Below are 57,254 nucleotides of genomic sequence, written 5' to 3'. Positions count from 1 at the left end.
CGCCCGCGGCGAGCATGCAGAACCCGACGAGGAACGCGACGAGCGGGCTGCGGTACGCCTTCTCCGCGAAGACCGCGGACCCGCCGGCCTTCGGGTACTTGGTGACCAGCTCGGCGTAGGAGAACGCGGTGAGCAGCGCCATGACCAGCGCGATCGCGAACGCGAGCCACACCAGCCCGCCCGCCTCGCCGGCCATCTCGCCGATCAGCGCGTACACCCCGGCGCCGAGCACGTCGCCGAGAATGAACAGGAACAGCAGGGGGCCGGTCACGGCCCGCTTCAGCCGGGGCGCGCCCGCGGCCTTCTCCGTCTCGCTCGTCACGCGCCGATTCTGTGGCAGGTCCGCCCGGCGCGCGCGGCGAGCGGCCGGGCGGTCAGCCCGCGGTCGCGCGCCGGCGCACCGCCTGCTGCACCGCGTAGACCCCGACGACGACCGCGACCAGCCCCGCGGTCGCGGCGAGCTGCGCGCGCGCCGCGTCGTCGGTCAGCATCAGCACGACGACCCCGCCCAGCGCCGCCAGCGTCGCCCACGTCAGCCACGGGTAGCCCCACATGCGCAGCGGCAGCCCCTCGGGGCCTGCGGCGGCGACCAGCCGGGGCCGCAGCCGCAGCTGCGACACGGCGACCAGCACCCACACCACCAGCAGCGACGACCCGGCGGCGTTCAGCAGGATGCCGAGCAGCGCGTCGGGCAGCAGCCAGTTCAGCGCGACGGCGACGAGCCCGAGGACGACCGACACCAGCACGGCGACCCACGGCACGTCGCGCCCCGACACCCGGCGCAGCACGCGCGGCCCGTCACCGCGCCCGGCCAGCGAGAAGGCCATGCGGGACGTCGCGTAGATGTTGGCGTTGAACGCGGACAGCAGCGCCAGGACGACGACGACCTCCATGAGCCGCGCGGCCCCCGGCAACCCGGCCAGCTCGAGGACGGCGACGAACGGCCCGTCGACGAGCTGCGGTGCGTCCCACGGCAGCACGAGCACCATGACGGCGACGGCCCCCACGTAGAACAGCAGGATGCGCCACACGATCGACCGGGTGGCGCGCGCGACGGCCCGCTGCGGGTCGCGTGCCTCGGCCGACGCGATGGTGACGATCTCGATGCCGCCGAACGCGAAGACCACGACGAGCAGCCCCGCGGCGATCCCGCCCAGTCCCGTCGGCGCGAAGCCGCCGTGCCCCAGCAGGTTCGACGTCCCGACGGGCTCGGTCCCCGGCAGCCACCCGAAGGCCAGCGCGACGCCCACGACGAGGAACCCGACGATCGCGACGACCTTGATGAGCGCGAACCAGAACTCGAACTCCCCGAACTGCCGTACCCCGACGAGGTTCACGACGGCGAACACCGTGACGGCCGCGAGCGCGACCCCCCACTGCGGCACGCCCGGCAGCCACCCCGTGACGATCCGCGCGACGCCGGTGATCTCGACGCCCAGCACCATGACGAGCGTGAACCAGTAGACCCACCCGAGCGTGAACCCGGCCCAGCGGCCCAGCGCGCGCTCGGCGTACACGGAGAACGACCCGCTCGCGGGGACGGCCGACGCCATCTCGGCGAGCATCCGCATCACGAGGACGACGAGCAGCCCGGCGACGGCGTACGACACGAGCACGGCCGGCCCGGCGACGGCGATCCCGACGCCGCTGCCGAGGAAGAGCCCGGCGCCGATCGCGGACCCCAGGCCCATCATCGTCAGGTGCCGCGCCCGCAGGCCGTGGCCGAGGGCGGGGGCGGCCTCGGAGGCACCGCGGGGCGGGTCGGCTGCGGTGCCCGGCTGGAGGACACCGCCCAGCGGGTCGGAGGGTGCGGACGTCATGCGGTGGGGACCTCGGCTCGTGGGGACGCGGCCGGCAGGCCGCCCGTCCACGGTAGTCGCGGCGCGAGCGAGGTCGGCGGGACCGTCGGTACGCCGAGCACCGCGACGAGGTCGTGGAAACCTCCCACCAGCGCCGACGCGGGATAGTCGCCCCGCCCCTGCCTGTTCCGCCCGGGACGCCGGGACCCCTAGTGTGGCGAGGGTCACCCCCGCAGGTGGGGTGCGGCGCCGGGGGGCGGATGCATGACCAGCACGCAGGAGACCGTCGCACCGGCCGCCGCGCCGGCCAAGATGTCGCTGCCCACGCTCACCGCCATGGTCGTCGGCGGCATGGTGGGCGCGGGGGTGTTCTCGCTGCCCGCGCGGTTCGGTGTCGCGACCGGCGTGCTGGGGGCGCTCATCGCGTGGGCCATCGCGGGCGCCGGCATGCTCATGCTCGCGTTCGTCTTCCAGAACCTCGCGGTGCGCAAGCCGGACCTCGACTCGGGCGTCTTCATCTACGCCAAGGCGGGGTTCGGGGACTACGTCGGCTTCAACTCGGCGATCGGGTTCTGGGCGTCGACCGTCGCGGGCAACACCTTCTACTGGGTGTTCATCACCGCGACGCTCGGCACCTTCTTCGACGCGTTCGGCGACGGCGACACGCTGCTGGCCGTCGCCGTGTCGACCGTCGGCGTGTGGCTGTTCCACTACCTCATCGCGCGCGGCGTGCGGGACGCGGCCGTCATCAACCGCATCGTCACGGTCTTCAAGGTCCTGCCGATCCTCACGTTCGTCGTCGTCCTCCTGTTCGCGTTCGACGCCGGGGTCTTCGCGGACAACTTCTTCGCGTACGACGACCTGGGCACGATGGGCGAGCAGGTCAAGAACACGATGATCATCACGACGTTCGTGTTCCTCGGCATCGAGGGCGCCAGCGTGTACTCGCGGTACGCCAGGCGGCGCGAGGACGTGGGCCGCGCGACCGTCCTGGGCTTCCTGTCGGTGCTGTCGATCTTCGCGCTCGTCACGCTGTCGTCGTACGCGGTGCTGCCCCGCGCGGAGATCGCCGCGACGCGCCAGCCGTCGATGATCGGCGTCTTCGAGTCCGTCGTGGGCCCGTGGGGCGCGACGTTCATCTCCGTCGGCGTGGTGGTGTCCGTACTGGGCGCGTACCTGGCGTGGACGCTCATGGCCGCCGAGGTCATGTACCACCCGGCGCGCAACGACGACCTGCCCGAGCTGCTGGGCCGCGAGAACCGTGTCGGCACGCCCATCATGGCGCTCGTCGCGACGTCGATCGCGGTGCAGGCGCTGCTGCTGCTCACGCTGCTGGTGTCCGACGCCCTGAACTTCATGCTCGACCTGTGCACGAGCCTGGCGCTCATCCCGTACTTCCTCGCGGCGGCGTACGCGCTGAAGATCGCGCTGACCGGTGAGGGCTACGAGGGCGTCGACCCGCGCACGCGGCGCACGCACGCGATCGTCGCGGGCGTCGCGACGGGGTACACGCTGTTCCTGTTCGTCGCCGCGGGGCTGGAGTTCCTGCTGCTGTCGACCGTGATCCTCGCGCCGCTGACGCTGCTGTACGTCAGGGCGCGCCGCGAGCACCGGCGGCGGCTGTTCACGCCCGCCGAGGCGGTGCTGTGCGCCGTGGTCGTCGCCGGGGCCGTCGTCGGCCTCCTCGGCCTGGCGACGGGCCGGATCGAGCTGTGAGGCCCACGTGACCCCACCCGACGGAAGGACGAGCATGAGCCAGACCGTGTCCGCAGGCTACGGCGTCCACTCGGAGGTCGGGCGGCTCCGCAAGGTGATGGTCTGCCGCCCGGGGCTCGCGCACCGCCGCCTCACCCCGACCAACAGCGACGAGCTGCTGTTCGACGACGTCCTGTGGGTCGAGAACGCGCAGCGCGACCACGCGGACTTCGTCAACAAGCTGACGACCCGCGGCGTGGACGTCGTCGAGCTGCACGACGTGCTCGCGCAGACCCTGCAGGTCCCCGGCGCCCGCGACTGGCTGCTGGACCGCAAGATCGTGCCCAACCGGGTCGGTCTGGGCCTGGTCGACAGCACCCGCGCCTACCTGGAGGAGCTGCCGCCGGCGCGCCTGGCGGAGCTGCTCATCGGCGGCCTGGCGACCATCGACCTGCCGGCGGAGCACCGCCCGCCCGCGATCGGCCTGGCCCGTGAGTCCACCGGCGCCCGCGAGTACCTCATGCCGCCGCTGCCCAACACCCTCTACACGCGCGACACGACGTGCTGGCTGTACGGCGGGCTGACGCTCAACCCCCTGTACTGGCCGGCGCGGCACGACGAGACGCTCATCTACCAGGCGATCTACCTGCACCACCCGGACTACGTCGGCTCGCGCGTCTGGTGGGGCGACCCGGGTGAGGAGTGGGGGCAGGCGACGTTCGAGGGCGGCGACATCATGCCCGTCGGCAACGGCGTGGTCCTCATGGGCATGAGCGAGCGGACGTCCCGGCAGGCGATCACGCAGGTCAGCGCGGCGCTGTTCGCGCAGGGGGCGGCCGAGCGGGTCGTGGTGGCCGGCATGCCGAAGCTGCGCGCGGCGATGCACCTCGACACCGTGTTCACGTTCGTCGACCGGGACGTCGTCACGCTGTACCCGACGATCATGGACGCGGTGCACACGTTCACGCTGCTGCCGTCGGACGCGCGCCCGGGCTTCGACGTCGTCGACGAGGGGTCGGCCGCGTTCACCGACGTCGTGGCCCGCGCCATGGGCCTGGACTCGCTGCGGACCATCGACACCGGCGGCGACGTGTACGAGTCGGAGCGCCAGCAGTGGGACTCGGGCAACAACGCCGTCGCCCTCGAGCCGGGCGTCGTGTTCACCTACGACCGCAACACCCTGACCAACACGCTGCTGCGCAAGGCCGGCATCGAGGTCATCACGATCGTCGGGGCCGAGCTGGGGCGTGGCCGGGGCGGGGGGCACTGCATGACGTGCCCGATCGTGCGGGACCCGCTGGAGTGGTGAGGCCCGCCGCGGATCCCCGCTGCCGGGCCGCGGCGCATGCACTTTGCATGCAGTCGCAGTAATCTGACGGCATGAGCGTGTCCCTCACCGTCCGCGACGTGCCCGACGACGTCCGCGACGAGCTCGCCGCGCGCGCCGCGCGCAGCGGCCGGTCCCTGCAGGAGTACCTGCGCGCGACGCTGACCGAGCTCGCGGCCCGGCCGACGGCGGCCGACGCCGTCGCGCAGGCCCGCGGCCGTGCGCTCGGGTACCCCGACGTCAGCGCCGAGCAGATCCTCGACGACCTCGACGCCGGACGGCGGTGACCACCGCCCTGGTCGTGGACGCGTCAGCCGTCCTGGCGGTCCTCATCGACCCCGGCCCCCGCGGTGAGCGGGCCGCGACCCACATGTCCGGCGCTCAGCTGGCCGCACCCGACCTGCTCGGCTACGAGGTGCTGAACGTGCTGCGCCGACGCCGGGCGGCGGGGCACCTCACCGCGAACCAGGCGGCGCTCGCCGTACGCACGTGGTCGCAGCTGCCGGTCGACCTCTGGCCCCTCGCCCCGCTCCAGCCCGACGTGTGGCGGCTCACGCACAACCTCTCGGCCTACGACGCCGCCTACGTGGCTCTCGCCGGCCATCTCGGCGCACCGCTGCTCACGGGTGACCGCCGGCTCGCCGGGGCACCGGGGCTGACCTGCGAGGTCGTCACGATCTGATGCGCCCCGCCAGCGTGACCCGCAGTGCGGCCGTCAGGGCGTCGGGTCGTCGCCCGTCGGGTCCGACGGGTACAGGCGCCGCGTGCCCGTGTCCTGGTTGTCGCCGGGTGGCGGCTGCGTGTCCGGGCCGGTGGCGCCGGGCAGCGGCTGGTTCTCCGCGTCCTGCGTCTCGGGCCGCTGGGATGCCGGGTGGACGGTGTCCTCGCTCATGGGTCCACCCTGCGACGGCCGTCCGGGCCCCGCCACCCGAGGGCCGCGGGACCCCGGCGACGGCGCCTCGCGGCTGCCGGGTGCGTCAGCCGCCCACGACCCCGCACGCGATGCGGTCGCCGGAGTCACCGGTCTTGAGCGTGTCGGCGTCCGGGCCGTTCGGCGCGTAGCGCTCGGGGATGTTGGCGAAGTTGTCCGGGCCGGCGTGCACCATGACCGCGGTGCCGTCGTCGTCCATCAGGTCCTCCAGCGTCACGGCGTCCGTGCTCGCGGTCAGGCGGCCGGAGCCCGTGGAGTCGACGAGCAGGGACGGCAGGTCGCCCTGGTGCGCGCCGTGGTCCGCCATGTCGGCTCCGAGGTGACCGCCGGCGGACAGGAAGTCGCCGACCTTCGCCGGGTCCGTGGGGTCCGGGCTGTCCGGCTCGCAGACGCCGATGGCATGCAGGTGGAAGCCGTGGAACCCGGGCGGCAGGTCGCCGGCCGCGACCTCGACCTCGAGCGCGCCGTCGTCGTCCTTCAGCCACACCGTGCCGACCTGGTTGTTGTCCGCATCGAGCAGCGTGACCTCGGTGCCGTCGTCGCCCTCGTCGCCCATCGGGGGCGTCGTCGCCTCCTGCTGGTTGATGACCGGGTCGTTCTGCTCCTGGCCGGACGCGGTGCAGGCGGTGACGGCTGCTGCTGCGGTGACGGCGACGATCGTCGCCCTGAGAGTGCGTCGCATGGTGCCCCCTCGATGTCGGTCCTCGGACCTTCTCCACGGTACGAAAACCCCGGGGAGAGCGCCCGGCGAGCGCACGACCGTCCCGTGCGTCAGCGGAAGTGCCCCGCGACTGAGCCACCCTCACAGCTTCTCCATCATCTATCCCCTCTAGATTGTTGCGTTCTAGGGGGGATAGATTCGCGCTCGTGAAGCGGGTGACGTCATCAAGAGGATCCAGCGCGAGGCCCGTCGCCAAGGCCTCCCGTTCGAGGTCGTCGAGCTGAGCCGTCACACAGGCATCGTCGTCGACGGGTTCCGGTCCACGCTCGGCCGGCACAACGAGGTTCCGGACGGCACCGCCCGCGCGTTCTGGAAGCAGTTCGAAGGGGTCCTCGCCGAAGGGGTGGTGGCGATGAAGATCATCGCGACGGCAGTCCGGGAGGACCGGCACTGGCTCGTCCGCAACGACACGTACCCGTCGGCGTTCACGACCGTGACGCGGCTCGCGGACGCCGCGGAGGCACACCGGGAGGCCGTCGCGTTCGTCGCCGGAGTGCCTGCGGCAGAGATCGAGGTCGAGGTCGAACCGGTCGTCGACGAGAGGCTCGCCGACCTGATCGCGGAGGCGCGGGCCGCGACGCGCGACGCGGAGCGCGCGCAGCGTGTCGCAGCGACCCTGTCGCGGCAGGCGGTCGCACGTCTGCGCGCAGCCGGACTGACCGGCGTCGACACAGCCGCCGTGCTCGGCGTGAGCCCTCAGCGCGTGTCGCAGCTGGGGAAGACCGCATGAGCGCCGAACCACGACCTGCTCACCGGCGTCGCACGTCGGCTCGAGTGCTCGACCGGGGATCCGTGCGCCGCTAGGCTCGTCGCAGATGTCCACCCTCGACCCCGCCCGGCTCATCGCCTGGGACCGTGAGCTGCGTGCGGTGCATGCGCGCCTGCGGGACAGCCTGCAGGTCGCGCGCGAAGCGGTCGACGACGAGGCGGACGGTCCGGCGGACGCCGCGTCCCCGTCGCGCGAGCTCCTGCTGTTCTGCACCGGGTTCTGCGCGGCGCTCGACGGCCACCACCAGGGTGAGGACGACGTCGTCTTCCCCGGCCTCCTCGCGTCGGCGCCGGGGCTGCGGGACGTCGTGAGCCAGCTGGTCCGCGACCACGCGATGCTGTCGCACCTGCTGGGCGAGCTGCAGCGCGTCGTCGCGACCGGGCACGCTGCGGGCGGCCACGACACCGCCGCGCTGCACCGGCACCTCGACGGCATCGAGGCCGTCATGGAGACGCACTTCCGGTACGAGGAGAAGCGGCTGCTGCCGGCGCTGACGGACCTCGTGCTCGACGCGACGCCACGCGCGGCGCTCGGCCCGTTGGCGTCGGACGTCAGCGGTCTCTCGACCTGACGCACGGTGCCGTCTGCGGCCGGCACGAGCGCACGGCGAGGTGCTCGCGGGCGCCTGTCGGTGGGCGCCGGTAGGTTCCCCGCCATGGAGACCGCACCCTCGAACCCGGCCGCGACGTTCCTCGACCTCGTGGCGCCGCTCACCGCCGTGAGCGACCGCCTCCCCGCCGCGGCGTGGGACCAGCCGTCGGCGTGCGAGGGCTGGACGGCGCGCGACGTCCTGCGCCACGTCGTCGACTCGCAGCGCGGGTTCCTCGGCGCGCAGGGCATCGAGCTCCCGGACGTGGACCTGCGCACCGACCCGGCGGCGGGGTGGCGGGCGCACGCCGCGGCCCTGCACCGAGTCCTCGACGACCCGACCGTGGCGGGACGCGAGTACGACAGCCTCTTCGGCCGCACGACGGTGGGCGAGACGCTCCTCGGCTTCTTCGGACTCGACCTCGTCGTCCACCGCTGGGACCTCGCGAGCGCAGCGGGGATCGACGAGCGGCTCAGCGACGACGAGCTGACGTTCGTCGAGGGCCGGGCCGACAGCCTCGGCGACGCGCTGTACTCCGAGGGCGTGTGCCGGGCCGGCGTCGAGCCGCCGGCGGACGCGGACCGTCAGGCACGTCTGCTCGCACGGCTGGGGCGTCGGACCGCAGGCTGAGGCACCGGCGCGCGGGGGGACCACCATGCCGTCACCTGCCAACGGGGTCCCGATCGGCCCGGACGTCGTCACCGCGCTGCTCACCGAGCAGCACCCCGACCTGGCGCACCTGCCGCTGGGCCGGCGGTACGAGGGCTGGGACATGGCGATGTACCGGCTGGGCGACGACCTGGCCGTACGGCTGCCGCGACGCGCGGCGTCCGTCGGGTCCATGACCACCGAGCTGCGGTGGGTGCGGGAGCTGGGGGCGGCGTGGACGTTCCCGACGCAGCAGGTGGTGCGGGCCGGTGAGCCCGGAGCCGCGTACCCGTGGCCGTGGGCCGTCGTGACCTGGTTGCCGGGCGTGACGGCCGCCGAGGTGCCGCTGGACGCCTCCTCCGGCCCGGACCTGGGGCGCGCGCTCGCGCAGGTCCACGTGCCGGCCGCGCCTGACGCGCCGTACAACGACGAGCAGTCGATCCCGCTGTCCGCGCGCGTCCACGTGGTGCTGCGCTCCCTCGCGCACGTCGAGGAGCAGGCACCGGCCCGGGGCGTGCGCCTGGACCGCGAGCGCGCCGAGCGCCTGTGGGCCGACGCGCTCGCCGCGCCCGTCGACGTGCCGCGCACGTGGATCCACGCGGACCTGCACCCGCACAACCTGCTGAGCGCCGAGGGTCGGTTCGCCGGCGTCCTCGACTGGGCGGACATCGCTGAGGGCGACCCCGCGACGGACCTGGGTTTCCTGTGGCTGGCGCTGCCCGCGGCCGGCGTACGGGCGGCGTTCGACGCGTACCGCTCTGCGGCACCCGGTGGCCTGTCGGACGCGACGGCGACCCGCGCGCACGGCACGGGCCTCGCGATGGCCGCGGGGTGAGTCCAGTGGGACGAGCCGACGACCCGCGAGATCGGCTGGCGCGCCCTGACAGAGCTGGGCGTCCTCCACCCCCTCTGACAATGAAACCGGACCGCCCTCCCACCACCTGGGTCACTGGATCGCCCTCTCACCCCCGGGGCTCCCCAGGGCTGACTGGATTGCACTCTCACCACCAAGGGGCTCCCAGGGGTGACTGGATTGCACTCTCACCACGGAGGGAACTCGCCATGGCCGGCCCTCCCCCAGGGCGCGAGAGAGCAATCCAGTCACCCCCGGCCTCCCTTTGGGCGCGAGAGAACAATCCAGTCACCCCCGGCCTCCCTTTGGGCGCGAGAGAGCAATCCAGTCACCCCCCGCCCTCCCTTTGGGCGCGAGAGAACAATCCAGTCACCCATCACCCCCGAGAGCGGCCGGTACGGACGGCAAAGGACTCGAACCGGGCCAGGCCGTGGTGCCAGCATCGAGCCGTGACCACCGACGACTGCGTCTTCTGCGGGATCGTCGAGCGCCGGCTCGACGCCTCCGTCGTGCACGAGTCCGCGAACGTCCTGGCGATCATGGACATCGATCCGGTGACGCCGGGACACGTCCTCGTCCTGCCGCGGGCGCACCTGCCCGAGCTGGCGGACCTCGACGACGACCTGGCCGCCGAGGTGTTCGCCGTCGCCCGGTCGGTCGCCGCGGCGCTGCGACGCTCGCCGCTGCGGTCCGAGGGCGTGAACCTGTTCTACGCCGACGGCGAGGCCGCGTTCCAGGAGGTCTTCCACTCCCACCTGCACGTGTTCCCGCGGTTCGCGGACGACGGCTTCACCATCGGCGCGCGGTGGGGCTCGAACCCCTCGCGCGCGGAGCTCGACGCGAACGCCGCGACCCTGCGTGCCGAGCTCCGGCCGCCCGGCCCGGCCGAAGCGTGACCTGCCCGCAACACGCCTGACACAACTGCCTCGTAGCGTCACCGCACCGCACCCGTGGACACGGCGGGCGTCCCGCGCGACGCTGGGTCCACCCGGCTCACGAGGCCGCGCGATTCGCCGCACCGACAGGCGCACGGCAGGACGGACGCACGCGAGGAGGCCGGGATGTTCGACCACGTCGACCCCTTCATCGGCACCGCCGCGACCGATCTGCCCGCGCCCAGCGGCCTGGCAGCCACGTGGTGGTCGCCCAAGCCGCAGGTCGGCAACACGCACCCGGGAGCGACGTACCCGTTCGGCATGGTGTCGGCGTGCGCGTACTCGGCGGCGTACCCCACGGGGTACGGGCGGTACGACCTGTCGACCGAGGGCCTGCCGCCCGTGCTGCACGACCGGCTCGTGGCCAGCGGGTTCACGCACTTCCAGCAGTCGGGCACGGGCGCGATCCGCAAGTACTACAACTACTTCCGCGTCACGCCCATGCTCTCGCCGCTCGACGACCTGGGCCGCACCTGGGAGATCGTCGAGGAGGAGGCACAACCCGGGTACTACGCGGCGACGCTGGAGTCCGGCATCCGCGCCGAGATCACCGTCGGGCCCAAGTCCGCGGTCCACCGGTACACGTTCCCCGCCCACCACGACGCGCGGCTCGTCATCGACTTCTCCCTCGGCGGACTCGACATCCCGTACGGCCGGACCATCCCCTTGCGCGCGCACCTCGGCTCGGTGAGCCCCGGGTGCGCCGAGGGGGAGATCGTCGTCGAGGGCGCGCCGCTGGCCGTGCGCGTCGAGTGCGACGCGCAGCACTGGCGGCAGCTGCTCTGGTACGACCGGCGCCTGATGCCCGGCGGCACGCGCCTCGACTTCGACCGCATCCGGCCCACCACCCTGCGGCCGTTCGGCCTCATGTGGGCGGGGCCGACCGAGCCGGGACAGGTCGTCGAGCTGCGGTTCGGGTTCTCGCTGCGGGGCGTCGAGCAGGCCGCGCACACGCTGGACCGCGAGTGCGGGCCCGACCCGCGGCGGTCCTTCGAGCGGCGACGCGCCACGACGCAGGCCGTGTGGCGCGAGCACCTCGGCAAGGTGCAGGTCGACACGCCGTCGTCGGACAAGGCGACGGTCATGGGCACCGCCCTCTACCACTCGCTGATCAAGCCGTGCCTCGCCCCCGACGAGTCCCCGTTCTGGCCGACCCCCGGCCCGTTCGCGTTCGACCTGTCGACCATGTGGGACATCTACCGCACGCACCTGCCGCTGATGACGACCCTCTTCCCCGACAAGGCGGTCGAGCTGGCGAACGCCCTGCTGCAGATCGCCGAGGAGGAGGGCAACCTGCCCATCGGCTACCGCATGGCTCGCGGTGCCGACCGCTTCAGCCGTCAGGGGTCGGCCCTCGCCCACACGTTCCTCGCGGACCTGTGCGCGCTGGGCCTGCCGGGGGTCGACTGGGACTGGGCGCTCGTGCACATGACCGACGACCTGCGCCGCACGTACGGCGAGGAGTTCCTGCTGCACGGGCGTACCCACCCCATCAGCCACACGCTCGACCTGGCCTTCGGGTACTGGTGCTCGGCGATCGTCGCCGGGAGGGTCGGGGACCTGACGCTCGTCGACCAGTTCGGCCCGCTGGCCGCCCGCTGGACCAACGCGTACGACCCGGCGACGGGCCTGCTCGTCGACTCGACGTACTACGAGGGCGGCCGCTGGAACTACTCGTTCCGGTTGATGCACGACATGGCGTCACGCATCGCGCTGGCCGGCGGCGACGACGCGTTCACGACGATGCTCGACCGGTTCTTCGGCTTCGGCGCCGACCCCGTCAAGCAGCCGGGTCTGCACCCCGACGTCGGGGAGATGGCCGCCGGCTACGCCCTCAACCGGTTCGAGGGTCTCAACAACGAGCCGGACATGGAGGCGCCCTGGGCGTACATGTACTCGGGTCGCCCCGACCGCACGGCGCAGGTGGTGCACGACGTCGTGCAGCAGCAGTTCGGGACGGGCCGCGGTGGTCTGCCCGGCAACGACGACTCCGGCGGGCTGTCGTCGTGGTACGTGTGGGCGAGCCTGGGGCTCTTCCCCGTCGCAGGGCAGAACCTGTTCCTGCTCAACGCGCCCGCGTGGCGCGAGGCACGCGTCGACGTGGGCGGCCGGCCGCTCACGGTGGAGACGACCGGCTTCACCGAGCCCGAGCCCGGCGGGCCGGCCCAGCACGTGCAGTCGGTCCACCTGGACGGCGTCCCGCTCGACCGCCCGTTCCTCACGGGCGGCGAGCTGCACACCGGCGGCCGGCTGCTCATCGGTCTCGGCCCGGAGCCGTCCGGGTGGGGAACCCAGCACCGACCACCCAGCGCGCCCGCGCCGCACGTCGACGTCCCGCTCCCCCGCCTGTCCAGACCCTGACGTGACTGGATTGCACTCTCACGCCAGGGAGGGGGGCCTCCCCCGCCACCCCCGGGCGTGAGAGAGCAATCCAGTCACCCCCTCTCCCCCGTGAGAGAGCAATCCAGTCACCCCCTCTCCCCCGTGAGAGAGCAATCCAGTCACCCCCTCTCCCCGTGAGAGTGCAATCCAGCACACCCGCACCCGCCTATCCCGTGACAGGGCGCCCCCGCCCGACCCGACCGAGAGGACGACGCCGTGGACACCACCGCCGCCCGCCCCGACCGCCGTCTCGTCATCGTCGTGCGCGCCGACCCCGTCATCTGCGGTCACTCCGGTGAGGCACGCAACCTCGCCGAGGCCGCGCTGCAGCGGGGCTTCGACGAGGTCCGCATCGTCACCTGGCCGATCGAGCGCCTGCAGGAGGCCGGTCTGCCGCTCAAGCCGCTGGACGGCGTCATGCCGTACTCCCCGGGGATCGTCGTCGAGCGCCCCGAGCCCGTCGGCGACTACAAGGTCCCCGACGGCCGGTTCCTCGCCGGCCTGACGGGCCGGCTCGTCGAGCTGTTCACCGACGGCGTCCCCACGGTCGCGATGTCGCTGTACCTCTCGCCGCACGCCACCGCCGTGGCGGACGCGGTGGCGGTCGCGCGCCGCACGGGCCTGCCCGTGGACGTGGTCACGGTGGCGGAGGCCGTCGGCTCCGACGTCACCAACGTCGTGCGCGCGTGCGTGCAGGAGGACCGGTTCGGTGCCGCGGCGCACGTGCTCGCGCAGTACCTGTCGCACGACGTGGTCCTCGCGGTGTCGCAGTACACCCGGGACCTGGTGATCACCGAGGCCGCGGCCATCGACGCCCGCCACGGCACGCGGTTCGCCGAGCAGTGCCGCGAGCGCGTCGCCGTCTCCTACCCCGCGATCGACGTCGGCACGTACCTCGCGCGGGACGAGGACGAGACCGACCGGGTGCTCGCCAACCGCAGCCTGACGCGTGACGGATACGTGCTGTTCCTGTCGCGGCTCGCGCACGCCAAGGGCGTCGACGACCTCATCGACGGGTACGTGCGCTCGGGCGCACCGGCAGCCGGGCGCCGTCTCGTCGTCGCGGGCAACGGGCCGCAGGCCGCGGAGCTGCACGCGCACGCCGCCCGCACGCCCGTGGCGGACCTCATCACGTTCCTCGACGACGTCCCCGACGACGAGAAGGGCCACCTCATGGCCGGCTGCACCGCGTTCGTGCTGCCGTCCAAGCCGCGCCCGGAGTTCGTCGAGACCTTCGGCATCGCGCTGGTCGAGAAAATGCTGTCCGGCGGCGGGCCCGTCGTCACGACGGTCACCGGGGGCATCGGGGAGGCGGTCGGCGACACCGCCGTCATCGTCCCCGTCGACGCACCCGACGCCATCGCGGCCGCGCTCGACGACGTCCTCGCGATGGACCGCGCCGAGCGCGCCGCGTGGGCCGAGCGGGCACGGGAGTACGCGCTGCGCTTCGACCGCGGCGTGGTGCTCGACCGGATCCTCGACCGGGTCGCCGCGGTGAGGTGGGCGACCGTCCCGGCCTGAGGGGGCACGCCCCGGCGCGCGTGAGACAGGTGTGGAAAAGCCCAGCGCGTCACAGTCCGGACATGTCACGATTCCCGTGGTCCTGCGTGAGCGACGAGCCGGCCGGCTCGGCCCCGCGACCACCACCCCCGGAGGCCTGTCGTGCTGTTGCGTCGTGCTGTCGTCGTCCCGTCCCTCGTCGCGCTGCTGTGCGTCCTGCCCGCGTGCGGCTCCACGCCCGCGGACGTCGCGGCGAGCCCGTCCGCGACCGCCGCGGCGACCCCGACCCCCGACGGCGCCGCGACGTTCACCACGGACGACCTCGTGGCCGCCATCACCGACGCGTACAGCACCGCGGGCAGCTACGACTTCACGCTCGTCCTGGGCACGGACGGGGCGCTCGGCGAGGTCGCGGGCTCGATGCACCTGGGCGACGTCCCCGCGTACGACATGACCGTGACGATGATGGGCATGGAGATGCGGATGCGCGCCGTCGACGGCCAGGGGTACGTCAGCCTCGGCGAGCTGACGGGCGGCAAGTTCCTCGCTGTGGACCCGGCGGACACGTCGAACCCGTTCGCCGCGTCGTTCGCGAGCTCGATGGACCAGGCCGACCCGTCGATGGGCCTGAAGGAGCACCAGGCGGCGATCGTCAGCGTGACCGCCGTCGGCGAGCCGACGGACGTCGACGGCGTGCAGGCCCAGACGTACGAGGTGGTCGTCGACCCGCGGAAGATGCCCGAGCGGATGGCCGAGCTGGAGAGCAACCTGCCCCCCGGCCAGGAGCTGCCCGAGACGCTCACGTACACCTACCTGATCACCGCCGACGGCCTCGTCCCGGAGGTCTCGTACGAGATCCTCGGGATCGAGGGGCGGATGACCACGTCGAACTGGGGCGCCGCGGCGCCCGTGACGGCGCCCGGGGCCGACGAGATCACGACGCAGGAGGCGCTCGGCGGCTGAGCCGGCGACGGCGACGGGCCTGGCCGCCGTCCGGTGACTCGCGGGCCTGCCCGGCGACGCCCCGGGCGAGTGCGAGCACCACTTCACCAAGTCGCAACACCGCGGTGACCGCGAGGTCACGGGCGTCTCCGACAGTCATGGCAGTGCGTCGTCCGCGCGCGCGTCCCCGACGACGGATCGGAGCACCATGCGACAGCCGTCCGGCACAGCCCCCGTCCCCATGACCACCGGCCACCACCACACCCGGCCGTCCCCGCACGCCCACACCGTCCGCTGGCTGTACGACGTCATGCGCAGCGAGATGCGCGACAGCGCGTTCCCCGGCAACGTCCTGCCCCCGGAGGACGCGCTGGTGCGCCGGTACGGCGTGAGCCGCGGCGCCGTCCGCAAGGTCATCGACCTGCTCCGCGAGGAGGGCGTCGTCGAGCGCACGCGCGGCGCCGGCACGTTCATCGTGTCGCCGCGGACGCTGCCCCACGGGGTGGGGCCGTCGCGGGACGTCGCGCAGGACGTCAACGCGCGCGCGCCACGGGTCAGCATCTTCACGACGCACGCGGCGCTGCACGCGGCGCCCGCCTACGTGGCGGACAGGCTGCGGGTCGCGCCGGGCACGCCGGTCGTGCTGCTCGAGAGCACGACCTACCTCGACGGGTTCCCCCTGAGCGTGCGGTCGGCGTTCATGCCGTTCTGCCTCTTCGGGGTGCTGCTGGACGGGGACGTCGACCTCGACCGGTCGCCGTACCTCGTGATGCAGGAGGTGCTGGACGAGCACCCGGGCGACACGGATCTGCGGATCACGGCGTCGGCCGCGAGCCACGCGGTCGCCGATCTGCTCGGCATCCAGCCGGGCGCGCCGACGCTGGACACCGCGCGCGAGGTGTACTCGCGCTCGGGGGTCGTGCTGGAGCACAGCGTCGCGCACGCCCGCGCCGACCGGCTGAGCTTCTGCACGGTCATGGCCGCGCACGAGCCGATGGGCTGACGCGTCACCCCGTCCGCGTCTCGCCGACAGCCACGGCGCACACGACGACAGCGGCGAGGACGGCCGCGCAGAACCACAGCGCGCCCGCGACGTCGCCCGCGGAGATGAGCGCGCCCGCGACGACGGGCAGGATGGTGAAGCCGACGTCGCGGGACAGGCGCATCGCGGAGACCCCGACCTCGGGGACGGGCGACAGGTCGACCACGGCCGCGGGCATCACCGCCAGCAGGAGGCCGCCGGCGACGCCGAGCGGGAGCGCGGAGGCGCCGAGGATGACCAGGTCCTGCGCGACGTGGGCGCCGATGACGAGCAGCACGCCGAGCACGCCGCACACCGCACCCAGCGCGATGGGCGCCCGCCGCCCCCGCCGGTCGGACCACCGCCCGCCGACGCGCCCGGCGACGCACTCGACCGTGTAGACCCCGGTCAGCAGCATGCCGAGTGCTGCTCCCCCGTGCCCGAGGCCGCCGACGACGAGCGGGATCACCGCGAGTGACAGGGCGGCGCGCACGCCCTGGCCCGCGCCCGCGTTCGCCAGGACCAGCAGCGCGCGCCGCGTGCCCAGCCCGGGCAGCGCCGGCATGCTCAGGCGCGGCCGCCCCGACGCGGGCACCGCCGGCAGCGCGAGCCGGGCGCCGAGCGCGCACAGCAGCGCGAGGACGCCGCAGACCGCGAACGCGGCACGCGACCCCGTGACGCCGCCGGTGACGGCCACGACCGCGCCACCCGCGAGCGGCGCGAGGACCGCGCCGAGGGTCTGCGCGGACTGGAACTCCCCGAGCGCGCGCCCGACGCGGCCCGGCCCGGCCAGCAGCATCGCGAGGCGCGGCCCGGCGGCGGCGAACAGTGCCAGCCCGACGCCCTGCACGAGCCGGGACACCTCCATGAGCAGGAACGTCGGCGCGAGCGCGGACGCGAACGACCCCGCGGCCCAGACGAGCATGCCGACGACGATCGCACCGCGCGGCGCCAGGTACGGCAGAGCCCGCGTCCCGAACACGTCGAGGACGAGCACGACGGCCGTCAGCGACGCTACCGAGACGCCCGCCATGAACGGGGACGCGCCGAGCTGCACGGCGAGCACCGCGGTGATCGGCGCCGTGAAGCCCAGCGCGAGGCCGGAGCCGGAGATGACCGCGTAGAACCCGGCCGTCGTGCGGCGACGCCCGCCGCGGGGGCCCCGCGGCGGGCGTGGGTCCGCCCACGCCCGCGCGGGGCCCTGGCCGCGTCGCGCCCGCGTCGTGCTGACCGCGAGCGCCGCCATCAGTCGGGCAGGGTGGCCAGGTGCCAGGCCGTGACCCGCTGGTAGGCGTCCCCGACCCGCAGCACCGTGGCCTCGTCGAACGGGCGGCCGACGACCTGCACGGACATCGGCAGGCCGCCGAGGAAGCCCATCGGCGCGGCGAGCGCGGGGTTGCCGACGGCGTTCCAGTACCCGGTGTGCGTGGAGCGGAAGTTCCAGCGGCCGCCGGCGAGCTCGTCGATCCGCGGGGCGGGTGTGCTGGTGGTGGGCGTGACGACCACGTCGACGTCGCGGAACAGGTCCGCCACGAGGCCCCGGACGTGCTGGCGCAGCCGCTGCGCCTGCACGTAGTCGGCGCCGGTGACGAACGCGCCGGAGGCGACGCCCTGGCGGGTGGAGTCGAAGTAGTCGGACCACCGCGCCCGCAGGTCCGGCAGGTGGTACGCCAACGCCTCCGAGCGCGAGGTGATCCGCATGGCGGCCATCACCTCGTCCCACAGCGGCAGCTCGATCGGCACGAGCGTGGCACCGAGCTCCTCCAGCGCCGCGAGGGCGTCCTGCAGCAGCCGGTCCACCTCGGGGTCGCGGTCCGGCATCACCCGGTGGAGCGTGTCGACGCCGATCCGCAGGCCCGTGAGGTCGCCGGTCAGCGCGGCGGTGTAGGGGCTCACGGGCGCGGTCGCGCTGGTGAGGTCGCTCGGGTCGTGGCCCGCGAGCGCCTCCAGCATGAGCGCGCAGTCGGCCGCGGAGCGGGCCATGGGCCCGATGTGGTCGAGCGAGTACCCCAGGGGGATGCACCCGGACTTCGGCACCCGCCCGTAGGTGGCCTTGAGCCCGCTGATCCCGCAGTACGCGGCGGGCAGCCGGATGGACCCTCCGGTGTCGGTGCCGAGCCCGCCGAGGAAGGCGCCGACGACGACCCCGTTGCCCGTGCCGGAGGACGAGCCGCCGGTCCAGTGGTCGGCGTGCCACGGGTTGCGGGGCACCGGCAGGGGCTTGGTGAGGTCCGGCACCCCGGTCGCGAACTCCATGGTCGTGGTCTTGCCGGTCATGATGCCGCCGGCGGCGCGCAACCGCTGCACGACCACGGCGTCGGTCCCAGCCTGCCAGGTGGTGTCGTGCACGAGGGACTGGCCGGTGGTCGGGCCCTCGGTGGTGACGATGATGTCCTTGATGCCGAGCGGGACGCCGAGCATCGGCGGGACGGGCGCGCCGGACGCCCGCAGGTCGTCGGCGGCGGCCGCGGCGGCCCGCGCCTGGTCGTCGAAGCGCGACATGTAGACGCCGAGCGCCGTGTCGTGCCGGTCGGCGGCGGCGATCGCGCTCTCGACGAGCTCGCCGGCCGTCAGGTCGCCGTCGCGGACGGCCGCGGCGGCCTCGGTGAGGGTGGCGGGGGCGGCGGTGGCCGTCCCGGCTGCTGCTGCTGCGGTGGCGGTCATGCGGGCGCCTCCTGCGGGCTGGGGACGGACGGGACGGACGGGACTGCCGGCTCGGACGGGTGCACGGCCCACACGAGGCCGGGCTCGACGTACCGGGTGGCGAGCACGGCATGGAGCAGCGCGGCGTGCTCCTCGGTCTCGGCGCGCAGCTCCTCGAGCCGGGCGAGCTCGTCCGGCGCGGGCGCGAGGCCGAGCCGTGCGAGCAGCACCGCGGCGGACGGCGCGTCGGTGGCGCCCGTGGCGGCGCTCATGCCGCGACCAGCTCGCCGACGCGGGGCGCCTGCAGGTGGTGGTCGGTGACGCGCTGCAGCGCGTCGGCGACCTTGAGCACGGTGGCCTCGGCGAACGGCTTGCCGACGACCTGCAGCGACAGGGGCAGACCCGTCGAGGAGAACCCGGCCGGGACGGCCACGGCGGGCAGGCCCGTGAGGTTCCACTGGCCGGTGTAGGCGGGCTGGCGCAGCCGCTGGCTGACGTCCATCTCGGCGGCGACCTGGGCGGGGGTGGGCGCGGTGGGCGTGATGAGGACGTCGTGGTCCTCGAGCAGCCGGGCGACGTTGCGGGCGAAGTGCTGCCGGAACCGCGACGCCTGCGCGAGGTCCGCGGCCGACAGCAGCGCGCCGCGGGCGAGCGACGTGCGGGTGAACCGCCCGTAGTCCTCCCACCGGTGCACCAGGTCGTGGCGGTGGTAGGCGTACGCCTCGGCGACGAGGACGAGGTGGGTCGCGTCCTTCGCGGCGGCCGCGTCCGGCACGACGACGTCACGTGCCCGCGCCCCCATGCCGACGAGCAGGTCGACGCCCGCCAGGACGGCCGCGCGGACCTCCGGGTCGAGCAGGTCGTGGTCGAGGAAGTACTCGGTCGGCACGCCGATCCGCAGGCCGGCGACGTCGCCGTCGAGCGCCGCTGTGTACGCGTCGACGGGCGCGGTCGACGCGTTCGGGTCGCTCGGGTCGTGCCCGGCCATGACCTCGAGCATCGCGGCGCAGTCCCACGCGCTGCGGGCCATCGGCCCCACGGAGTCGAGGCTGTACCCCAGCGGCACGACGCCGCTCTTGGGCACGCGCCCGTAGGTGACCTTGAGGCCGGTGTGCCCGTTGACGGACGCGGGGCTGCGCACCGAGCCGCCGGTGTCGGTCCCCAGTCCCCCGAGCGCGAGGCCCGCCGCGACGGCGATGCCGGTGCCGGAGCTGGAGCCCGCGGGCGTGCGCGTGAGGTCCCACGGGTTGCGGGGGATACGGAAGCGCTTGGTGTCGTCCGGCAGCCCGAGGGCGAACTCGCTGGTCGTGGACTTGCCGACGAAGACCGCGCCGGCGTCGCGCAGCCGTGCGACGACGGGCGCGTCCGTGCCCGCGCCCCACTGGGGGTCGAGCACGTGGCTGTTGGCCGTGGTGGGGGCGCCCTTCATGGCGATGATGTCCTTGATCGCCAGGGGGATCCCCTGCAGGGGGCCGGTGTCCCGCCCGGCGGCCAGCGCGGCGTCGGCCGCGGCGGCCTGCTCCAGCGCCTGGTCGGCGGTGACCTCGACGTACGCGCCGAGCGCGTCGTTCTGGGCCGCGGTGCGGTCGAGGATCTCCTGGGTCAGGGCGACGGACGTCAGCGTGCCGTCGCGCAGCGCGGCGGCGGCGTCGTGGATGGTCAGGTTCGCGGGGATGGGCATGGTGGGTCCTCTCGCGTCAGGCGCCGGCGGGGGCCGGGTAGAAGGTGGCCGGGTCGAAGGTCGTGGCGGGCTCGAGGGTCGGCGCGTACGGGTAGAGCGCGTCGGCCTGCGAGCGCAGGGTCGGGTAGTCGGCGATGACCTGGTCCCGCTCGTGGGACAGCAGCGTGAGCTGCGCGGCGGCGAGCAGCGCGTCGACGATCGCGGTGGTGTCGCTGGTCATGTCGGTGTCTCTCCTCTGTTCGGCGTGGGCGGTGCTCGGGCGTGGGCGGTGCTCGGGCGCGACCCTCAGGACGCGGCGCGCACGGCGGGCGTCCCCAGCGGGACGGGAGAGCCCGGCGTGTACAGGTGGCAGGCGACGACGTGGTCGGGGCCGGTGGTGACGGCGGCGGGTCGTTCCTGCGCGCACACCTCGGCGGCGTGCGGGCAGCGGGTGCGGAACCGGCACCCGCTGGGCGGGTCGATGGGGCTGGGGATGTCCGCCTCGTGGGTCGGCGCAGGCTCGTCACGCCGCGACAGGCGGGGGTCGAGGTGCGGGACGGACCCGAGCAGGAGCTGGGTGTACGGGTGCAGCGGCTGCTCGTAGAGCGCCGCGGCGGGCGCCCGCTCGACGACCTGCCCCAGGTACATGACCACCACGTCGTCCGACACGTACTCGACGACGTTGAGGTCGTGGCTGATGAAGACGTACGTCAGCCCGTACTGCTCCTGCAGGTCGGTGAGCAGGTTGAGCACCTGCGCCTGGATCGACTTGTCGAGCGCCGAGACGGCCTCGTCGAGCACGATCAGCCGCGGGTGCACGGCCAGCGCACGGGCGATGTTGACGCGCTGCCGCTGCCCGCCGGAGAGCTGGTGCGGGTAGTGGCCGGCGTACGCGGCCGGCAGGCCGACGGCGGCGATCACGTCGGCGACGCGCTCGTCGACCTCGTCGGGCGACAGGCGGAGGACGCGCAGCGGGAACGCGATGGACTCCCCCACGGTGGCGCGCGGGTTGAGCGCGGACGCGGGGTCCTGGAACACCATCTGCATCTGCTGCAGCTCGCTGCGCGTCCGCCTGCCCTTGAGCTGCTTGTCGGCGAACAGCAGCTCGCCGTCCGTCTCCTGGTGCAGGCCGACGATGACGCGGCCGAGGGTGGACTTGCCGCAGCCGGACTCGCCGACGATGCCGAGGGTCGTGCCCTCGCGGACCTGGAGGTGCACGTCGTCGACGGCCGACAGGGTCGCGCGGCGGCCCTCGTGCCGGACGGGGAACTCCTTGGAGACCCCGAGGAGCTCGAGGAGCACGTCGGTCGGGGGGAGGTCGGCGACGGTCTGTGCGGGTGCGGAGGCGGTGCTCATGGGGGTCGTCCTTCCCGTCGTCAGATCCGGCTGTCCGAGGCCTCGCGCAGCGCGTCGCTGGCGAGGTTGAAGCACACGGAGGTGAGGAAGATGAACAGCCCGGGGATCAGCACGTTGACCATCGCGACGCTGATGGAGCCCCGCATGCTGTTGAGCATGTAGCCCCACTCGGGGGCCGGTGGCAGGGAGCCGAGGCCGAGGAAGCTCAGGCTCGCGGCGATGAGCATCGAGACGCCCACGAGCGACGAGGCGTAGACCACGACGTCGTTGAGGACGTTGGGCAGCACCTGCTGCGTCGCGATGCGCGCGGGCCTGGCGCCGGTGAGGCGGGCCGCCTCGACGTACTCGGTGGTGACGACGCGGCGCGTGGCGCTCTCGGCGACGCGTGCGACGGGCGGCACCGACACGACGGCCGTGGAGATGAGCGCGTTCGACAGGCCGGGGCCGAGCGACGCGGAGATCGCGATGGCCAGCAGGACCGCAGGGAACGCGTACAGCATGTCCATGCCGCGCATGAGGACGGTCTGCACCCAGCCGCCGGCCATCGCGGCGGTCAGACCGATCGCGGTGCCGATGACGGTGGCCGCGATGGTCGGCACGAACGCCGCCAGCAGGGTGAGGCGCCCGCCGTGCAGGATGCGGGAGAGCAGGTCGCGGCCCTGCTCGTCGGTCCCCAGCAGGTGGCCCGGGCTGAACGGCGGCGCGAGGCGGTCCTGAGCGACGCCGGACAGCGGGTCGTACGGGGTGAGCAGCGGCGCGAGGACGGACGCCACCACGAGCAGGAGCAGGACGCCGGCGGCGGCCACGCCGGTGCGGTTCTCGAGGAACCGCCGCCCGGTCGCGGACCAGAACGACTGCGACTGCGCGCTCTGCTCGGCGGCGAGCCACCGGTCGCGCAGCTCGGCGGCGGCGGCGACGTCCCGCGGGTCGCGGGGCTGGTGGAAGCTGGTGGGGAGCCGGCTGGCGGCCGGCGCGGCGGTCTGGCTCATGTCATCGCTCCTCGGACGCGGGGGTCCATCGCCGCCTGGACGATGTCGACCACGAGGTTGATCAGGACGAACACGACGGCGATCAGGAGCGTCGCCCCCTGGATGACCACGAGGTCGCGGGCGGAGATCGCCTGGAACACGAGGGTTCCCATGCCGGGCCAGCGGAAGATCGTCTCGACGATCACCGCGCCGCCGAGCAGGACGCCGAGCTGCACGCCCGACGTCGTCAGGACCGGCGGCAGGGCGTTGCGCAGCACGTGCCGGCGGACCTCCCACTCCGTCAGACCCTTGGCGCGCAGGGTCTCGACGAAGTCGGCGCTCATCGTGTCGACGATGCTGGCGCGGGTGACCCGCGCGGTGATCGCCGTGGTGACCATCCCGCCGGTGAGGACCGGCAGCGCGAGGGTCGCCAGCAGCGGGCCGGGCCCTTGGTCGAGCACCGCGCCGCCCGCGGGCAGCAGCCGCAGCTCCCCGGCCAGCCACGCGAGCAGCACGATCGCGAGGAAGAACGACGGGACGCTGAGGCCCGCGAGGCTGATGACCGAGACGACGCGGTCCACGAGCGAGCCGCGCCGGGTGCCGGCGAGGTAGCCGAGGGCGAGCCCGCCGAGCACCCCGACGGCGGCGGACACCAGCGCGAGGACCATGGTGTTGCCCATCGAGTCGACGAGGAGCTGCGTGACGGGCCGCTGCCGCATGTCCGAGTAGCCCATGTCACCGGTCAGCACGCCGCCGAGCCAGGTCAGGTAGCGCACCGGCAGCGGGTCGCCGTAGCCGGTCTCGTCGAGGACCTGCTGCTTCTCCGCCTCGCTCATCTGGTCGTTGAGCAGGGCGGCCGCGGGGTTGCCGGGCAGGACCGACATCAGGACGAAGCAGATGACGGACACGCCGAGCAGGATCGGGATGGTGTACAGGACGCGCTTGACGACGAGTCGGATCACTGGTCGCTCCCCACCGTGTACGTGGTGAAGTCCAGCCACCACGACTGGACCTTCTGGTAGCCGTGGACGTCCGGGGCCAGGACGCGGAGGTTCAGGTCGTGGACCCAGAACAGGAAGTAGGCCTCGTCGATCGCGACGTCCATGGCCTGCTGGATCGACGCGTGCTGCTGGTCCGCGCCGGGTGTCGCCATCGCGGTGTTCAGCGCGTCGTCGATGCGCTCGTCGCACAGCCCGACGGCGTTGGGCACCTCGGGCCCGCGGAAGCAGAAGAACGTCGAGGCGTACCCGGGGGGCATCATCCCGGCGGCCGGTGAGGCCCAGAGGATGTCGATGTGCGACCACTGGGGCGCCTGCAGCCCATCGATGCCGATGGTGATGATCGTGTTCCACTCCAGCGGCAGGAGCTTGAGCTCGACGCCCACGGCCCGGAAGTCCATCTGGAGCTTCTGCATCATCGGGTCCGGGTACATGTTCCCGGACCCGCCAGCCGGGTAGGCCATGGTCAGGCTGAGCTCGCCCGGCTCGTAGCCGGCCTCCGCGAGCAGCCTGCGCGCGAGGTCCGGGTCGTAGGAGTACCCGGGGTTGTCGGCGACGTGGTGCGGGTGCCCGTCGTACACGTACTGGGTCGCGGGGATGCCGGACCCGTTGACGAGCGCGGCGGTGCCCTCGCGGTCGATCGCATAGTTCAGCGCCTTGCGCAGCGTCGGGTTCTCCTTGAACGGCGCCCGCCACAGGTTGAACCGCGGCATGATCCCGTGCGGGTACTCGGCGAGCTTCACCGCGTACCCCTCGGCCTCCAGCAGCTCGATCGCGTCGGGCGACGGGGCGTCGGCGAAGTTGACCTGCCCGGACTGCAGCATGGACAGGCGGGTGGCGGCCTCGGGCGCCGGGTACAGCTCGATCCGCTCGAGCTCGGCCGGCCCGCGCCAGTAGTCCTCGTTGCGGACCATCTCCATCACCTGGCCGTCGACGAGCCGGGTCATGCGGAACGGGCCGGTGCCGCTCGCGTGCTGCGGGTAGAGCTGGTTGCCCCACCGCTTGATCGCCGTCGGCGAGCCGATGTACAGGCCGGCGGCGTCCCACGGCACGTACGCGTACGGCTGGGTGGTCGTGACCTCCACCGTGAGGTCGTCGACCTTGCGCCACGACGCCCAGTACTTGGTGATGGTCGCGCTGCGCGCCGCCGTCGTGGGGTCGTACCACTGCGACTCCGGGTCCTTGACGCGGTCGAGCGCGAAGACCACCGCGTCGGCGTCGAAGGGTGTGCCGTCGTGGAACGTCACGCCGTCGCGCAGGTGGAAGGTCCAGACCTGGAGGCTCTCGTCGTGCTCCCACGACTCGGCCAGGGCGGGCTGCGGCGTGGGGAGCTCGTCCTCCTGGTCGAGGTTGAGGCGGGTCAGCCCGTCGTACAGGTTGTTGCCGACGAACCGGAAGCCCTCGTAGCCGTTGTCGGGGTAGGTGCCGGTCAGCGGGATGTTGCTCGACGTCATCGCGATCCGCAGGACGCCCGGGTCGCTCGGGGCGGGCCCGTCGAGGGCCGCGCCGTAGGCGCCGCCGGCGCAGCCGGAGGCGAGCAGGAGCACGGCGAGCGCGGCCGCGCCGCGGCGGGCGGGGTGGGGTCGGGCGGGGTGGGGACGGGTGCCGGGATCGGTGTGCATGCCCGCTCCTCAGGCCGCGTTCTCGGCGGGCGCGTGCTCGCAGCGGCTCCAGTGCCCGTCCCGCTGCTCGCGCACGGGCGGCTGGCCCTGCCAGCAGGCGACGGTCGCGTAGGAGCAGCGGGGCGCGAAGCTGCAGCCGGGGGCCAGGCGCTTGAGGCTGGGCGGCATGCCGGGGATCGCCAGGGGTCGGTGGTCCATACCCGCACGGACGTTGGCCTCGATGAGCCCCTCCGTGTAGGGGTGGGTGGGGCTGTTGAGCACCTGGTCGGCCGTGCCCACCTCGACGAAGCGCCCGGCGTACATGACCGCGACGTCGTCGGCGAGCTCGGCGGCGACACCGAGGTCGTGGGTGACGATGACGATGCCCATCCGGTGCTCGCGCTGCAGCTCGCGGAACAGCCGCATGACGCGCGCCTGCACGGTGACGTCGAGGGCGGTGGTCGGCTCGTCGGCGAGCAGCACCTGGGGGCTGCCGGCCAGGGCCATGGCGATGACGACGCGCTGGCGCATGCCGCCGGACATCTGCGTGGGGTACGCGGCCAGCCGCGACGCCGCCGAGGGCATCTGCACGAGCTCGAGCAGCTCGACGGCGCGGCGGCGGCGTTCGGCGCGGCCCAGGTGGGGCTGCGCGCGGGCGATCGTCTCCGTGAGCTGCTCGCCGATCGTGTACACCGGGTCGAGCGCCGTCAGCGGGTCCTGGAAGACCATGGACACGTCCCGGCCGCGCACGGCGCGCCGCTCGCGCGCCGACAGGGTCAGCAGGTCGCGGCCGCCCAGCAGGATCCGGCCGCCGACGCGGGCGCTGGGCGGGTTGATGCCGATGAGGGAGCGGAGCATGGCGCTCTTGCCCGACCCGGACTCGCCGATCACCGCGAGGGTCCGGCCCTCGTGCAGGTCGAAGGAGACCCCGCTGACCGCGCGCACGGGGCCGCTGCGGGTGGCGAACTCGGTCGTGAGGTCCTGGACCGTCATGACACTGGCCTCGGTGGGCCGCGTCACGGTGCGGCCGGGGGACGTCGTGTCCGTCGTGATGGTCATGCTGCCACCGCCTTCTGCTTCGGCCGTGCTGTTCTGGGGGAATTCCTTCCTGCGAGCAGGAAAGCGTTGTCGGAAGCGCTGGGTAACCGCTCGCGAGATATTTCTTGATCCACCACCATGAAACCTGGTGATTGTTGCGTCCGAAATGTTCTGAAGTTTCTTTCTGGTTACTCCGCGGTCGGCGTGGGGACATTTCCGTGAATCACGCCGGCGCGTCGGCGAGGACGGCGGCGCGGCGGGGCCGGGCGGCACGGGGCGCCGCCCGGGGCGGGCTCCGTCCGGGGCTCCGGCGCAGGCTCCCGCCGGCGCGCGTGCCACAGCGCCAGCGTCACGAGCACCGTGCCGAGCACGACCGTGACCCCCGTCGTCAGGACTGCCCTCATGGGCCCGACGTGGTCGCTCAGCAGCCCCAGCAGCGGGGAGCCGAGCGCTCCCCCACCGAGGAAGAACATCGTGTAGACCGCCACGACCCGCCCCCGCAGCGACGGCGGCGGAGTGAGCTGCACGGTCGTGTTGACCATGACGACCAGGTTCATGAAGCACGCGCCCACCAGGGCGAGGCAGATCCCGAGCGCGACGGGCGACGTGGTCGCGGAGACCAGCAGCAGCGAGCCCCCGAAGGCGAGCGCGACCCCGACCACCCGCCGCAGCCGCGGCATCCCCGACTGCGCGGACGCCACCAGCGCGCCCGCGAGCCCGCCGACCGCCAGCCCGGCGCAGAGCAGGCCGAACATCAGCGCTCCCCCGCCGTGCACCTGCGTCGCCACGATCGGCAGCAGCACCTGCAGGCTGTTCGCGCCGGTCGCGTTGCCCAACGCCACCAGCACCGTCAGGCCGATCAGCACGGGGCTGCCCGCCACGTACCGGAAGCCCGCCACCCACGAGGTGCGGCCCGGGGCGCGCCGCTCACGGTGCAGCGCGCCCCGGTCGATCCGCACGAGCGACGCGACGATCGCCACCGAGCACAACCCCGTCAGCAGGAACACCACCGAGGTGCCCCACAGCGTGATCAGCAGCGCCGAGGCGACGGGCCCGACCAGGCGGGCGACGTTGAACGACGCGCTGTTCAGGCCGACCGCGTTGACCACGTCCTGCGGCCCGACCAGCTCGGAGGAGAACGTCTGGCGCACGGGCGCGTCCAGCGCGGTCACCAGCCCCAGCAGCCCGGACAGGACGTACACCCACGCGAGCGTGAGGCTCCCGGTCAGGTCCAGCACCCCGAGCGAGATGCCGATCACGCCGATCGCGCCCTGCGAGATCGCCAGCAGCGTCGCCTTGTCGAAACGGTCGGCCAGCACCCCCGCCACGACGCTCAGGAGCATCGTCGGCGCGAACTGGAGGAACGTCACCAGCCCCAGCGCGGCGCCCGACCCGCCGCTCAGGTGCAGCACCACCCAGGCCTGCCCCGTGCGCATCGTCCAGATGCCGATGTTGCCCACCGCGCTGCCGCTGAAGTACCGGCGGTAGTTCGGCACGCCCAGAGACCGGAACATCCCGTCTCCCGCTCGCACGGGTGATCAGCCTCCGATCGCGACGTGCTCGGCGAACGGCACGGCCGCCGTGTACGCCTGGGCGACCCGCAGCAGCAGCGCGTCGTCGTGCATCCGCCCGACGAGCTGCATGCTCGCCGACAGGCCGTTGCGCTTCGCGGTGGGCACCGCCAGCGCGGGGTGGCCTGTGAAGTTGAAGGGCCGGGTGTTCTGCACCGCCCGGTACGTCGTCGCCCCCTGCAGCGCCATCGCGAGGCGGTCCTCGCGGGCCGGCTCCTCGTAGCGCGGCGCCTGCGTCGGCGTCGTCGGCATGACGAGCACGTCGACCGTGGCCAGGGCGTCGTCGTACGCCTGCACCATGAGCGGCCGCACGTTCTGCGACTTCGCGTACAGCCTCCCCGACCAGTAGCGCCGCGCGAACGTCCCGAGCACGTGCTGCATCACCGACCGGGGGTCGAGCTGGAGGCGGTGGTGCGCGTACGCCTCGGTGACGGCGGCGATCGTGTCGGCCGGGTAGTAGGTCTTGGCCCACGTGCCGTAGAAGAGGGTGTCGAGCACCGCGAGGCTGCCCTCGGCGGACAGCGCCTGCTGCGCGACCCCCGTGGCCAGGTGCGCCGGGACCGACACCTTCGTCACCGTCGCGCCGAGCCCGGCCAGGACCTCGACCGCCTCGTCGACGGCGTCGACCACGTCGGCGTCCGCGTCGAGGTAGCCCTCCTCGAGGATCCCGACGCGCAGCCCGGCGACGCCCTCGTCGAGGCCGGTCAGCGAGTCGTACGCGCGCGGCGTGCCCGGGCCCTGCCGCGGGTCGAGGCCGTCCTGGCCCGCGACCGCGTCGAGCGCGCGGGCGACGTCCTCGACGCTCATCGCCATCGGGCCCGTGAAGTCGATGCTCTGGTCGGAGCCGAACCCGATGCCGAAGTGCGAGACCAGCCCGAACGTCGGCTTGAGGCCCACGCACCCCGACCACGACGCCGGGATGCGGATGGAGCCGCCCTGGTCGCCGCCGAAGGAGATGTCGACCTCTCCGGTGACGACCGCGCCGGCCGACCCGCTCGACGAGCCGCCCGTGAGGTGGTCCGGCTGGTGGGGGTTGCGCGGCCGCCCGTAGTCGCCGACGCCGCCGCCGAACCCGTAGCCCCCGCCCAGGCCGTTCATCACGTTCTTGCCGACGACGGTCGCGCCCGCCTCCAGGGCGCGGGACACGATCGTCGCGTCGAAGCCCGGGACGTGGCCGTCGAGGACGAACGTGCCCAGGCTCATGGGGATCCCGGCGACCGCGACGTGGTCCTTGTAGGAGACGGTGCGCCCCTGCAGCAACCCCTCCGGCGCGCCCTCGACGTGGCAGCGCCACGTCCACGACCCCAGCGGGTCGTCCTCGCTCGACGGGCGGTGGCCCGGCTCGCGGGCGCCCGGGTAGCGGGGCGGGGCGACCTCCGGGGTGCGGGACTGCAGGAAGTCGTCGAGCTCGTGCAGCTGCTGGGCCAGCTGGGTGCGGAACACGGCGGCGTCCTGCGCGGAGAGCGGGAACCCGAGGGCTGCCGCGACCTCCTGGACGTCGTCGATGTCGGGTGCGCGGAACATCGTCATCACCTCTCTCGCTCGCATGGCGTTCGAGAGGGACGCTGACACGGGGGCGTTTCGTCCAGAGTCCTGCCGGATGCATCCCATGTTTCGCGGGTCATGGGATGGCCCGTGACACGCGTGACCTGCCACGACGCGACGAAGACGACCACGCAACGCGGGCCGAGCGCCGGACCGACGCGGGTCCGCGGGCGGCAGGAGGGGACGGCGGTGAGCGACCCGCGCCCGTCAGGAGGCGACGGCGGCGAGGACCTCGCGCTCCTCCTCGGGCGTCAGCCCTGCGCGCCGCGGGCGGTCGACGCCACGAGCGACCTCGTCCGCGAGCACGCGGGCGAGCGTCTCGGACAACGACCGCTCGCGCCCGCCGGCCGCCCGGTACGCCGACCCGTCGCGCCGCATCAGCGCGCCCGCCTCGGACGGGAGCCACAGCGGCAGCGAACGCGGCCCCGCCCAGTACTGCACCCCGTGCTCCAGCAGCGTCGCGTCGTCCACCGGCGTCAGCTCGCCGTCGCTCTCGGCGACCTCGCGCGCGAGCGCCAGGACGTCGCCCAGCGGGACGGACGTGCCGACCGCGTCCACGACCCCCGTGGCCCCGGCTCCCCCGGCCGCGACGAGCCAGGCCGCCAGGTCGTCCACGTCGACCACCTGCGCGTGGCGACCGGCCGGCGTCGGGACGAGGACGCGTCCGCCGCGGCGCAGGCGCGCCGGCCAGTACCCGAACCTGTCGGACGGGTCGCCGGGCCCGACGATCAGCCCGGGGCGCGCGAGCAGCAGCCGGTCCCCGACCCGCGCAGCCGTCGCCCGCTCCGCGGCGACCTTCGCGTCGGGGTACCGCGTCAGGTCCTCGGGCTCGACGACCTCGTCGGACTCGTCGCCGGGCACGTCGGCACGGGCGTAGACCGACACGGACGACACGAGGGTCCAGTGGGCCGCCCGGTCGGCGAGGGCGTCGAGTGCCGACTCCACGAGGCCGAGGGCGTACGAGATCTCGACGACCTCGTCCCACTCCCCCGTCAGCGCGTCGAACGCGCCGGGGTCGCGCCGGTCGGCCCGCACCAGCCGGGCCCCGTCGGGGGCGTCGCCCGCGGCGCCGCGCGCCAGGCACGTGACCTCCGCGCCGTCGTCCAGCGCCGCACGCGCCACCGCCGCGCCCAGCCATCCCGTCCCCCCGAGCAGCAGCACACGTCGCATCGGGCCAGTCAACCGCGCCGGACGGCGCGCGGGGGCCGACGCGTCAGCGGCCGAGCGGTCAGCGCACGCGCGCGAGCGACTCCAGCGCGGCCACCGGGTCCGGGCCGGTCGGGAAGACCACGCACGTCGTGGCGCCCGCGGCCGCGCGGGCAGCCAGGCCCACGCGGACGTCGTCCGGCGTCCCGGCCAGCGCGAGCTCGCGGACCCACGCGTCGGGCAGCGCCGCGGCGAACTCCTCGGGCGACCCGCTACGGGCGCGCAGCTCCGCGAGGTCGGCCGCGAACGGCAGCGGCGCGACGTGCGGCGCCCAGTCGGGCTCGCCGATCCACGTCAGCCCCAGCCGGGCGACCGCGCACGCGCGGGCCTCGTCGTCGTCGACGCACGCGACGTCGTACGTCACGACGCGTGAGGGTCCCGTCGCGGCGACCTGCTCGACGGCCGCCCGCACGTACGCCGGGGCGCACGGCTCGGCGAGCACCACGCCCTCGGCGACCCGCCCGGCGACCGCGAGCGACCTCGGCCCGCGCACGCCCAGCAGCACGTCGGGCACGACGTCCGGGACGGACGACGGGTCGAGCGCGACCCCGTCGAGCACGACCGACGCACCGGGTGCGGTCGTCACCGTCTCGCCGCGCAGCAGCGCGCGCAGCGCGACCGTGTACTCCTCGAGGTACGTCAGCGGGCGCGCCGGCCACCTGCCGACCGACCGCATCCAGTCCGGCATGCCGTGCCCGACGCCGAACGTCACGCGGCCCGGGAACAGGCGCGCGAGCGTCGCGGCGTCCATCGCGGCGAACGCAACGTCCCGTGCGGCGGCGGGGACGATGCCGATGCCCACGTGGATGCGGTCGGTCGCCGCGAGGACGGCCGCCGCCTGAGCGGCGCCGCCGCGGAAGCCCAGGTCCTCGACCACCCACAGCTCGTCGAAGCCGAGGGCCTCGGCGCGGCGGGCGTGCTCCAGCACGCGGTCGGCGGGCAGGTCACGTGGCAGGAGCACCCCGAGGGACGGCGTCGTCATGGGGCCATCCTCGCCGATCAGCCGTCGCGGAACCGGTCAACGCCCCGGGCCCTCCGCCGCCTTCACCGCCAGCACCGGGCACCGCGCGTCGAGCAGGATGCGCTGCGCGGTCGACCCGAGCAGGAGCTTGCCGACGGGCGAGCGGTGCCGGATGCCGATGACGAGCAGGCTCGCGCCGACCTCGTCGGCGATCGCGACCAGCTCCTCAGCGATGTCCCGTGCGACGGCCTGACGGATCTGCGCCTCCACCCCCAGCGACTCCAGCAGCGCGTGCACCTCGCTGACGTCGGAGGAGGCGGCGAACCGGTGGTCGACGACGGCGGTGCCGGTCGTCGCGTTGACCACGAGCAGGTCCTCGCGGTGCGCGAGCGCCTCGCGGGCGCCCCGCAGGAGGGCCGCGTGGCCCCGGGCGTCGGGCGTCCAGCCCACGACGACGGTCATCGCCTCACCTCTTCCTCGAGCTCGTCGACCTCGTCCGCGAGCCGTTCCGGTCCCTGCCGGCCCGGGATCAGCCGCAGCACGAGCGGCCAGAGCAGCAGGGCCGCGATGACGACGTAGACGATCACCGCGACGGGCTCGCTCCACAGCGCGGACACGTCCCCGCGCGACAGCTGCAGCGCCTGGCCCAGCTGCTCCTCCAGGCGTGGCCCGAGGATCACCCCGACGATGAGCGGCAGCACCGGCAGGCCGAACCGCCGCATCGCGAAGCCGAGGACACCGAACAGCACGAGCAGCGCGACGTCGAACCACTGGAAGTTCACGCTGTACGCGCCGAGCACCGCGAAGAACAGGATGCCCGCGTACAGGTACGGCCGCGGGGTGCGCAGCAGCCGTGCCCACAGCGGTGCGAGGGGCAGGTTGATGACGAGCAGCAGCGTGTTGGCGACGAACAGGCTGGCCAGCAGCGTCCACACCAGCTCCGGCTCGGCCTCGAACAGCTGCGGGCCGGGCTGCAGCCCGTAGCCCTGCATGGCGGCGAGGATGACGGCAGCCGTCGCGGTGGTCGGCAGGCCGATGGCCAGCAGCGGCACGAGCGTGCCGGCGGCGGACGCGTTGTTCGCGGCCTCCGGCCCGGCGACACCCTCGATCGCGCCCTTGCCGAACTCGTCGCGGTGCTTGCCTGCGAGCCGCCGCTCGGTGACGTACGACAGGAACGTCGGCATCTCGGCACCACCGGCGGGCAGGGCGCCGAACGGGAAGCCGAACGCGGTGCCCCGCAGCCACGGCTTCCACGACCGCTGCCAGTCCGCGCGGTCCATCCACGGCCGCCCCACGGGGATGATCTCGAGCGGGCGGCGGCGCAGGTGGGCCGCGACCCACAGCGCCTCCCCGACGGCGAAGATCGCGACCGCGACGACGACGATGTCGATCCCGTCGGCCAGCAGCGGGTTCCCGAACGTGAGGCGCGGCTGCCCGGTCGCGGTGCCGACGAGCCCGATCGTCAGGCCCAGCGCCAGCGCGATGAACCCCCGCAGCCGCGAGCTGCCCAGCACCGTCGTCACCGCGATGAGCGCCAGCATCATGAGCGCGAAGTACGACGGCGCTCCCAGGACGACGACCCACTCGGCGACGGTCGGCGCGAGGGCGACCAGCAGGATCGTGCCGATCGTCCCGGCGACGAACGACCCGATCGCCGCGGTCGCGAGCGCCTGCGCCGCACGTCCCGCCTTGGCCATCTTGTTGCCCTCGAGCGCGGTGATGACCGACGACGACTCCCCCGGCGTGTTCAGCAGGATCGACGTCGTCGACCCGCCGTACATGCCGCCGTAGTAGATGCCGGCGAACAGGATGAGCGCCGCGCTCGGCTCGACGTTGTAGGTGACCGGCAGCAGCAGCGCGACGGTCATGGCCGGGCCGATGCCCGGCAGCACGCCCACCGCGGTGCCGAGCAGCACACCGACCACCGCGTACAGCAGGTTCTCCGGGGTGACGGCCAGGCTCAGGCCCGTGAGCAGGGCGTCCATCACGCTTCCCCGTCCATCACAGGATCCCGTCCAGCACGCCCGCCGGGATCGGGATCCCCAGCCCCACGTAGAACCCGTACCAGGACCCCACCGACATGACCGCCCCGATCAGCAGGTTGCGCACCCAGTGCCGGTTACCCAGGACCGTCGCGGCGCCGGCGAACAGCAGCGCCCCGACGATCGCCCACCCGAGCACGTCGAGCAGCGCGATGGTCGCGACGAGCACGCCCGCCAGCCCGGCCAACGTGCGCCAGTCCGTGCCCTGGTCGAGGTCGACGTCCTCCCCTGCCTCGCCCTCGGCACGGTCGCCGCGGGCCGTCGCGACCGCGAGCAGCACGGCGAGCACGACGAGCGCGGACCCGACGACGTACCCGAACGCGGCGGGCCGGACGACCTGGTCGGCGAACCCGGGCCCCATGCCCGCCGAGTCGACGACCGTCCACACCCCGACGACGGCGAGCACCGCGGCCAGCCCGTACTGCGCGCGGTCCACGGTCGGCGCCGGGGCGTCCTCACCGGGCGCCGTGGCGGCGCGGCCCGCGTCCTCGGCCGCGCTCACAGCAGGCCCAGGTCGTCGAGGGTGCTGGACACCCGCTCGTCCTGCTCCACGAGGAACTCCTCGAACTCGTCGCCCGTCACGAACGCGTCGACCCAGCCGTTGGTCTCCAGCGCGTCGCGCCACGCGTCGGTCCCGTGCATCTCCTCGAGCAGCGCGATGTGCGCGTCGCGGACCTCGTCGGGGATGCCGGGTGGTGCCAGCACTCCGCGCCAGTTGGTGAACACGAGGTCGATGCCGGACTCGACGAGCGTGGGCGCGTCGACGCCCGCGAGCCGCTCCTCGCCGGAGACGGCGAGCACACGCAGCGACCCGTCGGCGATCTGCCCCTCGAACTCCGCGAGCCCGGACGTACCGACGTCGATCTTGCTGCCGAGCAGCGCGGTGGTCAGCGGGCCACCGCCGTCGTAGGAGATGTAGTTGACGGCCGTCGGGTCGACCCCGACGGCTGCCGCGAGCTGCATGGGGAACAGGTGGTCCGGCCCGCCAGGGCTGGACCCACCGCCGACCCGCACGCTGCCGGGGTCCGCGAGCCACGCCGTGACCAGGTCCTCGACCGTCTCGAACGGCGAGTCGGCCGGGACCAGCAGCCCCTCCTGCTCCTCGACGAGCTGCGCGATGGGCGTCGCCCCGCTGACCCGCGCGTCGGACCCGTTGGTGTACGTCGCGCCCACCACGCCCAGGCCCATCGTCATGAGCAGGTCCTGCGCGCCGCGCTCGTTGACGAGCCGCTGCATGGCGACCGTTCCGCTCGCGCCCGTGACGTTGCTGACCTCGAACCGGCCGGTCAGGCCCGCGGTCTCCATGACGCGCGTGGCCGCCCGACCCGTCTGGTCGTACCCGCCGCCGGGCGCGTTGGGGATCATCATCCGCAGCCGCTGGTTCTCGGCGCCCTCGTCCCCGCGCGTGACGCCGCACCCGCCGAGCACCAGCACCGCGACCAGGACCGCCGCGAGCACCGCGACCCCGCGCCCGTCCCGCGCCGGCCGGTCCGTGACGCCCCCCATGCAGAACACCCCCTCGTGCCTGCGTCGATCCTCATCCCTGCGGGGCGGACCGGCACGTCGAGACGGTGGAGGTGCGGGGCTGTCCCGCATAGCGCTGCGGTGGTGGTCGCACGTGGGGCGTCGCTCCGCTCGGCTACTGCAACATCTACTGTCACATGCGTGTTGCAGTAGGTGTTGCAGTAGGGACCGAGGACGTCTCAGCAGCGACTGACGACTACGTCAGCCGCCCCGCCGCCCGCGGCACCGTGAACGTCCACCCGTCCGCCCGCAGGCGCGGGATCACACGCCGGACGGCCTCGACGGTCGCGCTGCGGTCGCCGCCACCGTCGTGCAGCAGGACGACCCCGCCGGGCTCGATGCCGCCGAGCCGCTCGACGAGCACGTCGGCGGGCGGCGCCGGGTCCCAGTCCTCGACGGCGAGCTGCCAGTCGAGCGTGCGCATGCCGAGCTCGGCGGCGACGACGATCGACTGCCCGTAGTGGCCGAACGGCGCACGGAAGAACGGGACGGGCGCGTCGGGGACGACCGCATGGATGGCGTCGAGCGTGCGCTGCAGGTCGGCGCGGACGGCGTCGGGCGGCAGCTCGCCGAGGTCGTCGTGGCGCCACGAGTGGTTGGCCAGCACGTGCCCGTCGTCGACGATGCGCCGCACGAGGTCCGGGTGCGCCTCGACCTGTACCCCGACCAGGCAGAACACCGCCGGCACCTGCTCGCGCGCCAGCAGGTCGAGCAGGGTCACCGTGTCCGGCGGGTTCGGCCCGTCGTCGAACGTCAGCGCCACGGTCGGCGCCGCGGGGTCGGTGGGCACGTACCGGATGACGTCGCCGAGGCCGGGAGAGTCCATGGCGTCATCCTTCCCCACAGCCCGACCCCCACGGCGCCCCCCGTGTCCGGCACGTGGGCACGTGCATCCGCGACCCCGGGCGGAGGGAAGCCACGCAGGCCCGTGAGCGACGTGAGCCCGGTCTCGCGACCGGCGCGTCCCGGAGATCGGGACGGATGAGGGTCAGGTCGTGAGGTCGCCGTCCGTCAGCACGACCCGCTCGCCGTCGTCGTCCGTCGCGCGGACCTCGAACGAGCCGTCGGCGACGTCGAAGGTCAGCGTCGCCCGGGCGTCGCCCGCCGCGCGCACGAACGTGCCGCGCGTCCCGTCGACGTCCCACGCGAAGTCGCCGCCGAACGCCGGGTGGGACGACCGCAGGCGCAGCCCGGCGAGCTGTCCGCGGACGGCGGGGTGGTCCAGCGCCGCCTCGATCTCGTCGGGCGTGTAGTGGTGCCGGTTGACGTCGCGCCCGACGCCCGTGGCGGCGAGCAGCGCCATGTCGTTGCAGCCCGCGAGCAGCCCGACGTAGTAGACCTGCGGGATCCCGGGGACGAACAGCTGCAGCAGCCGGGCCAGCACGTAGCGCCGGTCGTCGCGCGCCAGGGCGTCGTAGAACGTGCAGTTGACCTGGTAGAGGTCGAGGTTCGACGCGGCCGCACCGGTCGCCAGGCGCGACGTGCCGCCGGAGTTGTCGTGGATCCGCTCGACGAGCGCGTCGATCTTCTCCGGCGCCAGCAGACCCGGCTCGCCGGGACGCAGGTCGGAGGGGCCCACGTCGACGATCCCGATCCCGTCGTGCGTGTCGAGCACGGTGACCGCGTTGGCGGGCCGGATCGCCAGCCACCCGGCCAGCGGCCCCAGGTCACCCGCGGTCAGCGCGTGCAGCACCAGCGGCGGCAGCGCGAAGTCGTAGACCAGGTCGACCTTGCGGGCGATCTCGATCTGCTGGGTGTGGTGCCCGTGCACCTCGACGAGCACCTCGGCGCCCCGCGCCCGCGCCTGCTCGACGATGCGCTCGGTGTACTCGTCGGTCGCGGGCGTCATGAAGCAGTCGGTGCCGGCCTCCTTGCCGGTGTACCCGACGGCGTCCAGCCGCAGCATGGTGACCCCGCCGGACGTCAGGGCGTCGACCACCGAGGTCAGGTACTCCCACGCCTGCGGGGTGCGCAGGTCGATGTCGACCTGGTCGGGCGTGAACGTCGTCCACACCAGGCGCCGCCGCCCACCGAGCGTCATCACCGTGAACGGCAGGCCCGGGCGCGGGCGGTAGATCCGCGCGAGGTCGTCCTCGGACGCGCCGTCCGGGAAGACCGAGCCCATCGTGAGGAACATCGGGGCGTGCGGGGACGCGTCACCGTGCTCGCGCACGTCCCGGAACCGGGCGGACTGCGTCGACACGTGGTTGACGATGACGTCGGCCATGACGTCGCGCCCCTGCGACAGCGCCCGCACGTCCTGCCACGTGCCCAGGCGCGGGTCGACCTGCGTGTGGTCGCGCGGGTCGAAGCCCGCGTCGACGCCGTCGAACGGCGTGTAGAAGGGCAGCACGTGCACGCCGTCGAAGGCACCTGCGAGCGGCCCGTCGAGCAGCACCCGCAGGCCGGGAAGGTCCCCGGCGAGGCGGTCGGCGTAGGTGATCAGCTGGGGGCCACGGTGGGTCACGGTGAGGCTCCGTCGTCGGTGCGGTCGCGCGGGCCGGCAGGTGCCGGGCCGGAGGTGGAGGCCGCGCCGCCCCCGGCAGGGGGGCAGCAGGGGCGACGCGGCGGTCAGGGGCCGGCGGACGTCACGTCCGGTGCCGGGGTGAGGCCGGGGTGAGGCGGTCGAGCAGCCGGGCGAGCCAGCGGGCGCGGGCGTGGCGGGCGTCGCGCGACACCGGCGCGTCGGGCACCAGCCCGTCGAACCCGTGGCAGCCGCCGGGCCACACGTGCAGCTCGGCGTCGCCGCCGTCCGTCCAGATGCGCGCGGCGTACTGCACGCACTCGTCGCGGAACGTCTCCGCGGAGCCGACGTCGACGTACGCCGGCGGCAGCCCGCCCAGCGACGTGGCCCGTGCGGCCGACGCGTACGGCGGGGTGGCCGGGCCGCCGGCCGCCTCGCCGAGGTACGCGGCCCACGCGGTCGCGTTCGCCGTGCGGTCCCACGTGCCGACGCCGGCCATCTGGTGCCCCGACGCGCTGTCGTTGCGGTCGTCGAGCATCGGGCACACGAGCAGCTGCCCCGCCAGTGCCGGGCCGCCGCGGTCGCGCGCCAGCAGCGCGAGCGCCGCCGCGAGGCCGCCACCGGCGCTGATGCCGGTCACGACGACACGCTCGGCGTCGAGGCCCAGGGCCGCGGCGTGCGCCGTGAGCCACACGAGCGCCGCGTACGCGTCCTCGACCGCCGCGGGGTACGGGTGCTCCGGCGCGAGCCGGTAGTCGACCGACGCGACGGCCCAGCCGGGTCCCGCCTGGGCGGCGGCCGCGACGTCGTCGGACACCGTCCCCACGACGAGCCCGCCGCCGTGCAGGTGCAGCAGGACGGGCACCGCACCCTCGACGTCGGGGCGCAGCAGAGCGACGCGCACGTCGCCGTCCGGGCCCGGGGCGGCATGCCACGTGAGCGTCCGGCGGGCGCCGGCGGCGACGTCCTCGAGGACGGGCGGCACGGCCCGCGCCCGCAGCCCGGCGATCTGGTCGGGTGCGAGCGTCGTCACGACGTCGTCCGGCCGGGCCGCCAGGGCTGCGGCGACCGCCGCGTCGAACGGCGGGTGGGTGGGCGGCGTCATCCCTTCAGGGCCCCCTGCATGAGCGCCGAGACGAACTGCCGCTGGAACGCGAGGAACACCAGGAGCGTCGGCGTGAGGATCAGCAGCGAGCCCGCGCACAGCAGCGGGATGTCGGTGCCCCACTGCCCCTGGAACGCACCGAGCGCGCCGGCCATCGTGCGGTTCTTCGGGTCGTCCACCAGCACGACCGCGAGCAGGAACTGGTTCCACGTCCACAGGAACATGAGGATGCCGAGCGACGACAGCGCGGGCCGTGACAGCGGCACGTGCACGCGCGTGAACAGCTTCCACGTGCTCGCGCCGTCGATGCGGGCGGCCTCCGAGAGGTCCGGCGGCATCGTGACGAAGTGCGCGCGCATCCACATGACCGCGAACGGCATGTACAGACCCAGCAGCGGCAGGATGATCGCCCACCGGGTGTTGAGCAGCTGCATGTCCCGCATCTGGTAGTACAGCGGGACGATGATCGCCTGGAACGGCAGCGTCAGCCCGAGCACGAACGTCAGGAAGATCCACCGGTGGCCCGGCGGGCGCAGGTGTCCCAGCGAGAACCCGGCGAGCGTCGCGATGAGCAGCGCCGCGGGCACGACGCCGAGCTCGATGAGGAAGCTCGACCACAGCAGGGCCCACATGTCGGCGGCCTGGAAGGCGTCGACGAAGTTGGACCAGTACGGCGTCTCGGGCCACGCGAGCCCCGAGGGGTAGGTGCCGGGCTTGTGCAGCGCGGTGACGAACAGGCTGATGAACGGCACGATCGTCACGGCCATCAGCAGGATCAGCAGGGCGTGGCCGAGCCACGCCTCACGACGGGAGACGATCATCAGTCCTCCTCCTTCGTCAGACGCTGGATCGGCAGCACGACGGCCAGGACGAGCGCCATGAACACCACGGCCAGCGCCGAGGCCTGACCGACCTCGCGGGAGAAGAACCCGAGGTAGTAGATCTCCAGGCCGGGGACGAGCGTCGAGTTGGCCGGCCCGCCCTGCGTGGAGATGTAGACGATGTCGAACGCGGCGAGCGCCGCGATGACGGTCACGGTGACGCACACGCCGATCTCCTGGCGCACGCTCGGCAGCGTGATCGCGAAGAACTCGCGGATCGCACCGGCACCGTCGATGCGCGCGGCCTCGAACAGGGCCGGGTCGATCTTCGTCATGCCGGACAGCAGCAGCAGCAGGCACAGGCCCAGGGCGACCCAGGCACCGATGACGCCGACGGCACCGAGCGCGGTGCTGGTGTCACCCAGCCAGGCGCGCGTGATCGAGCCCAGGCCGACGGCGCGCATCAGCTCGTTGACCACGCCGTCGGTGGCGAGCATCCACGTCCACATGATGCCCGCGGCGACGAGCGGGATGACCTGCGGCAGGAAGAGCACGGTGCGGGAGACCAGCGCGAGCCGGCTCGCCGCGAACTTGCGGATCGTGGCCGCGGTGAGCAGGCCGAGGATCACCGGGACGAAGCTGAAGTAGATGATCAGCTCGAGGGCGTTGACGATCGAGGCGAGCAGCTCGGGCTTCTCGACCAGGCGGGTGTAGTTCTCCGCCCCGACGAAGGTCGAGGCGCCGACGCCGTTCCAGTCGTAGAAGGAGTACTGCACCGTCAGGACCAGCGGGCGCAGCACGAAGAGCACGTAGAAGAAGGCAGCCGGGACCACGAGGCCGAGAGCGGCCCAGCCCCGGCGCAGGCGCCGCGCCTTGAGAGCGCGGCGCCTGGCCTCGGGGCTGGTCGACGCCGGAGCGGCGACCTCGCGGCGACCGGGTGCAGCGGTCGTCCGCGTCTCGTTCATCAGCCGTTGATCTCGCTCTCGTAGTCGGCCTGGACGGCAGCGAGGAGACCCTCGGCCGTCTGGTCGCCCGCGACGAGCTTCTGCAGGTTCGGCGTCCAGCTCTTGGCGTAGATGGCGCCGGTCGCGTTGGCGATGAACTCCATCGCGCCGTTGTCCTCGGCGATGGTGGCGCCGGCGGACAGGGTCTGACCGGTCACGGACTCGGGGTCGACCTCAGGCATGTAGGCGTCGGCCGGGCCCATGGGGTGCGAGCCACCGATCTCGACGGCGAGCGTGCGGGCGTCGTCGTTCGTGGCGATCCAGTCGAAGAAGAACGCGGCGCACTCCGGGTTCGCAGCCTTGGACGAGATGCCGAAGGTCAGCGGCGCCGACATCGCGCCGACCTTGCCGCCCTCCTCGAGCGGGGGCATGAGGAAGAAGCCGGCCTTGCCCGCCATCTGGGTGTCGAGGTTGCCCGACTCCCAGTCGCCGTTGAAGATGAACAGGCTCTTGCCGTCGATGAACTGGCCCATCATCTGCGAGTAGTCGAGCGAGTTGATGTCCTCGGCGAAGTAGCCGGCGTCGATCCACTTCTTGAGGTGCTCGGCCGCCTTGATGTTGTCCTCGGTGTCGATGCGCGAGCCCGGCTTCTGGAAGGTCCAGTCGTTGATCGGGTCGACCGAGCCGTAGGACGCCATGAGGAGCTGCAGCGGGAACGCCAGGCCACCGGTGGCGCCACCGTTGAACTGGTTGGACGGGGTGATGCCGGCGTCCTTGGCCTTCTGCATCCACTCGTCGAGCTCGGCGAGCGTCTTGGGCGCCTCGGTCATGCCGATCTGGGCGGCGAGCTCGGTGTTGTAGAAGACACCGGTCATCGAGTAGTTCTTGCCCATGGCGTACAGGGGGCCGTTGCCACGGCGGCCGTCCTCGTCGACCCGCATCTGCGCGAGCTGCGAGGCGGGCCACTCGTCCCAGCCGAAGTGCGCCGCGGCCTCGTCGAGGTTGTAGAGCAGGCCGTCGCCGACGAGGTCGGACATCTGCGGCAGGCGCATGAGGTCCGGCGGGTTGTCGGCCAGGACGCGGGGGGCGTTCTGCGTGATGACGGCGAACTGGTCCTCGCGGACGTCGAACGTGACGTTCGGGTACTGCTTCTCGAACTCCTCGAACAGCGCCGCGGAGAGCGGGAAGCCGGTCTCCAGGTACGCGTCGATCGTGACGTCGTCCTCGCCGCAGGTCCAGTCACCCGCGGCGGTCGGGGCGGCGGCGTCGGGAGTCGCGTCGTCGTCCGCGTTGCTGCCGGGGGCGCTGCAGGCGGTGAGTGCGAGGATGCTCGCGAGGAACACGGACGAGGCCGCCGCTGCGTTGCGGGACCTTCCAGTCGATCGAGACACCGGTGTCTCCTTCTCGTCGATCCGGGGCCCGGGGGGCTCGGGCCCGTTGCTAAATCGTCTTAGCACGGCCATGCTCGCCAGTGGCCGCCTCCGGTGTCAAGCCAGGTCAGGTCACGAACTCGTGACGACGCGACGACGCGCGGGGACGACCCGGACAGATGTCCAGCAACAGGTCGCGGTGCCGGACCGCAGGCCGGACGCCCCTAGGATGCGCAGCGACGGAAGGACCGATGGTGACCCGACGTGTGACGCTCGCTGACGTGGCCCGCGCCGCCGGGGTCTCGTCGACGACTGCCTCGCTGGTGCTGTCCGGCCGCGGCTCCGAGCTGCGGATCTCCCAGGCCGTGCAGGAGCGCGTGCGTGACGCGTCGGCCGAGCTGGGGTACCGGCCCAACATCGTGTCCGTCGGGCTGCGCAAGGGCACCACGCGCACCCTCGGCCTCGTCTCCGACACGGTCGCGACGGGCCAGATGGCGGGCGACATGATCAAGGGCGCGATCGAGGCCGCCCGTGACCACGGCTACATGCTGTTCATCGGCGAGACCGAGGGCGACCCCGCGATCGAGAGTGCCCTCATCGACGCGATGCTCGACCGGCGCGTCGACGGCATCGTGCTCACGTCGATGTTCACGCGCACGCGGGCCGTGCCGGCCGCCCTCGGGCGCCTGCCCACGGTGCTGCTCAACACCCTGCCCGCGGGACCGACGCGCGCGCCCGCCGTCGTGCCCGACGAGGTCGAGGCGGGCCGTGCCGCCGCACGCCTGCTGCTCGACGCCGGCCACCGCGACATCCACCTCGTCGGGGCGGGCCCCGATGCCGACGACGTGCCACCCGACACGGTCGCGGGCGTCGAGCGTCTCGCCGGCATCCGCGAGGTGCTGCACGCGGCGGGCCTCGAGCCCGCGTCGAGCCGCCTGTGCGACGACTGGACGCCGCCGCAGGGCTGGGCCGCGACCCACGACCTGCTCGCGCACCACCCCCGGCCGCGCGCCGTCATCTGCTTCAACGACCGCCTCGCGTTCGGCACGTACCAGGCGCTGCAGGAGAGCGGCCTGCGCATCCCGGACGACGTGTCCGTCGTGTCCTTCGACAACTACCCGATGGCGGACTGGCTGCGACCGGGCGTGTCGTCGTTCGCGATCCCGCACGAGGCGCTCGGGCGTCGCGCTGTGGAGCTGCTGCTCGCCGAGGTCGCCGGCACCCCCGCCGTGCCCGAGGTGCACCGCCTTCCGGTGCCGCTGGTCGCCCGCGGGTCGGTCGCCCGGGCATGACGGCGCCCGGCGCGTCAGCCCGCGTCGGTGACGTGGCGGGCGTCGAGCGGTGCGCCGGCCCCCCGGGCGGCCTGCCGTGCCCGCGCGCGCAGCACCCACCACACCACGCCGCCGACGATCGCACCGAACCCCGCTGCGACGAGACCGAGGACGACGAACACCCCGAGGACCGTCCCCCAGATCGCGCCGAAGAACGGGGCGAACGGCTTGTCGAGGGTCACGGCGACCCACGCGTCGGGGACACCGGCGGACGGTACGGCCATCGCGTACGTGCCCGTCTCCGGCGCAGTGAACGCACCGACGGTCGCGGCGACCCGACCGCCCACGCCCGTGGTCATGTTGACGCCCGGCGACCCGGCGGCCTCGACCACGGTCCCCGACGGCGCGAGGAACAGCACGGCCTCGTCGAGGTCGGGGCGCTCGTCGTCGCCCAGTGAGCTCCGCGGCACGGTGAGGTACACGGCGTACCGCTCCCCCGCGACCAGGTCCACGCTCGTCGATCCCGGCGCGTCGGCGGACGCCAGGACGGCTGGGCCCGGTCCCCCCTCGGACGTCAGCACGTCGCTGCGCACGGCCGAGGCGAACCCGCCGACGGTCGCGATCGTGGCCACCGCGGCGCCGACGAGCACGAGCACCCCGACCACGGTCAGGACCACCGGTCCGACGAGGGACGTCCGGCGAGCGAACGGGGCAGGGGCGGGGACCTGTTGCGGGACGCTCACGGTGCCGAACGTACCGCGCGGCCCGGTACCGGCGGGGCCGGACGAGGCTACCGCGGCCTAGAGCAGGCGCCGCGAGCGGGACGCCCTCCGCAGCGCGGGGACCCCGCTCACCAGGCACGCCACAGCGACCACCGCCCCGCCCATCGCCACGAACAGCAGGACCATCCGCAGCCCGGTGCCCGCACCCGAGCGGGTCGGAGCGATCCCGACCCAGGAGCCGGGGACGTCCGCCGTGGGCACCATGAGGGTGTACGTCCCGGCCTCGGGCGCCGTGACCAGCGCGATGGCGTGCTCCTGCCACCCGAGCACGCGCGAACGGTACGTACCGGGTGCGGCGAGCTCCACGTTCGCACCGGACGGCGCGACGAGGGTCGCGTCGCCGTCGAGCTGCGGGAGGCCCTCTGGGCGCACGCGAGCGGCGAGGTGCAGGTGGTACGTCACGCCGGCTTCGAGCGTGACGGTCGTCGTCCCCGGCGCACGCACCGACGCCAGCACCGAGCCCCCCGGTCCGCCCGTCGGCGAGATCAGCGGCAGGCTCTCCGGGGAGGAAGCCGCGCCCACCGCGAGCGCCACGCAGGCGCCGACTGCCACGACGCCTGCCAGCACCCCGAGCGCCAGCGTCCGCACTGCGTGGACCACGTCGAACGCCTGGAGCGCGCGCAGGACGACGCCCATCAGATCGACGCCACCCACAGTCCGTCGCGCGCCCGCGTCATCGCGACGTACAGCTCGCGCAGCCGGAAGTCGCGGCGCTCGCGGTCCACGTCGTCGAGCTCGTCGAGCTTCTCCGTGACCCACGACGCGTACAGGTCGACGACGAGCACCTGCTTGAACTCCAGGCCCTTGGCGCGCTTGACCGTGCCGACCTTCACCCGGTTGACGGGCACGCCGTCGTACTTCTCGAGGTTGACGACGGGCACGCCCGCCTTCTTCAGCGCCTCGGTCGCGGCGTCCATGCCGCGGCGCGACAGCGACAGCACGGCGACGTCACCGAAGTTGGTGCCGACCTCGGCGACCACCTCGTGCACGCGCTGGACCATGCGGCGCTGCCGGTCGGCCTCGCCGGCGCAGCGCACGTACACCGGCTTGGGCCCGGTGCGCGGCACCTGCGTGGGCCGGTCGCCGCGTGCGCTCGTCCCCTCGATGTCGGCGAACACGTCGTCCTTGACCAGCAGGGACGCGAACTGCAGGATCTCGCGCGTGTTGCGGTAGTTGACGTCGAGGACCGTCCCGCGCCCCGCGACGGACACACCCGCCTCGGCGAGCGTGAACCCGCCCGGGTAGATCGTCTGCTGACCGTCACCGACGAGCGTCAGACCGTCGGGCGCGTCACCGACGAACGCGTGCAGCATGCGGATCATCACGCACGTGAGGTCCTGCGCCTCGTCGACGACGACCGCGGTGTACCGGTCGGTCGGCGGCTCGCGCCGCAGCTCGGCCTCCGCCAGGGAGATCTGGTCGGCGAAGTCGTGCACGCCACGGTCCCGCAGCTCCGCCTCGTACGCCTCGTACAGGTTCCACACGACGCGCCGCTGCTGCGGGCCGAGCCGGTGGCGGCGGCCGAGGCGCGGCAGGTCCGCGTACTGCTCCCAGCGCGTCAGGCCACGTCCCTTGATGACGTAGCTGACCTCGTCGTGCCAGTACTCCTGCTCGTGGCGGTCCGTGTCGATGATGCTGCCGCCCGCGACCTTGCCCCACGCGGCCGTCCACGCCGACGCGATCTGCCGGCCGTCGATCCGGTGGGTGACGCCGCGCTCGTCGAGGATGCGCTTGGCGGTCTCGTGCACCCCGGCGAACTCGACGCGGTCGACGACGTCGGGGGCCAGGCGTGTCAGGAGCTGGCGCAGGACGTCGGGCAGCGTGCGGATGTACGTCGTGACCAGGACCTTGCCCTGCCGGGTGCGCGCCAGGTAGGCCGCCCGGTGCAGCCCGACGACCGTCTTGCCGGTGCCCGCGGCACCGCGGATCCGCGCCGGGCCGTTGTACGAGCGCCGCACGATCCGCGCCTGCGCGGGGTGCAGGAACGCCATCCACTCCTCGACGGGCTCGGCCATGAGGCCCTCGAGCATCGCCTGCTGCACCTCGGCGTCGCTGAGCAGCGGCACCGGGCCGCGGGGCGCCGGCAGGACCGGCTCCGGCAGCGTCGTGCTCACGGGCGCGGGGGCGCCCACGTGGGTGAACCACTCGAGGCACCGCGCGAGCACCGCGTCGACCTGACGCGGTCCCAGCCGCGAGCCGCGGCGCGCGATCTGCCGCAGCACGTCCTTGTCGCCCAGCACGTGCACGGGCCCGACACGCTCGTCGACGCCGGAGCGGCCCGCCAGGACGGCCACGGCGTGCACCTCGCCGGGCGCCAGCCCGACCTCCGCGAGCTCGGCCTCGGTGCGGTACGCGAGGTCGGCGAGCGTCATGAGGTCGTCGGTGACGTCCTCCTGACCACGGTGGATGCGGTCCCCGGCGATGGTGACGTCGGCCCAGGCCTTGGTGTCGACGATGAACACGCCCCCGGGCCCGACGACGACCATGTCGACCTGCGCGCGGCGGCTGCCCGGCCACTGCCGGTCGGCGAGCAGGTGGTAGCCGGCGGCGGCGAGCGGCGCGAGCGCGGCAGCGGTGCGCTGCTCGGTCGCCGACGCGACGCCGTAGCGCGACGCCGTCGCCCGCGCGTCGACCGCGGCCTTCTCGTGCGCGGCCGCGAGGGCGAGCTGTCGGCTCGCCTCCTGCGCCGCGGAATCCCCTGCAGCCATGCGTCGTCGTTCCTCCCGCTGTCGGACTCCCCTGTATCGGCGCCGAGGGGCTCCGTCATGAGGTCACGGCGGCGGGACCACCCTGACGTGTCGGAAGGGTGCGTCAGGGGGTCGCGGACGTGGGTGCCGGCACACGCACGGCCAGCCGCGGCACGATCGCCATGGCCGGCACCAGCAGCAGCGCGGGCACCAGGAAGGCCGGGCCGAGCCCGGTCACCTCGGACAGCAGGCCGATCACGACGGCACCGAGCAGGGCGCCCGCGTAGTTGAAGAGGTTGATCCGGGCCACGACGTCGTCGAGCCGTGCGGGCGCGAGCTCGCCCGCCGCCGAGAACGCGAGCGGCACGAGGGTCCCGGCGCCGATGCCCGCGAGCGCGAACCCGACCACGGCGGCGCCCGGGCTGGGCACGAGCGCGACGACGAACAGCCCGACGGCGGCGACGGCACCCGTGGGTGCCGCGACGCGCACGCGGCCGTAGCGCCGGACCAGCGGGTCGCCCGCGAGTCGCGCGAGGAGCACCGCGCCCTGGTAGGCGGCGTAGCCGAGAGGCGCGACGGCCCCCGACGCGCGGAGGTCGTCGTGCAGGTACACCGTGCTCCAGCTGCTGACGGCGGAGTCGACGACGAACGCGACGGCGACCAGCGCACCGAAGAGCCAGATGCCGGCGCGCGGCAGGGGGGTGCGCGCGGGCTCGGCGGGGGTGTCCGGGGCGTCGGGCGGGGCCACGCCCGTGCGCGCCCCGGGCAGGATGCCGTCGGTGTGGTGCGCGCCGCCGGTGTGCGCGTCGGAGGGCACGGCCTGGTGCTGCGGGGCGCCGGGACCCGTCGTGCTCGGCAGGAGCGACGGCCGCACGACGAGCGCGACGGTGGCGGCCACGACGACCGCGACGAGCAGGGCCGCCACGGCACCGGTCGTGGTGCCGAACCTCGCGAGCCCCGACTGCGTGAGGGCCGCGAGGATCGCCGCGACGGTCAGGCACGCGAAGAGCGTGGAGAGGATGGAGCGACCGACGCGGTGCTGCAGCGCGACGCCCTGCATGTTGGTCGACGCGTCGACCATCCCGAGCCCCAGGGCGAACACCACGAACGACGCGACCAGCGGCGGCACCGACGTCGCGGCGGCGACGGACGCCAGCCCGAGCGCCTGGGCCAGCAGGCCGACGACGACGCCCGTGCGGCTCGACCAGCGGCGCGCGACCCGCTCCGCGGTCACCGAGCCGCCGGCCGCCAGCAGGGCGCCCATCAGCAGGACCAGCGCGATCGTGTCGTCCTCGATGCCGGTGCGGGCCTTCAGGCCCGGCAGCGCGGTGACGACGGTCGCGTACCCGAAGCCCTGCGCCGCGTAGGCGGCGCCCACCGCCACCTGCGCGCGTCTGACGGCAGCATCCTGCATCGGTCCCCCTTGTCCCGGGTGCCTGCCTACGGCACGGACGTGACCCTACGACGTGCGCGCGTCCGGCGCGCGTGATTCGACGACGACGTGTGGCCCGGCGTGGACCGCCCGGCCGGACCCTCAGGTCGGACCGCGGACGGGCCGATACCGAGGCATGAGGTCGAGGTGAGCATCGGCAACGAGCCGACCGCCACGCGTCAGGGTTCGCCCGTGACGCGGACGGGCGCGCGCCGCGGCCTGCCGTCGTGGGCGCGGCAGCGGGCCGCGCCCGCCGCACCCGCGGCCCGGGCCGTGACGGCGGTGCTCCGCGGCCTCGAGCCGGGCGGCTGGACCGTGGCGGACGGCTGGACGGTGGCGGACGACGTGCCCGACCGGCTCCCGGACCACGCGGGCCCCGACCATGCCGTGGTGGGACCGGCCGGTGTCGTGGTCGTGGGGCCCGGCGGGGTCGTCGTCGTGGACGTCCGGTCCCGGCCGGGCCACCCGGAGCGCCCCGACGCGACCGGACGCGCGGTCGCCGGTCACGCGGCGGACGCCGCACGGGCCGCCGCGGTCGTCGCGACCCTCCTCGCACCGCGTCATCGCACGGCCGTGCGGATGCTGGTCTGCCTCACGGACCCCGCGCCGGCGACGCCCGCCGTGGTCGAGGGCGTCCCCGTCGTCGGCGTCGGCGACCTCGCGGCGCACCTGCGGGCACTGCCCGCGCGCCTCCACCCCGCCGACGCGGCCGGCCTCGCGGAGCACCTCGCCGTCCACCTCGGCGGGTCGCGACGCCCCGACGTGCTGACCACGGCGGCGCTCGAGACCGACGCCCGTGCCGCGCGACGCCGCGTGGTGCGCCCGGTCGTGTCCGGCCGCCCGGCCGCGGCACCCGAGCGCCACGCCGTCGACCACCCGCGCGCCCACCTTCTGCGCGCCGACCTGCGCACCGACCGCGGCGGTGGGCGCCTCGGGGCCCTTGCCGCCGCGCTGCGGGCGGGGGCCGTCGTGAGCGGGGCGTGGCTCGCCTGGGTGCTCACCGCGGCGCCGCTCGGGCTGGCCTGACCACCGCCCGGCCGATGTGGCGGGGCGGTCGCACGGGCCTCAGTGCGCGGTGCGCTCGCGGAGCTCGTGCAGGGCGTCGTCGAGCCCGTCCGGCTCCGTCCGCTGCTGCGGCACGACGGCGTCGACGACCATGGAACCCTCGGACGGCCCCCCGATCGCGACCGGGTCCGGGGTGGCCTCGACCCGTGACATCGGTGCGATGGGCTCGAGCGCCAACCGGCGGTGCGCCCGGACGTAGGCGGGGATGAGCCCGGCGACGGCTCCGAGCCACGCGAGCGGGTTGCCCCACACGACGCCCTCGAACCCGTAGGCCGCGCCCAGCACGACCGCCGCACCGACCCGCATGACGAGCTCGACGAGCCCGGTGACGGTCGGCACCATCGTGTGCCCGAGTCCCTGCAGCGCACCGCGCAGCACCATCAGCACACCGAGCACCACGTACAGCGCACCGTTGACGACGAGCAGGTACGTCGCCAGCTCCACGACGTGCTGCTCGCCGTCGCCGACGAAGAGCCCGACCAGGTGGCTCCCGAAGGCGATCAGCACGGCACCGAGGAAGACCGACGCGGCGACCGCCATCCACACGCCCTGCACCACACCGGCCCGGATGCGGTCGGGACGGCCGCCGCCCAGGTTCTGTGCGACGAACATCGACATGGCCAGGCCCAGCGACGAGAGCAGCGTGACGGCGAGCATGTCGACCCGCCCGGCCGTCGTGTACGCGGCCACGGCCTCCGGACCGAGCGCGTTGAGGCGGACCTGCACCGCGAGCCCCCCGATCGCGATGATCGACGCCTGGAATCCCATGGGCAGACCGAGGTGCAGGTGACGGCTGATGTCGGCGCGCGACACGCGCCAGTCCTCGCGTCGCACGTGCAGCACGGGAAGGCGGCGCCACACGTACAGCAGGCACAGCGCGACGGCGATGGCCTGGGACGCGACGGTCGCCAGGGCGGCACCCCCGACTCCCGTGCCCAGGCCGCCCACGAGCCCGACGACGAGCCCGATGTTGATGACGCAGCTGACGGTGAGGAACACCAGGGGCGTGCGGGAGTCGCCGATAGCCCGGATCACCGAGGACAGGAAGTTGAAGAACATGGTCGCCGCAGCACCGAGGAAGCTGATGACGGCGAACGTCGTCGCCTCGGGCAGCAGCTCCTCCGGCGTGCGCAGCATGCGCAGCGCCGGCTCGGCGAGCAACGGCGCACCGACGGACAGCACCACGGTGATGAACCCGGTCAGGATGGCACCGGTGGCCACCGAGCGGCGTACCGCCGCATAGTCGCCGGCGCCGAAGGCCTGGGCCGTCGGGATCGCGAAACCGGAGGTCGTGCCCCAGGCGAACCCGATGAGCAGGAACAGCAGGCTGCCGGTGGCGCCCACGGCCGCGAGGGACTCGATGCCCAGGACGCGCCCGACGACGATCGCGTCGACGAAGTGGTAGAGCTGCTGGACGACGTTGCCGATGAGCAGCGGCACCGCGAACGTCGCGATGACGCGCCACGGGCGACCGGTGGTGAGGGCTTTCGACATGACGGTGGAACTCCGCGCTGGTGGGGCTGGGTGAAGGGGCGCGGTGGTCGGTGCCGTGTCGCGTCAGGGCCCTATCGTATCGATACGATCGCGCGTGACCAGGGGTAGTCGATGCGGTCTGCGTCTCTTCCGGGTCGCGCCACGAGCCCGTGCGACGCGTGCGGCACGGCCACCCCACGGGGACCCCAAGAGCACGCCTGGCCTTCATGGGCGCCCGTCCAAGAACCGGCCCCGGAGCGCCCCTGCTGCGGACCGCGCCCGGCCCGCAGCAGGGGCAGGCTTGACGGATGTGACGTGCGACGCGTCACGCGCGGACGAGCGAGCCCTCCGGCGTGATCTCGTCGGCGTCCGCGTCGTCGAACCAGCGGCCGTGCGTCCCGAGGTACCGGAACCGCACGGTCGAGCCGGCAGGGACGACGACGGACGCGCTCGCGGTGCCGTTGGACCGGCGACGCAGCGGGTGGACGCCGGGCGTCCAGTCGTTGAACGTCCCGACGACGCTGACGGGACCGTCGAGCACGGTCGAGGGCAGCGCGAACGTCAGGGTGCAGGTGGCGGACTTCGCGGAACGGGACTTCTTCAGCACAGGTGGGATCCACTTCGCTCGACCGGGTGACACCGACGGGTGCATGGTGGCGCGGTCATGTTTCGGGCAGGGGGGCGACACGGTGACCTGCGTGTCACAGCTCGGTGTCGGGCGGTGCCTGGTCCGCGTCCGCGTCGGCACGGGCGAGCCGTCAGCCGTCAGGGCGACGCGTACGCCGTGAACGTCGTGCCGGCCGGCAGGTCCTGGAAGAACGTCGCGTCGAACGGGGCGTCGCCACCCGCCGGCAGCTGCTCGGCGTACCCGCGCGCCGCCGCGACCGTCCGGCCGTCGCCCGCGGTCGCCACCACGACGACCATCGCCCCGTCCAGGTCCTCCTCGAACGTGCTCGACACCGTCCCCTCGACGGTCGCGCCGCCCCAGGACTCGGCACGGGACGTGAGCTCCCCGACGGTGAGCGCGCCGATCCCCGGGGCGTGCGCGACCCGCTGCGCCACGGGCAGCCGGACGTCGACGCGGTCCGGTGCCATGTCCCCCAGGTCGCGGAACCGGCCGGTCACGGCGACCTCGCCCGGCACCGCGTGGACGTACTGCCAGTCCGCCGCGATGAGCGTCCCGTCGGCGCCGAGCGCCTCGACCGACAGCTGCGCGGACTCGAAGCGGTGCTCGGGGTTCGGGTTGTCGATCACGACGACGTACCACCAGTTGCCCGGCTCGTCGGGCTCCGGGCCGAAGGCCACCTCGCCCACCGTCAACGGCTCCCAGGGCGGCACGACGGCCTCACCGTCGGCTGCCTCGCCACCGGCGGTGCCGCCGTCGGCCGGGCCGTCGTCGGCCGCGTCGTCGTCGGCCGGGTCGTCGTCGGCCGCAGCGTCGGACGGGCCGTCGACCAGCACCTCGCCGCCGCGGCCCTCGCTCGAGGTCGTCGCGACCACGGCGTACGAGACCTGCGCGACGACGGTGACGACGACCGTGATGATCCCGAGCGCGATGCCCGCAGCCGCACGCCCGGACGACGAGGGCACCGGGCCGCGCCGGCCGCGGGACCTCGCGCGGGCTCCTGCCACGATCGCCGCGATGCCCAGCGGCAGCGCGAGCAGGCCGACGAGCGGCACCCACGCCAGGACGAGCGCGACGAGGCCCAGGACGAGCGCAGCTGTCCCGGGCCGCGTCCCGGGCACGGCCCCGGGGCCGCCGTGGACCGGTGCCGGCCCGGCGGTGGGCGTGCCGTGCGGCGGCGGAGCGCCGTAGGGCGAGGGCGCCCCGTACGGGGAGGGCGCGCCGTGCGGGGTCGACGCGCCGTACGGCGAAGGCGTCCCGTACGGCGGAGGCGTCCCGTAGGGGGACGGGGCCGCGGGCGGCGCGGACGCACCGGGGGCGCCGGCGTCGTGGGCACGGGCGTCGTGGGGACGGGCGTCGTCGTGACGGGCGTCGTCACCGCCGTCGTCAGGCAGTCGCACGGCGTACGGGTCGGTGAGCCCCTGGGCCGTCGACCCCGTCGCGGCCACGCTCGTGCCGTATAGCGGTGCGGCGCCGCCGTGGCCGCCCGGCAGCGTGCCGACGGGCGCCTGCGGGACGCTCGGCGGAGCGAACGGCTCCACCGCTCGCTCCGCGTCGGCCGGCGGGGGCGGTGGCGGCGGCACCGGGCCGGGCGCCGTCGGGTCCTCGGTGCTCATGCCGTTCCTCCGGTGCGCGGCGCGTCCTGGTCCGCCAGCCGGCTCAGCATCGCGTTGTACTCGTCCATCTCGTCGTCGCCGTCGCGGTCGACCCGGCGGTCCCGACGACGTGCCGTGCGCTCGTCGTCGCGCGTCCACTGCACGGCCACGACGATCGCCAGCGCGAGCGTCGGGATCTCCCCGATGCCCCACGCGATCGACCCGCCGAGCTGCTGGTCCCGGATGGCCGACGGGCCCCACGGCCGGCCCGTCAGGCCGAACCAGTCGGCCACGAGCAGCCCCTCGCCGCCGACCAGCGCCACGCCGAAGAACGCGTGGAACGCCATGGTCGCGAACAGCAGCAGCAGCCGCATCGGGTACGGCGGGCGGGTCGGCCCCGGGTCGACGCCCGCGAGCGCGTTGACGAACAGGTACCCCGCGAGCGTGAAGTGCACGACCATCGCCAGGTGACCCACCTGGGTCCGCAGCGACCACTCGAACAGCCCGGAGTAGTAGAACAGCACCATCGACCCGGCGAAGTTCACGGCCGCGACCAGCGGGTTCGCGAAGAACCGGCCGACGTGGCTGTGCACGAGCGTCAGGACCCACTCGCGCGGACCGCGCGACACGTCGCCGCGCAGCGTCGTGGCCCGCGCGGGCACCGCGCGCAGCAGCAGCGTCACGGGTGCCGACAGCGCGAGGAACAGCGGCACCACCATGACGAGCACCATGTGCTGGATCATGTGCGCGCTGAACAGGAGGTGCCCGTAGACGGACGGCCCGCCGGACGTCGTCCACGCGAACAGCAGCATGCCGACGACCCAGGACGCCGTGCGCAGCCAGGGCCACGCGTCACCGCGGCGCCGCAGCCGCCAGACCCAGCGCAGGTAGACGACGATCCCCGCGGCCGCCGCGCACGCCAGGAGCACGTCCCAGCGCCACTCGGTGAGCCAGCGCAGCGTCGTCGGCTCGGGCGGCAGGGGGTGACCGGTCAGGACGTAGGCGGGAGAGGTGTCCGCCGCGGCGGCCTCCGGTACCGGCGGCGGTGACGAGCCCAGCGCGACGGCCACACCCGAGACGGCCCCCATGACCGCGAGCTCGACCAGCACCACGCGCCAGAACAGCGCGCCGCCGCGCGGCCCGGACAGTCGTGGGATCGTCGCGCGCCGGTGCGCCAGGCCGAGCAGGGCGAGGGCACCGAACAGCAGGATCTTGACGATCAGCAGCACGCCGTAGCGCGTCTGCAGGCCGTCCCACCCGCCGAGCCGCACCACGCTGTTCACGACGCCGCTGATCGCGACGCCGGCGACGCACCAGCCCGCGACCACGGAGTAGCGCGCGACCGCGGGCACGACGTCGGTGCCGAGCCTGCCGACCAGGACCGCGAGCGCCCCGAGCGCCCCGATCCAGACCGCGGCGCTCTCCAGGTGCAGCACCATCGCGGACGTCGCGAGGTCGTGGCTCGCCGCACCGGCCGCGTGGCCCGTCTGCCCGAGCTGCCACAGCGCGACCAGCGACAGCGCCGCGGCCCACGCGGCGCCCGTGGGCGTCGCGACGACCAGTGCGAGCGCCGTGACGACCGCGGCCACCGTCGTCACCGACAGCAGCGTGCGCCCCAGGTCGATCTGCGTGACGAACACCGCGAGCTCGTCACCGAACGACGGCGCCGTCGGCGAGGCCCCGGCGACCGACGCGTACGCCAGGACGAGGTGCACGACCGACAGCACCGTCCACGCACCGGCGGCGACACCCGCCAGGACGAGGCTGCGGGAGTACGCCGAGCCGTCGGCGGCCGGGGCCCGGCCGGTGGCGGCGACCGGCGCGTCCTCGGTGTCCGACGTGGGGGCGACGCCTGTCGTGGCGACCGTGTCCGACGGGGGGGCGGTCTCTGTCGTGGCGGCCGTGTCCGACGCACCCACGCGGGCCGGTGCGACGCGTGCGGGTGCCCGACGCGGCAGGACGCACACCGCGAGCAGCAGCGCGCCCACCGTCAGCGACGCCGCGAGCTCGGTGAGGGTCTCCACCGCCGGCAGCCCCCACCGCACGAGCGCCCCGGGGTCACCGATCGCCACCGCGGCGGTCACGCCGGTGAACGCGACGCCGACGAGGACGGCGACGGTCCCCGTCGCCGCGAGCACGCCGAGCGCGCCACGCCGTACCAGGGTCACCGACTCGTCCACGCGGACAGCCTAGGCGTGCGTCACGCGCCGGTGGACGGCCCGTCACCCGAGGGACCCGTCGCGGTCCCGCCCGCAGCGGTGCCGCCCAGCCCGGTGCGTCGGCGCACGGCCAGCAGGGCGACCGTGGCACCGGCGGCGAGCGTCGCGACCGCGAGCACGACCCACACCCACGGTGACGTGCCCTCCTCGTCGAGGGGGCCCTCGACGGCGGTCATCGTCGTCTCGTCCATCGGTGCCGCCTCGGTCGTCGGCGCCTCCGACGGGGGTGCGGCCTCGGTGGCCTCGGTCGGCTCGGCGGGCTCGGCCGACGCGGTCGGTGCGGCAGGCTCGTCGGCCCCGGCGGCTGCAATCGCGGTGAACGCGAGGCTCCCGGTGAGCGGGTGCCCGTCGGCCGACGTGACGCGCCAGTCCACGGTGTAGGCACCGGCAGGCAGCGTGGCGACGAGCGGCTGCACCACGGACACGTCGACGAGCTGCACGGGCCCGTCGCTGACGACGGCACCGTCCGGACCGGTCACGACGACCTGGGTCCCGAGCTCCATCGCCGGCTGGTCGAACGTCAGCGTGACCTGGGCGGGCGCGGTCTCGACGGTCGACCCGTCCGCCGGGTCCGTCGCCCGCAGGCTGTTGTGCGCGGCGGCCGGCGGCGCGGCCAGGACGGCGACGAGCAGCACGAGTGCGGCGAGGGCTCCGCTCCGACGCGCGACGCGCGCGCGGACGGTCGGGACGACGCGGGACACGATGACCACCTTCCAGCAGGGACGACAGCGCCCCGATCCCATCACGCGGGCCCGGGCAGGGACGAATCGGGTGCGCGGTGGTTCGCTCGCCGCGGGGGCGCGTGCGGGCCGCCCGGGGGCAGCGGGACCGGTCGCGCAGGTCTCACGCCAGGGCCACCGCGCGCGGACCACCGCGACGACGGTGCACGGGCAGGGCGAGCGTCGTCGCGGCGAGCGCAGCGGTGAGGAGCAGGGTGACCCCGACGGCGACCCGACCATCCGTGCGCGCGACGGGATCGTCGACTCCGGCACCGTCGGCTCCGGCACCGTCGGCTCCAGCAGGGTCCGCAGCGGCACCGTCGGCTCCGGCACCATCGGCTCCAGCACCGTCGGCTCCAGCACCATCGGCTCCAGCACCGTCGGCTCCAGCACCGTCGGCTCCAGCACCATCGACTCCGGACCCATCGACTCCGGACCCATCGACTCCGGCACCATCGACTCCGGCACCATCGGCTGTTGCCGGCGCGTCCGCTGCGGCCGCGGCTGCGCGGTCGGCCGCCGCGACGAGGGACGCGACGGTGTGCGCGGCGTGCGGGTCGGCCGGGTCGAGGCCTGCCGCCTCGAGCGTCGCGGCGTCGAGTCCGGCCGCGACGAGAGCGTCGAGGTCCCAGCCCGCCGCGCGCACGGCGTCGAGGTCGACCCCCGCCGCCCGGAGCGACGCGAGGTCGACGGCGAACGCGCCGTCACCGGCTCCGTCCTGCGTCGCGCTCGTGCCCGCACTCGCACCCGTGCCTGCGCCCGTCCCCCCAGCCTCCTGCGCCGGTGCGGCACCGTGACCGGCGTGGGGGTCGACGGGCACGGCACCCGGCGGGACCGCGAGCATCGCCAGCACGGGGTGGAGGGCCACGGCCAGGACCGCGGCAGCCAGGACGGCGACGGCGCGGGTGCTGGTCCCGTCGGCGGTGCGGGCGCCGAGCACCCCCGCGACGAGCACGAGTGCGCCGATCGCGCCGAGCACGGCGGGTCCGGGCACGTGACCGCCCGCCAGGCAGTGGCCGACGACGGCACCCGTGAGCACGGCTGCGCTCAGACCGGCCCCGCGCGCGAGCACCGCCGGGGTCCGGCCCGCGCGGGTCCTCCCGTCGGCCGGCATCAGCAGAACATCGCCCGGGCCGCGGCACGGGTCCAGCCACTGAATCGCTTCAGTCACCCCACCGCGCGCGACCGCACCACCGAGGCCCCTACCTCACGCCCGCGGCGGGCCCCGCACCTCAACCCCGCGGCAGGCCCCGCACCTCATCCCCGCGGCGGGCCCCGCACCTCATCCGCGCGGCATGCCCCCGACCCCGCCCCTGACCGGCCCCGGCTGCGACCCGGCCCCGGCCGCTACCCCGGCCGATCACCGTCGTCGTCGCAGGCTGCCGACGGTGGGCCGTCCGATCCGTGGGATCCGGCCCTCGCGAGACCGGGCTGAGTCCTCGACCGGCACCGGGTAA

Annotated in this window: 53 protein-coding genes (1 of these 53 running past the window's edge); 15 read left to right on the top strand and 38 right to left on the bottom strand. The window is 74.1% G+C overall.

Annotated elements, in window-relative coordinates:
- Positions 1 to 322, bottom strand: partial view of an APC family permease gene (locus tag IR158_RS11755; RefSeq protein ID WP_291813202.1) — the 5' portion only. 1,019 nt of this gene lie to the left of the window's left edge; the window shows 322 of its 1,341 coding nt (coding positions 1-322); its start codon is at positions 320 to 322; the stop codon falls past the left edge of the window.
- 52 nt (positions 323 to 374) lie between these two features.
- The gene (locus IR158_RS11750; protein ID WP_291813200.1) at positions 375 to 1,820 is read right to left on the bottom strand and encodes an amino acid permease; all 1,446 of its coding nucleotides are present in this window, start codon (positions 1,818 to 1,820) and stop codon (positions 375 to 377) included.
- A 243-nt stretch (positions 1,821 to 2,063) separates the two neighbouring features.
- Here IR158_RS11750 and IR158_RS11745 point away from each other — a divergent pair, with 243 nt between their 5' ends.
- From IR158_RS11745 to IR158_RS11730, 4 genes are all read left to right on the top strand, one after another.
- Entirely contained in the window at positions 2,064 to 3,515 is a 1,452-nt protein-coding gene (locus tag IR158_RS11745) for a basic amino acid/polyamine antiporter (RefSeq protein WP_291813198.1), read from the top strand.
- Positions 3,516 to 3,549: 34 nt separating this feature from the next.
- Positions 3,550 to 4,803 carry an arginine deiminase gene (locus tag IR158_RS11740; RefSeq protein ID WP_291813197.1) on the top strand — a complete coding sequence of 418 codons (1,254 nt, stop codon included), beginning with the start codon at positions 3,550 to 3,552 and terminating at the stop codon, positions 4,801 to 4,803.
- A 71-nt stretch (positions 4,804 to 4,874) separates the two neighbouring features.
- Positions 4,875 to 5,108, top strand: a complete 234-nt coding sequence (locus IR158_RS11735; protein WP_191784788.1) for a hypothetical protein — start codon at positions 4,875 to 4,877, stop codon at positions 5,106 to 5,108.
- Positions 5,105 to 5,503 carry a type II toxin-antitoxin system VapC family toxin gene (locus IR158_RS11730; RefSeq protein ID WP_291813193.1) on the top strand — a complete coding sequence of 133 codons (399 nt, stop codon included), beginning with the start codon at positions 5,105 to 5,107 and terminating at the stop codon, positions 5,501 to 5,503. The genes IR158_RS11735 and IR158_RS11730 overlap by 4 nt, the downstream gene beginning before the upstream one ends.
- 33 nt (positions 5,504 to 5,536) lie before the next feature.
- Here IR158_RS11730 and IR158_RS11725 read toward each other — a convergent pair whose 3' ends face one another.
- Positions 5,537 to 5,713: a hypothetical protein gene (locus IR158_RS11725; RefSeq protein WP_291813191.1), complete on the bottom strand. Its 177-nt coding sequence runs from the start codon at positions 5,711 to 5,713 to the stop codon at positions 5,537 to 5,539.
- 85 nt (positions 5,714 to 5,798) lie between these two features.
- Positions 5,799 to 6,434, bottom strand: coding sequence for a superoxide dismutase family protein (locus IR158_RS11720; protein ID WP_291813189.1), 636 nt, complete (start codon positions 6,432 to 6,434; stop codon positions 5,799 to 5,801).
- 391 nt (positions 6,435 to 6,825) lie between these two features.
- On the opposite strand from IR158_RS11720, the gene IR158_RS11715 reads away from it, so the two are divergent.
- The 9 genes from IR158_RS11715 (at position 6,826) to IR158_RS11675 (ending at position 16,094) form a co-directional block, all read left to right on the top strand.
- Positions 6,826 to 7,203, top strand: coding sequence for a hypothetical protein (locus IR158_RS11715; protein WP_291813187.1), 378 nt, complete (start codon positions 6,826 to 6,828; stop codon positions 7,201 to 7,203).
- A gap of 85 nt (positions 7,204 to 7,288) precedes the next feature.
- Positions 7,289 to 7,813 (top strand): hemerythrin domain-containing protein, encoded by a 525-nt coding sequence (locus tag IR158_RS11710; RefSeq protein WP_291813186.1) that lies wholly within the window; start codon positions 7,289 to 7,291, stop codon positions 7,811 to 7,813.
- 84 nt (positions 7,814 to 7,897) lie between these two features.
- Complete coding sequence (locus IR158_RS11705) at positions 7,898 to 8,461, top strand: TIGR03086 family metal-binding protein (RefSeq protein ID WP_291813184.1); 564 nt, start codon at positions 7,898 to 7,900, stop codon at positions 8,459 to 8,461.
- A gap of 25 nt (positions 8,462 to 8,486) precedes the next feature.
- A complete protein-coding gene (locus IR158_RS11700) occupies positions 8,487 to 9,314 on the top strand; it encodes an aminoglycoside phosphotransferase family protein (RefSeq protein WP_291813183.1) in 828 nt (275 codons plus the stop codon).
- Between the two features lie 467 nt (positions 9,315 to 9,781).
- Positions 9,782 to 10,228, top strand: coding sequence for an HIT family protein (locus tag IR158_RS11695; RefSeq protein ID WP_291813182.1), 447 nt, complete (start codon positions 9,782 to 9,784; stop codon positions 10,226 to 10,228).
- 165 nt (positions 10,229 to 10,393) lie between these two features.
- Entirely contained in the window at positions 10,394 to 12,628 is a 2,235-nt protein-coding gene (locus IR158_RS11690; RefSeq protein ID WP_291813180.1) for a glycoside hydrolase domain-containing protein, read from the top strand.
- A gap of 237 nt (positions 12,629 to 12,865) precedes the next feature.
- Complete coding sequence (locus IR158_RS11685) at positions 12,866 to 14,170, top strand: glycosyltransferase (protein ID WP_291813179.1); 1,305 nt, start codon at positions 12,866 to 12,868, stop codon at positions 14,168 to 14,170.
- A gap of 141 nt (positions 14,171 to 14,311) precedes the next feature.
- Positions 14,312 to 15,112 (top strand): hypothetical protein, encoded by an 801-nt coding sequence (locus IR158_RS11680; protein ID WP_291813178.1) that lies wholly within the window; start codon positions 14,312 to 14,314, stop codon positions 15,110 to 15,112.
- Between the two features lie 220 nt (positions 15,113 to 15,332).
- Positions 15,333 to 16,094, top strand: a complete 762-nt coding sequence (locus IR158_RS11675) for a GntR family transcriptional regulator (RefSeq protein ID WP_291813176.1) — start codon at positions 15,333 to 15,335, stop codon at positions 16,092 to 16,094.
- A 4-nt stretch (positions 16,095 to 16,098) separates the two neighbouring features.
- On the opposite strand, the gene IR158_RS11670 is transcribed toward IR158_RS11675, so the two are convergent.
- From IR158_RS11670 to IR158_RS11555, 24 genes are all read right to left on the bottom strand, one after another.
- Positions 16,099 to 17,358: an MFS transporter gene (locus IR158_RS11670; RefSeq protein WP_291813175.1), complete on the bottom strand. Its 1,260-nt coding sequence runs from the start codon at positions 17,356 to 17,358 to the stop codon at positions 16,099 to 16,101.
- Entirely contained in the window at positions 17,358 to 18,776 is a 1,419-nt protein-coding gene (locus IR158_RS11665; protein WP_291813173.1) for an amidase, read from the bottom strand. Before IR158_RS11665 ends, IR158_RS11670 begins: the two co-directional genes overlap by 1 nt.
- Positions 18,773 to 19,027, bottom strand: a complete 255-nt coding sequence (locus IR158_RS11660) for a hypothetical protein (protein ID WP_291813171.1) — start codon at positions 19,025 to 19,027, stop codon at positions 18,773 to 18,775. The genes IR158_RS11665 and IR158_RS11660 overlap by 4 nt, the downstream gene beginning before the upstream one ends.
- Complete coding sequence (locus IR158_RS11655) at positions 19,024 to 20,436, bottom strand: amidase (RefSeq protein ID WP_291813169.1); 1,413 nt, start codon at positions 20,434 to 20,436, stop codon at positions 19,024 to 19,026. The genes IR158_RS11660 and IR158_RS11655 overlap by 4 nt, the downstream gene beginning before the upstream one ends.
- Positions 20,437 to 20,452: 16 nt before the next feature.
- Positions 20,453 to 20,656: a hypothetical protein gene (locus IR158_RS11650; RefSeq protein ID WP_291813167.1), complete on the bottom strand. Its 204-nt coding sequence runs from the start codon at positions 20,654 to 20,656 to the stop codon at positions 20,453 to 20,455.
- A 65-nt stretch (positions 20,657 to 20,721) separates the two neighbouring features.
- Positions 20,722 to 21,771, bottom strand: a complete 1,050-nt coding sequence (locus tag IR158_RS11645; protein ID WP_291813166.1) for an ABC transporter ATP-binding protein — start codon at positions 21,769 to 21,771, stop codon at positions 20,722 to 20,724.
- Between the two features lie 20 nt (positions 21,772 to 21,791).
- Positions 21,792 to 22,760 carry an ABC transporter permease gene (locus IR158_RS11640; protein ID WP_291813164.1) on the bottom strand — a complete coding sequence of 323 codons (969 nt, stop codon included), beginning with the start codon at positions 22,758 to 22,760 and terminating at the stop codon, positions 21,792 to 21,794.
- Positions 22,757 to 23,701: an ABC transporter permease gene (locus IR158_RS11635; protein WP_291813160.1), complete on the bottom strand. Its 945-nt coding sequence runs from the start codon at positions 23,699 to 23,701 to the stop codon at positions 22,757 to 22,759. The genes IR158_RS11640 and IR158_RS11635 overlap by 4 nt, the downstream gene beginning before the upstream one ends.
- Positions 23,698 to 25,359: an ABC transporter substrate-binding protein gene (locus IR158_RS11630; protein ID WP_291813159.1), complete on the bottom strand. Its 1,662-nt coding sequence runs from the start codon at positions 25,357 to 25,359 to the stop codon at positions 23,698 to 23,700. Before IR158_RS11630 ends, IR158_RS11635 begins: the two co-directional genes overlap by 4 nt.
- A 9-nt stretch (positions 25,360 to 25,368) precedes the next feature.
- Entirely contained in the window at positions 25,369 to 26,397 is a 1,029-nt protein-coding gene (locus IR158_RS11625) for an ABC transporter ATP-binding protein (RefSeq protein ID WP_291813158.1), read from the bottom strand.
- 167 nt (positions 26,398 to 26,564) lie between these two features.
- The gene (locus tag IR158_RS11620) at positions 26,565 to 27,890 is read right to left on the bottom strand and encodes an MFS transporter (RefSeq protein ID WP_291813156.1); all 1,326 of its coding nucleotides are present in this window, start codon (positions 27,888 to 27,890) and stop codon (positions 26,565 to 26,567) included.
- Between the two features lie 24 nt (positions 27,891 to 27,914).
- On the bottom strand, positions 27,915 to 29,471 hold the full coding sequence (locus IR158_RS11615) for an amidase family protein (protein ID WP_291813154.1): 1,557 nt from the start codon (positions 29,469 to 29,471) through the stop codon (positions 27,915 to 27,917).
- Positions 29,472 to 29,699: 228 nt separating this feature from the next.
- On the bottom strand, positions 29,700 to 30,662 hold the full coding sequence (locus tag IR158_RS11610) for an NAD-dependent epimerase/dehydratase family protein (RefSeq protein ID WP_291813152.1): 963 nt from the start codon (positions 30,660 to 30,662) through the stop codon (positions 29,700 to 29,702).
- A gap of 58 nt (positions 30,663 to 30,720) precedes the next feature.
- Entirely contained in the window at positions 30,721 to 31,680 is a 960-nt protein-coding gene (locus tag IR158_RS11605) for an LLM class flavin-dependent oxidoreductase (RefSeq protein ID WP_291813151.1), read from the bottom strand.
- Positions 31,681 to 31,716: 36 nt separating this feature from the next.
- A complete protein-coding gene (locus tag IR158_RS11600; RefSeq protein WP_291813148.1) occupies positions 31,717 to 32,121 on the bottom strand; it encodes a universal stress protein in 405 nt (134 codons plus the stop codon).
- Positions 32,118 to 33,644, bottom strand: a complete 1,527-nt coding sequence (locus IR158_RS11595) for a tripartite tricarboxylate transporter permease (protein ID WP_291813146.1) — start codon at positions 33,642 to 33,644, stop codon at positions 32,118 to 32,120. The genes IR158_RS11600 and IR158_RS11595 overlap by 4 nt, the downstream gene beginning before the upstream one ends.
- Positions 33,645 to 33,660: 16 nt before the next feature.
- A complete protein-coding gene (locus IR158_RS11590; protein ID WP_291813144.1) occupies positions 33,661 to 34,203 on the bottom strand; it encodes a tripartite tricarboxylate transporter TctB family protein in 543 nt (180 codons plus the stop codon).
- Complete coding sequence (locus IR158_RS11585) at positions 34,200 to 35,207, bottom strand: tripartite tricarboxylate transporter substrate-binding protein (protein WP_291813142.1); 1,008 nt, start codon at positions 35,205 to 35,207, stop codon at positions 34,200 to 34,202. Before IR158_RS11585 ends, IR158_RS11590 begins: the two co-directional genes overlap by 4 nt.
- Before the next feature lie 214 nt (positions 35,208 to 35,421).
- Positions 35,422 to 36,051, bottom strand: coding sequence for a polysaccharide deacetylase family protein (locus IR158_RS11580; RefSeq protein WP_291813140.1), 630 nt, complete (start codon positions 36,049 to 36,051; stop codon positions 35,422 to 35,424).
- A 162-nt stretch (positions 36,052 to 36,213) separates the two neighbouring features.
- Positions 36,214 to 37,692 carry a sucrose phosphorylase gene (gtfA, locus tag IR158_RS11575; RefSeq protein ID WP_291813138.1) on the bottom strand — a complete coding sequence of 493 codons (1,479 nt, stop codon included), beginning with the start codon at positions 37,690 to 37,692 and terminating at the stop codon, positions 36,214 to 36,216.
- A 121-nt stretch (positions 37,693 to 37,813) separates the two neighbouring features.
- Positions 37,814 to 38,794: an alpha/beta hydrolase gene (locus tag IR158_RS11570; RefSeq protein ID WP_291813136.1), complete on the bottom strand. Its 981-nt coding sequence runs from the start codon at positions 38,792 to 38,794 to the stop codon at positions 37,814 to 37,816.
- Entirely contained in the window at positions 38,791 to 39,615 is an 825-nt protein-coding gene (locus IR158_RS11565) for a carbohydrate ABC transporter permease (RefSeq protein WP_291813134.1), read from the bottom strand. The genes IR158_RS11570 and IR158_RS11565 overlap by 4 nt, the downstream gene beginning before the upstream one ends.
- Positions 39,615 to 40,580, bottom strand: a complete 966-nt coding sequence (locus IR158_RS11560) for a carbohydrate ABC transporter permease (protein ID WP_291813132.1) — start codon at positions 40,578 to 40,580, stop codon at positions 39,615 to 39,617. Before IR158_RS11560 ends, IR158_RS11565 begins: the two co-directional genes overlap by 1 nt.
- Entirely contained in the window at positions 40,580 to 41,950 is a 1,371-nt protein-coding gene (locus IR158_RS11555; RefSeq protein ID WP_291813129.1) for an ABC transporter substrate-binding protein, read from the bottom strand. The genes IR158_RS11560 and IR158_RS11555 overlap by 1 nt, the downstream gene beginning before the upstream one ends.
- A 230-nt stretch (positions 41,951 to 42,180) precedes the next feature.
- Between IR158_RS11555 and IR158_RS11550 the strand changes: the two genes are divergently transcribed.
- The gene (locus IR158_RS11550) at positions 42,181 to 43,221 is read left to right on the top strand and encodes a LacI family DNA-binding transcriptional regulator (RefSeq protein ID WP_291813127.1); all 1,041 of its coding nucleotides are present in this window, start codon (positions 42,181 to 42,183) and stop codon (positions 43,219 to 43,221) included.
- Positions 43,222 to 43,235: 14 nt separating this feature from the next.
- Here IR158_RS11550 and IR158_RS11545 read toward each other — a convergent pair whose 3' ends face one another.
- From IR158_RS11545 to IR158_RS11530, 4 genes are all read right to left on the bottom strand, one after another.
- Entirely contained in the window at positions 43,236 to 43,943 is a 708-nt protein-coding gene (locus tag IR158_RS11545) for a hypothetical protein (protein ID WP_291813125.1), read from the bottom strand.
- A 57-nt stretch (positions 43,944 to 44,000) separates the two neighbouring features.
- Positions 44,001 to 44,618, bottom strand: coding sequence for a hypothetical protein (locus tag IR158_RS11540; protein ID WP_291813123.1), 618 nt, complete (start codon positions 44,616 to 44,618; stop codon positions 44,001 to 44,003).
- A complete protein-coding gene (locus tag IR158_RS11535; protein ID WP_291813121.1) occupies positions 44,618 to 46,690 on the bottom strand; it encodes a nuclease-related domain-containing DEAD/DEAH box helicase in 2,073 nt (690 codons plus the stop codon). The genes IR158_RS11540 and IR158_RS11535 overlap by 1 nt, the downstream gene beginning before the upstream one ends.
- 103 nt (positions 46,691 to 46,793) lie before the next feature.
- Positions 46,794 to 48,083, bottom strand: coding sequence for an MFS transporter (locus IR158_RS11530; protein WP_291813119.1), 1,290 nt, complete (start codon positions 48,081 to 48,083; stop codon positions 46,794 to 46,796).
- A gap of 210 nt (positions 48,084 to 48,293) precedes the next feature.
- Here IR158_RS11530 and IR158_RS11525 point away from each other — a divergent pair, with 210 nt between their 5' ends.
- Positions 48,294 to 49,127 (top strand): hypothetical protein, encoded by an 834-nt coding sequence (locus IR158_RS11525; protein WP_291813117.1) that lies wholly within the window; start codon positions 48,294 to 48,296, stop codon positions 49,125 to 49,127.
- Positions 49,128 to 49,166: 39 nt separating this feature from the next.
- Here IR158_RS11525 and IR158_RS11520 read toward each other — a convergent pair whose 3' ends face one another.
- The 6 genes from IR158_RS11520 to IR158_RS11495 form a co-directional block, all read right to left on the bottom strand.
- Positions 49,167 to 50,660: an MATE family efflux transporter gene (locus IR158_RS11520; protein ID WP_291813114.1), complete on the bottom strand. Its 1,494-nt coding sequence runs from the start codon at positions 50,658 to 50,660 to the stop codon at positions 49,167 to 49,169.
- A gap of 304 nt (positions 50,661 to 50,964) precedes the next feature.
- Complete coding sequence (locus tag IR158_RS11515; protein ID WP_291813112.1) at positions 50,965 to 51,246, bottom strand: isoamylase early set domain-containing protein; 282 nt, start codon at positions 51,244 to 51,246, stop codon at positions 50,965 to 50,967.
- A 158-nt stretch (positions 51,247 to 51,404) separates the two neighbouring features.
- Positions 51,405 to 52,880, bottom strand: coding sequence for a hypothetical protein (locus IR158_RS11510; RefSeq protein ID WP_291813110.1), 1,476 nt, complete (start codon positions 52,878 to 52,880; stop codon positions 51,405 to 51,407).
- The gene (locus tag IR158_RS11505) at positions 52,877 to 55,039 is read right to left on the bottom strand and encodes a cytochrome c oxidase assembly protein (RefSeq protein WP_291813108.1); all 2,163 of its coding nucleotides are present in this window, start codon (positions 55,037 to 55,039) and stop codon (positions 52,877 to 52,879) included. Before IR158_RS11505 ends, IR158_RS11510 begins: the two co-directional genes overlap by 4 nt.
- A gap of 20 nt (positions 55,040 to 55,059) precedes the next feature.
- Complete coding sequence (locus IR158_RS11500) at positions 55,060 to 55,779, bottom strand: copper resistance CopC family protein (protein WP_291813106.1); 720 nt, start codon at positions 55,777 to 55,779, stop codon at positions 55,060 to 55,062.
- A 142-nt stretch (positions 55,780 to 55,921) separates the two neighbouring features.
- Complete coding sequence (locus IR158_RS11495) at positions 55,922 to 56,911, bottom strand: hypothetical protein (RefSeq protein WP_291813104.1); 990 nt, start codon at positions 56,909 to 56,911, stop codon at positions 55,922 to 55,924.
- Between the last annotated feature and the right edge of the window lie 343 nt (positions 56,912 to 57,254).

Origin of the sequence: Cellulomonas sp., from assembly GCF_015234515.1 — a bacterium.
Lineage (GTDB): Bacteria > Actinomycetota > Actinomycetes > Actinomycetales > Cellulomonadaceae > Cellulomonas.
Note: the sequence above shows the minus strand (reverse complement) of the source record. Positions and strands in the feature narration are given on the sequence as shown.

Bases quoted from the DNA above. Each gene is read 5' to 3' on its own strand.
- IR158_RS11750 (WP_291813200.1), bottom strand. From the start codon at position 1,820: ATGACGTCCGCACCCTCCGACCCGCTGGGCGGTGTCCTCCAGCCGGGC.
- IR158_RS11745 (WP_291813198.1), top strand. From the start codon at position 2,064: ATGACCAGCACGCAGGAGACCGTCGCACCGGCCGCCGCGCCGGCCAAG.
- IR158_RS11740 (WP_291813197.1), top strand. From the start codon at position 3,550: ATGAGCCAGACCGTGTCCGCAGGCTACGGCGTCCACTCGGAGGTCGGG.
- IR158_RS11735 (WP_191784788.1), top strand. From the start codon at position 4,875: ATGAGCGTGTCCCTCACCGTCCGCGACGTGCCCGACGACGTCCGCGAC.
- IR158_RS11725 (WP_291813191.1), bottom strand. From the start codon at position 5,713: ATGAGCGAGGACACCGTCCACCCGGCATCCCAGCGGCCCGAGACGCAG.
- IR158_RS11720 (WP_291813189.1), bottom strand. From the start codon at position 6,434: ATGCGACGCACTCTCAGGGCGACGATCGTCGCCGTCACCGCAGCAGCA.
- IR158_RS11715 (WP_291813187.1), top strand. From the start codon at position 6,826: ATGAAGATCATCGCGACGGCAGTCCGGGAGGACCGGCACTGGCTCGTC.
- IR158_RS11710 (WP_291813186.1), top strand. From the start codon at position 7,289: ATGTCCACCCTCGACCCCGCCCGGCTCATCGCCTGGGACCGTGAGCTG.
- IR158_RS11705 (WP_291813184.1), top strand. From the start codon at position 7,898: ATGGAGACCGCACCCTCGAACCCGGCCGCGACGTTCCTCGACCTCGTG.
- IR158_RS11700 (WP_291813183.1), top strand. From the start codon at position 8,487: ATGCCGTCACCTGCCAACGGGGTCCCGATCGGCCCGGACGTCGTCACC.
- IR158_RS11690 (WP_291813180.1), top strand. From the start codon at position 10,394: ATGTTCGACCACGTCGACCCCTTCATCGGCACCGCCGCGACCGATCTG.
- IR158_RS11675 (WP_291813176.1), top strand. From the start codon at position 15,333: ATGACCACCGGCCACCACCACACCCGGCCGTCCCCGCACGCCCACACC.
- IR158_RS11670 (WP_291813175.1), bottom strand. From the start codon at position 17,358: ATGGCGGCGCTCGCGGTCAGCACGACGCGGGCGCGACGCGGCCAGGGC.
- IR158_RS11665 (WP_291813173.1), bottom strand. From the start codon at position 18,776: ATGACCGCCACCGCAGCAGCAGCAGCCGGGACGGCCACCGCCGCCCCC.
- IR158_RS11660 (WP_291813171.1), bottom strand. From the start codon at position 19,027: ATGAGCGCCGCCACGGGCGCCACCGACGCGCCGTCCGCCGCGGTGCTG.
- IR158_RS11655 (WP_291813169.1), bottom strand. From the start codon at position 20,436: ATGCCCATCCCCGCGAACCTGACCATCCACGACGCCGCCGCCGCGCTG.
- IR158_RS11650 (WP_291813167.1), bottom strand. From the start codon at position 20,656: ATGACCAGCGACACCACCGCGATCGTCGACGCGCTGCTCGCCGCCGCG.
- IR158_RS11645 (WP_291813166.1), bottom strand. From the start codon at position 21,771: ATGAGCACCGCCTCCGCACCCGCACAGACCGTCGCCGACCTCCCCCCG.
- IR158_RS11640 (WP_291813164.1), bottom strand. From the start codon at position 22,760: ATGAGCCAGACCGCCGCGCCGGCCGCCAGCCGGCTCCCCACCAGCTTC.
- IR158_RS11630 (WP_291813159.1), bottom strand. From the start codon at position 25,359: ATGCACACCGATCCCGGCACCCGTCCCCACCCCGCCCGACCCCACCCC.
- IR158_RS11625 (WP_291813158.1), bottom strand. From the start codon at position 26,397: ATGACCATCACGACGGACACGACGTCCCCCGGCCGCACCGTGACGCGG.
- IR158_RS11620 (WP_291813156.1), bottom strand. From the start codon at position 27,890: ATGTTCCGGTCTCTGGGCGTGCCGAACTACCGCCGGTACTTCAGCGGC.
- IR158_RS11615 (WP_291813154.1), bottom strand. From the start codon at position 29,471: ATGTTCCGCGCACCCGACATCGACGACGTCCAGGAGGTCGCGGCAGCC.
- IR158_RS11610 (WP_291813152.1), bottom strand. From the start codon at position 30,662: ATGCGACGTGTGCTGCTGCTCGGGGGGACGGGATGGCTGGGCGCGGCG.
- IR158_RS11605 (WP_291813151.1), bottom strand. From the start codon at position 31,680: ATGACGACGCCGTCCCTCGGGGTGCTCCTGCCACGTGACCTGCCCGCC.
- IR158_RS11600 (WP_291813148.1), bottom strand. From the start codon at position 32,121: ATGACCGTCGTCGTGGGCTGGACGCCCGACGCCCGGGGCCACGCGGCC.
- IR158_RS11595 (WP_291813146.1), bottom strand. From the start codon at position 33,644: ATGGACGCCCTGCTCACGGGCCTGAGCCTGGCCGTCACCCCGGAGAAC.
- IR158_RS11585 (WP_291813142.1), bottom strand. From the start codon at position 35,207: ATGGGGGGCGTCACGGACCGGCCGGCGCGGGACGGGCGCGGGGTCGCG.
- IR158_RS11580 (WP_291813140.1), bottom strand. From the start codon at position 36,051: ATGGACTCTCCCGGCCTCGGCGACGTCATCCGGTACGTGCCCACCGAC.
- IR158_RS11570 (WP_291813136.1), bottom strand. From the start codon at position 38,794: ATGACGCCGCCCACCCACCCGCCGTTCGACGCGGCGGTCGCCGCAGCC.
- IR158_RS11565 (WP_291813134.1), bottom strand. From the start codon at position 39,615: ATGATCGTCTCCCGTCGTGAGGCGTGGCTCGGCCACGCCCTGCTGATC.
- IR158_RS11560 (WP_291813132.1), bottom strand. From the start codon at position 40,580: ATGAACGAGACGCGGACGACCGCTGCACCCGGTCGCCGCGAGGTCGCC.
- IR158_RS11550 (WP_291813127.1), top strand. From the start codon at position 42,181: ATGGTGACCCGACGTGTGACGCTCGCTGACGTGGCCCGCGCCGCCGGG.
- IR158_RS11540 (WP_291813123.1), bottom strand. From the start codon at position 44,618: ATGGGCGTCGTCCTGCGCGCGCTCCAGGCGTTCGACGTGGTCCACGCA.
- IR158_RS11535 (WP_291813121.1), bottom strand. From the start codon at position 46,690: ATGGCTGCAGGGGATTCCGCGGCGCAGGAGGCGAGCCGACAGCTCGCC.
- IR158_RS11530 (WP_291813119.1), bottom strand. From the start codon at position 48,083: ATGCAGGATGCTGCCGTCAGACGCGCGCAGGTGGCGGTGGGCGCCGCC.
- IR158_RS11520 (WP_291813114.1), bottom strand. From the start codon at position 50,660: ATGTCGAAAGCCCTCACCACCGGTCGCCCGTGGCGCGTCATCGCGACG.
- IR158_RS11510 (WP_291813110.1), bottom strand. From the start codon at position 52,880: ATGAGCACCGAGGACCCGACGGCGCCCGGCCCGGTGCCGCCGCCACCG.
- IR158_RS11495 (WP_291813104.1), bottom strand. From the start codon at position 56,911: ATGCCGGCCGACGGGAGGACCCGCGCGGGCCGGACCCCGGCGGTGCTC.